44 protein-coding genes and 1 tRNA gene (2 of these 45 only partly in view) are annotated in these 57,671 nt (G+C 70.0%); 22 read left to right on the forward strand and 23 right to left on the reverse strand.

The window, feature by feature from the left end; all coding sequences use genetic code 11:
• Together QZM15_RS11705 and QZM15_RS11710 are read left to right on the forward strand one after the other, a co-directional pair.
• Positions 1 to 377, forward strand: partial view of a MacB family efflux pump subunit gene (locus QZM15_RS11705; RefSeq protein WP_302106511.1) — the 3' end only. The gene continues 1,696 nt to the left of window position 1, outside the view; the window shows 377 of its 2,073 coding nt (coding positions 1,697–2,073); its start codon lies beyond the left edge, outside the window; the stop codon is at positions 375 to 377.
• 6 nt (positions 378 to 383) lie between these two features.
• Positions 384 to 1,766, forward strand: coding sequence for an efflux transporter outer membrane subunit (locus tag QZM15_RS11710; protein ID WP_302106430.1), 1,383 nt, complete (start codon positions 384 to 386; stop codon positions 1,764 to 1,766).
• 37 nt (positions 1,767 to 1,803) lie between these two features.
• Here the strand turns inward: QZM15_RS11710 and QZM15_RS11715 are convergent, their stop codons facing one another.
• Complete coding sequence (locus tag QZM15_RS11715) at positions 1,804 to 3,342, reverse strand: MFS transporter (RefSeq protein ID WP_302106431.1); 1,539 nt, start codon at positions 3,340 to 3,342, stop codon at positions 1,804 to 1,806.
• A gap of 177 nt (positions 3,343 to 3,519) precedes the next feature.
• Between QZM15_RS11715 and QZM15_RS11720 the strand changes: the two genes are divergently transcribed.
• Positions 3,520 to 4,440: a LysR family transcriptional regulator gene (locus tag QZM15_RS11720; protein WP_099317735.1), complete on the forward strand. Its 921-nt coding sequence runs from the start codon at positions 3,520 to 3,522 to the stop codon at positions 4,438 to 4,440.
• Between the two features lie 52 nt (positions 4,441 to 4,492).
• On the opposite strand, the gene QZM15_RS11725 is transcribed toward QZM15_RS11720, so the two are convergent.
• The 6 genes from QZM15_RS11725 to QZM15_RS11750 all read right to left on the reverse strand — a co-directional run bounded on the left by QZM15_RS11725 (position 4,493) and on the right by QZM15_RS11750 (position 12,018).
• Positions 4,493 to 5,632 (reverse strand): enoyl-CoA hydratase/isomerase family protein, encoded by a 1,140-nt coding sequence (locus QZM15_RS11725; protein WP_059584527.1) that lies wholly within the window; start codon positions 5,630 to 5,632, stop codon positions 4,493 to 4,495.
• Positions 5,629 to 6,420: an enoyl-CoA hydratase gene (locus tag QZM15_RS11730; protein WP_059584526.1), complete on the reverse strand. Its 792-nt coding sequence runs from the start codon at positions 6,418 to 6,420 to the stop codon at positions 5,629 to 5,631. Before QZM15_RS11730 ends, QZM15_RS11725 begins: the two co-directional genes overlap by 4 nt.
• Positions 6,420 to 7,319 (reverse strand): 3-hydroxyisobutyrate dehydrogenase, encoded by a 900-nt coding sequence (gene mmsB, locus QZM15_RS11735; RefSeq protein ID WP_302106432.1) that lies wholly within the window; start codon positions 7,317 to 7,319, stop codon positions 6,420 to 6,422. Before mmsB ends, QZM15_RS11730 begins: the two co-directional genes overlap by 1 nt.
• An 18-nt stretch (positions 7,320 to 7,337) precedes the next feature.
• A complete protein-coding gene (locus QZM15_RS11740) occupies positions 7,338 to 8,867 on the reverse strand; it encodes a CoA-acylating methylmalonate-semialdehyde dehydrogenase (protein ID WP_059584523.1) in 1,530 nt (509 codons plus the stop codon).
• Between the two features lie 112 nt (positions 8,868 to 8,979).
• A complete protein-coding gene (locus QZM15_RS11745; RefSeq protein ID WP_059640841.1) occupies positions 8,980 to 10,686 on the reverse strand; it encodes an AMP-binding protein in 1,707 nt (568 codons plus the stop codon).
• A 198-nt stretch (positions 10,687 to 10,884) separates the two neighbouring features.
• The gene (locus QZM15_RS11750; RefSeq protein ID WP_099317937.1) at positions 10,885 to 12,018 is read right to left on the reverse strand and encodes an acyl-CoA dehydrogenase family protein; all 1,134 of its coding nucleotides are present in this window, start codon (positions 12,016 to 12,018) and stop codon (positions 10,885 to 10,887) included.
• Positions 12,019 to 12,155: 137 nt separating this feature from the next.
• On the opposite strand from QZM15_RS11750, the gene QZM15_RS11755 reads away from it, so the two are divergent.
• From QZM15_RS11755 to QZM15_RS11765, 3 genes are all read left to right on the forward strand, one after another.
• Positions 12,156 to 13,190, forward strand: a complete 1,035-nt coding sequence (locus QZM15_RS11755) for an AraC family transcriptional regulator (protein WP_059584518.1) — start codon at positions 12,156 to 12,158, stop codon at positions 13,188 to 13,190.
• 121 nt (positions 13,191 to 13,311) lie between these two features.
• Entirely contained in the window at positions 13,312 to 14,862 is a 1,551-nt protein-coding gene (locus QZM15_RS11760; protein WP_302106433.1) for a nodulation protein NfeD, read from the forward strand.
• Positions 14,859 to 15,632: a slipin family protein gene (locus tag QZM15_RS11765; RefSeq protein WP_059584516.1), complete on the forward strand. Its 774-nt coding sequence runs from the start codon at positions 14,859 to 14,861 to the stop codon at positions 15,630 to 15,632. Before QZM15_RS11760 ends, QZM15_RS11765 begins: the two co-directional genes overlap by 4 nt.
• 84 nt (positions 15,633 to 15,716) lie before the next feature.
• On the opposite strand, the gene QZM15_RS11770 is transcribed toward QZM15_RS11765, so the two are convergent.
• Entirely contained in the window at positions 15,717 to 16,994 is a 1,278-nt protein-coding gene (locus QZM15_RS11770; protein ID WP_302106434.1) for a haloacid dehalogenase-like hydrolase, read from the reverse strand.
• A gap of 494 nt (positions 16,995 to 17,488) precedes the next feature.
• Between QZM15_RS11770 and QZM15_RS11775 the strand changes: the two genes are divergently transcribed.
• From QZM15_RS11775 to QZM15_RS11795, 5 genes are all read left to right on the forward strand, one after another.
• Positions 17,489 to 18,388: a M24 family metallopeptidase gene (locus QZM15_RS11775; RefSeq protein WP_302106435.1), complete on the forward strand. Its 900-nt coding sequence runs from the start codon at positions 17,489 to 17,491 to the stop codon at positions 18,386 to 18,388.
• A 49-nt stretch (positions 18,389 to 18,437) separates the two neighbouring features.
• Positions 18,438 to 20,225: an SDR family oxidoreductase gene (locus QZM15_RS11780; RefSeq protein ID WP_302106436.1), complete on the forward strand. Its 1,788-nt coding sequence runs from the start codon at positions 18,438 to 18,440 to the stop codon at positions 20,223 to 20,225.
• Between the two features lie 29 nt (positions 20,226 to 20,254).
• Entirely contained in the window at positions 20,255 to 21,160 is a 906-nt protein-coding gene (locus QZM15_RS11785; protein ID WP_060310579.1) for a metal-dependent hydrolase, read from the forward strand.
• A 79-nt stretch (positions 21,161 to 21,239) separates the two neighbouring features.
• Entirely contained in the window at positions 21,240 to 21,527 is a 288-nt protein-coding gene (locus QZM15_RS11790) for a hypothetical protein (protein WP_059525440.1), read from the forward strand.
• Positions 21,528 to 22,208: 681 nt separating this feature from the next.
• A complete protein-coding gene (locus QZM15_RS11795; RefSeq protein WP_226232757.1) occupies positions 22,209 to 22,583 on the forward strand; it encodes a DUF2917 domain-containing protein in 375 nt (124 codons plus the stop codon).
• A 160-nt stretch (positions 22,584 to 22,743) separates the two neighbouring features.
• Here QZM15_RS11795 and QZM15_RS11800 read toward each other — a convergent pair whose 3' ends face one another.
• Positions 22,744 to 23,022 carry a hypothetical protein gene (locus tag QZM15_RS11800; RefSeq protein ID WP_006480752.1) on the reverse strand — a complete coding sequence of 93 codons (279 nt, stop codon included), beginning with the start codon at positions 23,020 to 23,022 and terminating at the stop codon, positions 22,744 to 22,746.
• Positions 23,023 to 23,845: 823 nt separating this feature from the next.
• Here QZM15_RS11800 and QZM15_RS11805 point away from each other — a divergent pair.
• Complete coding sequence (locus tag QZM15_RS11805) at positions 23,846 to 25,147, forward strand: NCS2 family permease (RefSeq protein ID WP_059584507.1); 1,302 nt, start codon at positions 23,846 to 23,848, stop codon at positions 25,145 to 25,147.
• Positions 25,148 to 25,390: 243 nt separating this feature from the next.
• Here QZM15_RS11805 and QZM15_RS11810 read toward each other — a convergent pair whose 3' ends face one another.
• Together QZM15_RS11810 and QZM15_RS11815 are read right to left on the reverse strand one after the other, a co-directional pair.
• A complete protein-coding gene (locus tag QZM15_RS11810; RefSeq protein WP_006486743.1) occupies positions 25,391 to 25,678 on the reverse strand; it encodes a DUF1488 domain-containing protein in 288 nt (95 codons plus the stop codon).
• Positions 25,679 to 25,918: 240 nt separating this feature from the next.
• Entirely contained in the window at positions 25,919 to 26,194 is a 276-nt protein-coding gene (locus QZM15_RS11815) for a DUF2964 family protein (RefSeq protein WP_226291178.1), read from the reverse strand.
• 184 nt (positions 26,195 to 26,378) lie between these two features.
• On the opposite strand from QZM15_RS11815, the gene QZM15_RS11820 reads away from it, so the two are divergent.
• The 7 genes from QZM15_RS11820 (at position 26,379) to QZM15_RS11850 (ending at position 31,088) form a co-directional block, all read left to right on the forward strand.
• On the forward strand, positions 26,379 to 28,283 hold the full coding sequence (locus QZM15_RS11820; protein WP_302106437.1) for a sigma-54-dependent Fis family transcriptional regulator: 1,905 nt from the start codon (positions 26,379 to 26,381) through the stop codon (positions 28,281 to 28,283).
• 79 nt (positions 28,284 to 28,362) lie between these two features.
• Positions 28,363 to 28,665 carry a 2Fe-2S iron-sulfur cluster-binding protein gene (locus QZM15_RS11825; RefSeq protein ID WP_059584503.1) on the forward strand — a complete coding sequence of 101 codons (303 nt, stop codon included), beginning with the start codon at positions 28,363 to 28,365 and terminating at the stop codon, positions 28,663 to 28,665.
• 58 nt (positions 28,666 to 28,723) lie between these two features.
• Entirely contained in the window at positions 28,724 to 29,218 is a 495-nt protein-coding gene (locus tag QZM15_RS11830; RefSeq protein WP_059585090.1) for an SRPBCC family protein, read from the forward strand.
• 92 nt (positions 29,219 to 29,310) lie between these two features.
• A complete protein-coding gene (locus QZM15_RS11835) occupies positions 29,311 to 29,688 on the forward strand; it encodes a DUF2946 domain-containing protein (RefSeq protein WP_302106438.1) in 378 nt (125 codons plus the stop codon).
• A gap of 293 nt (positions 29,689 to 29,981) precedes the next feature.
• On the forward strand, positions 29,982 to 30,347 hold the full coding sequence (locus QZM15_RS11840; protein WP_226221094.1) for a copper resistance protein CopC: 366 nt from the start codon (positions 29,982 to 29,984) through the stop codon (positions 30,345 to 30,347).
• 92 nt (positions 30,348 to 30,439) lie between these two features.
• The gene (locus QZM15_RS11845) at positions 30,440 to 30,883 is read left to right on the forward strand and encodes a copper chaperone PCu(A)C (protein ID WP_059584498.1); all 444 of its coding nucleotides are present in this window, start codon (positions 30,440 to 30,442) and stop codon (positions 30,881 to 30,883) included.
• 31 nt (positions 30,884 to 30,914) lie between these two features.
• Positions 30,915 to 31,088, forward strand: coding sequence for a hypothetical protein (locus QZM15_RS11850; protein WP_165948044.1), 174 nt, complete (start codon positions 30,915 to 30,917; stop codon positions 31,086 to 31,088).
• 35 nt (positions 31,089 to 31,123) lie between these two features.
• Here the strand turns inward: QZM15_RS11850 and QZM15_RS11855 are convergent, their stop codons facing one another.
• Positions 31,124 to 32,437 (reverse strand): leucine-rich repeat-containing protein kinase family protein, encoded by a 1,314-nt coding sequence (locus tag QZM15_RS11855; protein WP_302106439.1) that lies wholly within the window; start codon positions 32,435 to 32,437, stop codon positions 31,124 to 31,126.
• A gap of 142 nt (positions 32,438 to 32,579) precedes the next feature.
• On the opposite strand from QZM15_RS11855, the gene QZM15_RS11860 reads away from it, so the two are divergent.
• Positions 32,580 to 32,664 (forward strand) — tRNA-Leu (locus QZM15_RS11860).
• A 74-nt stretch (positions 32,665 to 32,738) separates the two neighbouring features.
• Here QZM15_RS11860 and QZM15_RS11865 read toward each other — a convergent pair.
• A complete protein-coding gene (locus tag QZM15_RS11865) occupies positions 32,739 to 33,611 on the reverse strand; it encodes a LysR family transcriptional regulator (RefSeq protein ID WP_302106440.1) in 873 nt (290 codons plus the stop codon).
• 139 nt (positions 33,612 to 33,750) lie between these two features.
• Between QZM15_RS11865 and QZM15_RS11870 the strand changes: the two genes are divergently transcribed.
• Positions 33,751 to 34,992 (forward strand): MFS transporter, encoded by a 1,242-nt coding sequence (locus QZM15_RS11870; RefSeq protein WP_104012577.1) that lies wholly within the window; start codon positions 33,751 to 33,753, stop codon positions 34,990 to 34,992.
• Between the two features lie 72 nt (positions 34,993 to 35,064).
• Here QZM15_RS11870 and QZM15_RS11875 read toward each other — a convergent pair whose 3' ends face one another.
• From QZM15_RS11875 to QZM15_RS11920, 10 genes are all read right to left on the reverse strand, one after another.
• Positions 35,065 to 36,312, reverse strand: coding sequence for a RhtX/FptX family siderophore transporter (locus tag QZM15_RS11875; protein WP_226221102.1), 1,248 nt, complete (start codon positions 36,310 to 36,312; stop codon positions 35,065 to 35,067).
• Between the two features lie 22 nt (positions 36,313 to 36,334).
• Entirely contained in the window at positions 36,335 to 37,846 is a 1,512-nt protein-coding gene (locus QZM15_RS11880; protein ID WP_302106441.1) for a PepSY domain-containing protein, read from the reverse strand.
• A gap of 1 nt (position 37,847) precedes the next feature.
• A complete protein-coding gene (locus QZM15_RS11885) occupies positions 37,848 to 38,111 on the reverse strand; it encodes a hypothetical protein (RefSeq protein ID WP_059584486.1) in 264 nt (87 codons plus the stop codon).
• Positions 38,111 to 40,327, reverse strand: a complete 2,217-nt coding sequence (locus QZM15_RS11890) for a TonB-dependent siderophore receptor (RefSeq protein ID WP_302106442.1) — start codon at positions 40,325 to 40,327, stop codon at positions 38,111 to 38,113. Before QZM15_RS11890 ends, QZM15_RS11885 begins: the two co-directional genes overlap by 1 nt.
• Positions 40,328 to 40,440: 113 nt before the next feature.
• Positions 40,441 to 42,204: an ABC transporter ATP-binding protein gene (locus tag QZM15_RS11895; protein ID WP_302106443.1), complete on the reverse strand. Its 1,764-nt coding sequence runs from the start codon at positions 42,202 to 42,204 to the stop codon at positions 40,441 to 40,443.
• A complete protein-coding gene (locus QZM15_RS11900) occupies positions 42,201 to 43,928 on the reverse strand; it encodes an ABC transporter ATP-binding protein (RefSeq protein WP_302106444.1) in 1,728 nt (575 codons plus the stop codon). Before QZM15_RS11900 ends, QZM15_RS11895 begins: the two co-directional genes overlap by 4 nt.
• Positions 43,925 to 44,977, reverse strand: a complete 1,053-nt coding sequence (locus QZM15_RS11905; protein ID WP_302106445.1) for a Gfo/Idh/MocA family oxidoreductase — start codon at positions 44,975 to 44,977, stop codon at positions 43,925 to 43,927. Before QZM15_RS11905 ends, QZM15_RS11900 begins: the two co-directional genes overlap by 4 nt.
• A complete protein-coding gene (locus QZM15_RS11910) occupies positions 44,974 to 50,451 on the reverse strand; it encodes a non-ribosomal peptide synthetase (protein WP_302106446.1) in 5,478 nt (1,825 codons plus the stop codon). The genes QZM15_RS11905 and QZM15_RS11910 overlap by 4 nt, the downstream gene beginning before the upstream one ends.
• Complete coding sequence (locus QZM15_RS11915) at positions 50,448 to 54,839, reverse strand: amino acid adenylation domain-containing protein (protein WP_302106447.1); 4,392 nt, start codon at positions 54,837 to 54,839, stop codon at positions 50,448 to 50,450. The genes QZM15_RS11910 and QZM15_RS11915 overlap by 4 nt, the downstream gene beginning before the upstream one ends.
• 123 nt (positions 54,840 to 54,962) lie before the next feature.
• The gene (locus QZM15_RS11920) at positions 54,963 to 55,904 is read right to left on the reverse strand and encodes a helix-turn-helix transcriptional regulator (protein WP_059584474.1); all 942 of its coding nucleotides are present in this window, start codon (positions 55,902 to 55,904) and stop codon (positions 54,963 to 54,965) included.
• Positions 55,905 to 56,118: 214 nt separating this feature from the next.
• Between QZM15_RS11920 and QZM15_RS11925 the strand changes: the two genes are divergently transcribed.
• Positions 56,119 to 57,671 carry the 5' portion of a (2,3-dihydroxybenzoyl)adenylate synthase gene (locus tag QZM15_RS11925; protein WP_302106448.1) on the forward strand. The gene runs 100 nt beyond the window's last position, so 1,553 of the gene's 1,653 nt are visible here — the first part of the coding sequence; it begins with the start codon at positions 56,119 to 56,121; the stop codon falls past the right edge of the window.

A 57,671-nucleotide genomic window follows, 5' to 3' on the forward strand; every position in this document is an offset into this window, starting at 1 on the left:
TGCTGTCGCTGATCGCGGTGATCTCGCTCGTGGTCGGCGGGATCGGCGTGATGAACATCATGCTGGTGTCGGTCACCGAGCGCACGCGCGAGATCGGCATCCGGATGGCGGTCGGCGCGCGCCAGTCGGACATCCTGCAGCAGTTCCTCGTCGAGGCCGTGCTCGTATGCCTGCTCGGCGGCACGATCGGCATCGCGCTGTCGTTCGGGCTCGGCGCGCTGTTCTCGATGTTCGTCACGCAGTGGAAGATGGTGTTCTCGGCCGGCGCGATCGTGACCGCGTTCGTGTGCTCGACGCTCACCGGTGTGATTTTCGGGTTCATGCCCGCGCGCAACGCGTCGCGGCTCGACCCGATCGATGCGCTCGCGCGCGACTGACGAAACATGGCCATCATCACGCACGCCTCCCCGCTTCACCGTCTCGGCGCATTCGCGTGCGCGGCCGCGCTGCTCGCCGGCTGCGCGGATGCGCGCCACGCACCGCCGCCGGCCGTCGCGATGCCCGCGAACTGGATCGCGCCAGTCGCGGCCGACGCGCCGGCCGCCACGCGCGACTGGTGGCGCAGCTTCGGCGATCCGCAACTCGACGCGTTGATCGACGACGCGCTGCGCGCCAACAACGACCTCGCGATCGCGGCGATCCGCGTGTATCGCGCGCAGTTGCAGGCCGGGCTCGTCGATACGAACCTGACGCCCAGCGTGACGCTCGGCGCGAACGGCGCCGTGTCGCGCACGCTCGATACGCACCGGATGAGCCGCTCGAGCGGCCTCAACGGTTCGCTCAGCTACGAAATCGACCTCTGGGGCCGGCTCGCCGCGCTGCGCGATGCCGCGCGCTGGGAAGCCGACGCGACGGCCGCCGATCTGGAAGCCGCGCGGCTGTCGCTGATCGGCACGACCGCGGCGCTGTACTGGCAGATCGGCTATCTGAACCGGCAGATCGCGCTCGGCGATGCGAACATCGCGTATGCGCAACGCACGCTCGCGCTCGTCCGGTCGCGGCACGCGGCCGGCGCCGTGTCGGGGCTCGATCTCGCGCAGGCCGAACAAAGCCTCGCCGCGCAACGCGCGGCGCAGACGCAACTGATCCAGCAGCGCACCGAGAACCGCCACGCGCTCGCGATCCTGTTCGACCGGCCGCCGCAGCAGCGCGTGGCCGAACCGTCGGCGCTGCCCGACGCGGCGCCGCCCGAGGTCGCGGCCGGCCTGCCCGCGAGCCTGCTCGGCCGGCGCCCCGACCTGCGTGCGGCGGAATTCCGGCTGCGCGAGTCGCTCGCGCAGGTCGACGCGACGCGCACGAGCTTCTACCCAACCTTCACGCTGACCGGCAGCGCCGGCACGACGAGCACGAGCCTCGAGCGCGTGCTGACGAATCCGGTCGGCACGCTCGGGCTCGGCCTCGCGCTGCCGTTCATCCAGTGGAACACGATGCAGTTGCAGATCCGGGTGTCGAAGTCGCAGTACGAGGAAGCCGTGGTCGGGTTCCGCCAGCGGCTCTACACGGCGCTCGCGGAAGTCGAGAACGCGCTGTCGGCACGCGTGCAGCTCGAACGCGAAGCCGAACAGCGCGCGCTGTCGCTGGCCCAGGCGCAGCGTGCCGAACGGCTGGCCGCCGCGCGCTTCGCGGCCGGCGCGACCGCCGTGCAGCCGTGGCTCGACCAGCAGCAGGTGCTGAGGAGTGCGCAGAGCGCCGACGAACTGACGCGCCTGAACCGGCTCAACAACCAGATGAAGCTCTACCGCGCGCTCGGCGGCGGGACCTCCTGACCGGCCGTCACCCGTCATACGCCGCGCGCCGCCCGCGTCATTCGCGCACGGCCGCCCCGCGCCGCACCGGCGCGAACGCCACCGCGCTCGCGGTCGCGAGCACGGCCACGCCCGCCGCGCCGTACAGCATCACCCAGCCGAAGCCGTGCACGAGCGCCGCATGCAGCGCCGCGCCGCTCGGATCGGCCTGCGCGAGCGCCGGCGCGATCGCCTGCAGCCCGTCGGTGCGGCCCGCTGCGATTTCCTGCGCGAGCCGGCGCAGCGCCGCGTCGCCGATCGCGCCGGCCGGCCCGCCCTGCAGGCTCGCGACGATCCCCGCCACCAGCACGAAGCCCATCGTCGCGATGTTCAGCGCGAGCGAGATCATCCGCGCGCTCATGTCGATGCCCGACGCCATGCCGGCGCGCGCACTCGGCACCGCGCCCGTCGTCGTGTTGGTGACGGGCGTGTTGGTCAGCCCGAGCCCGATGCCGGCGATCATGCAGCCCGGCAGCATCGTCAGCCAGCTTGCGTGAACGGCCGCGCTGCCGAGCCGCATCAGCACGAAACCGGCCGCGATCGTGAACAGGCCGCCCGGAATCACGACGCCGGGCCCGTACCGCAGCGCAAGCCGTTCGCCGAACGGCGGCGCGATCAGCGTCGGCAACGTGTACGCGAGCAACGCGAGGCCGGCCGTCACGCTGTCGTAGCCGAGCGCGACCTGGAACCAGATCGGCAGGTAGATCATGAACGGCCAGAAGCTGAAATTCATCCCCATCGAGCCGAAGATCGCGCCGGTGAACGCGCGGATCCGGAACACCGAGAAGTCGAACATCGGCCGCGCGCTGGCGCGCTCCGCGATGAAGAAACCGACCAGCGCGAGCACGGTCGCGCCGAGCACCCCGAGGCCGGCCGCGCTCGCGAGCCCGAGTTCGCCGCTCTGGGTGATGTAGAAGGCAAGGCCGAGCACCGCGAGCGACAGCGTGACGATGCCCGCGACGTCGAGCGTGCCCGCATGCGGATCGCGCGATTCCCGCACCGCGCCGCCGATCAGCACGAGCGCGACGGCCGCGAGCGGCGCATGAACGAGAAACACCCACGGCCAGCTCGCGAGCGCGACGATCGCGCCGCCGACGATCGGCCCGAAACCGAGCCCGATGCCGAACACGATCCCCCAGATCCCGAATGCGCGGCCGCGCTCGCGCCCTTCGCGGAACTGGTGCGACAGCACGGCGATCTGGCAGATCAGCATCGCGCCGCCGCTCGCGCCCTGCAGCAGCCGGCCCGCGACGAGCACCGGCACGTTCGGCGCGAGCCCGCACAGCAGCGACGTCGCGCCGAACAGCACGGTGCCGATCACGTACACGCGTTTGCGGCCGAACCGGTCCGCGAGCGTGCCGGCCGCCATCAGCACCGTCGTACATGCGATCGTGTACGCGTTCATGATCCACTGCATGCCGTTGAAATCGCCATGCAGCACGTGTTCGAGCGTCGGCAGGATCACCGGCACGCTCGAGATCTCGAGGCCGAACATCAGCGACGTGAGACAGACGGCCGCGAGCGCGACCGCATTCCTGCGGGAGTCGGATAGCGTCATGCGTATTTGCGCGGCGGCCCGGCGACAGGCCGCGCGCCTCCAGGTCAGTAGGATTCGCCGCGCGCGGCCGGCGACGCACGCTGGGCGGGAATCGGTACTATAGTGAGAATTTGCCTCCCCATTGACGCACGCATTTCCACGCACTGGGGAATTTACGGACCCAATCGACGCAACGCGATGACCGACAGACTCGACGGCGTAACGACCTTCGTCCAGGTGGTGGAATCAGGCAGCTTCGCGCTGGCCGCGGAGCGGCTCGACATGACGCGCTCGGCGGTCGGCAAGGCGATCGCGCGGCTCGAGAAGCGGCTCGGCGCACGGCTGCTGCAGCGCACGACGCGCAGCCAGAGCCTGACCGACGACGGCCAGGCGTACTACGACCGCTGCGTACGCGCGCTCGCGGAACTGGAAGCGGCGGAAGCCGATCTCGACTGCGGCCGCCACGAGGCGCGCGGCAAGCTGCGGCTGAGCGTGCCGCTCGCATTCGGGCACCACTGCGTGACGCCGATCGTGCTCGATCTCGCACGCAGCTATCCGCACCTGCGCATCGACGTGTCGATCACCGACCGATTCGTCGATCTCGTCGAGGAAGGGATCGACCTCGCGGTGCGGATCGGCACGCTCGCGGACAGCACGAGCCTCGCGGTACGGCGGCTCGGCACGCAGTACGGCAGCCTCGGCGCGGCGCCGTCGTATCTCGCGCGCCATGGTGTGCCGAAGACGCTCGACGATCTGAAGCACCACCGCACGATCGCGTATTCGCGTTCGGGCGTGGTGCAGCCGTGGGATTTGCGCGCGCCGGACGGCTCGACAGTGCGGGTCGACATGCCGCATCAACTGAGTTTCGACGACGTGCAGGCGATCGCCGCGGCCGGCGCGGCCGGGTTCGGGATTGCGTGGGTGCCGAGCTGGCTGCTCGATCAATACGTGAAGCGCGGGGAGATGGTGGTCGTGCTCGATCGCTGCTTCGTCTGCGAAGGCGACATTCACGCGATCTGGCCGAAGACGCGCTACCTGCCGCGCAAGACGCGCTGCGTGATCGACGCGCTCGCGCAGGCGATTCCGCCGATGATCGAGCGCGCGGAAGAACCGCGATGAGATGAATGGAAACCGACGCGCCGCACGGGCGCGCCGGACCATCACGCAAGGATCACGCCGCGCCGAGATCGGCGAGCGGATGTGCGAACAGCTTCCACGGCGACGTCAGGAAATGCCGCACGCGTTCGGCGCGCAGCTCGACGAGCGACGCGGGCGCCCAGCGCGGCTTGCGATCCTTGTCGACGAGATGCGCGCGCACGCCTTCGCAGAAATCGCCTTCCTCGATCGCACGCGCGACGATGCCGAGCTCCATCCGGAACGATTCCGCGAGCGTCATCTGCCGGCCGCGCAGCAGCGCCTCGCGCGTCACCGCGAGCATCGTCGGCGAATGGCTCGCGAGCGCGTCGAGCGTCGCCTGCAGCCATTGGCGGTGCTCGCGCGCGAGTTCGTCGCGCGCCAGATCCTGCGTGAGCGTCGCGACGATCCGCTCGACGGTAGAACGCTTGTCGAAGTGGCGGACGATCCACGGCATCTGGCTGTCGAGCGCCGCATGCGGCACGACGTTGCACGGCGGCTCGAACACCTTGCGCAGCAGCGGCAGCACATCGCCGTCCCACTTGACGCTTTCGATGCGCGTCTCGAACGTGTCGAGCCACGCGGACGGCACGCAGAGGTCCGCGAGCTTCGCGGCGAGCGCGTCGGCGCCCGACAGCATCGCGCCGGTCAGCCCCACGTACAGTTCGAGTTCGGCCGGCATGCGCGACAGGAAATGCGTCGCGCCCACGTCGGGCACGAGGCCGATGCGCGTCTCCGGCATCGCGATCTTGCTGCGCTCGGTCGCGACGCGCAGCGCCGCGCCCTGCGCGAGCCCCATGCCGCCGCCCATCGTGATGCCGTCCATCAGCGCGACGACCGGCTTCGGGAACGTGTGGATCGCGTAGTCGAGCCGGTATTCGTCGACGAAGAACGGCAGCCAGGTTTCGCGCTGCGCGACCATCTTGTACAACGCGCGCACGTCGCCGCCCGCGCAGAAGCCCTTCTCCCCCGCGCCGCGCAGCACGACCGCGACGATCCGGTCGTCGCGGCGGCAGCGCTCGAACAGCGCGGCCAGCTCGCCGATCATCGCGTACGACAGCGCGTTGAGCGCGGCCGGCCGGTTCAGCGTGATCAGCGCCACGCGGTTCACCACGCGAAACAGCACCTCGGGCGCATGCTCCGCGAATGCATCGTGATTCGTCACCGGCGTGCTCATCGTTGCGGCTCTCCATCGGTGCGCCACTGCGGCGCGCGCTTGCCCAGGAACGCCGCCACGCCTTCGCGCGGATCGGCCGTGTCGAACAGATCGACGAAGCGTTCGCGCTCGACCGCGAGCGCCGCGCCGCGCGGCACGCCGCGGCGCGCGAGGCCGATCAGTTCCTTGCTGTAGGCCACGGCATGCGGGCTTTGCCGCGCGACGTTGCGAGCCAGTACGAGTGCCGCCTCGCGCGCGGCGCCGCTTTCGACCACGTCCTCGACGAGGCCGATCCGCAGTGCGGTGGCCGCATCGACGCGCGCACCGGTCAGGATGATCTTCTTCGCCCAGCCCTCGCCGACGAGCCAGGGCAGCGTCTGCGTGCCGAGCCCGCACGGCAGCAGCCCGACCGAAGGCTCGGGCAGCGCCATCTGCGCATGCGTCTCCGCGATCCGCAGGTCGCACGCGAGTGCGCATTCGAGGCCGCCGCCCATCGCATAGCCGTTGATCGCCGCGATCGTCACGACGCGTGCGTCGTGCAGCGCCTCGAACGCCGCGCCGAAGCGCGACGCCATCGCACGCGCGACCGCGCGATCGCCGTCGGCGAACGTGTTGAGGTCGGCGCCCGCGCTGAAGAACTTCGGGCCGTCGCCGGTGATCACCAGCGCGCGCACGCGCGGGTCCGCATTCAGTTCGGCGACGGTTTGCTGCAGTTGCCGCAGCCCGTCGGCGGTAAAGGCGTTCGCGGGCGGACGCTTGAGCGTCGCGCACGCGATCGCGCCGTCGTCGACGTAGTCGAGTTCGATCATCACGCGTCCTTCTTCGTGGCCGGTTGGTACAGGCGGATCACCGCCGAGAAATCGAGCTGGCCGTCGCCGCGGCTGCTCATCGTCTGATACAGCTGCTGCGCGAGCGCGCCGAGATAGACCGGCTGGCGCGCCTGCTTCGCCGCGTCGTTCGCGAGGCCGAGATCCTTCAGCATCAGGTCGGTGCCGAAGCCGCCCGAGTAGCCGCGCGACGAAGGCGCGGTCTCGATCACGCCCGGATACGGGTTGTACGTGTCCGAGCTCCAGCAGCGGCCCGTCGACGTGTTGACGATGCCGGCCAGCACCTTCGGGTCGATGCCGAGCGCGACGCCGAGCGACATCGCCTCCGACACCGCCGCCATCGAGATGCCGAGCACGAGGTTGTTGCACACCTTCGCGACCTGCCCCATGCCCGTCGCGCCGCAGTGGACGATGTTCTTGCCCATCCCGGTGAGCACCGGTTTCACGCGCTCGAAATCCGCGTCGCTGCCGCCGACCATGAAGGTCAACGTGCCTGCCGCCGCGCCGCCGGTGCCGCCCGACACCGGCGCGTCGACGAACGCGCCGCCGTGCTCGCGCACCAGCGCGCCGAACGCCTGCGCGCTCGCCGGGTCGATCGTGCTCGAATCGATCACGGTCGCGCCGGCGCCGAGGCCGGCCAGCACGCCGTTCTCGCCGGCGAGCACCGAGCGCACGTGCGGCGCGGCCGGCAGCATCGTGATCACGAACGTCGCGCCCGACGCCGCATCGCGCGGCGACGCGGCCACCTGCGCGCCGGCGTCCTGCAGTGCGCGCAATGCGTCGGCGCTCAGGTCGAACGCGTGCACTTCGTGGCCGGCTTTCAGCAGGTTCAGCGCCATCGGCGCGCCCATGTGGCCGAGGCCGATAAATCCGATTTTCATGGTGGTGTCCTCCGCCGCTCAATGCAGCCGGATCGTCGTGTTCACCGGGCCGGCCGTCGTATCGTCGTCGAACCAGCGCGCGGTGACCGTCTTGGTCTGCGTATAGAACTGCACGACCTGCTTGCCGTACGGGCCGAGATCGCCGAGCTTCGAGCCGCGCGAACCGGTGAAGCTGAAGAACGGCACCGGTACCGGGATCGGGATGTTGATGCCGACCTGGCCGACGTCGATCTCGCTCTGGAACCGGCGCGCGGCCGCGCCGCTCTGCGTGAAGATACCCACGCCGTTGCCCATCGGGTTCGCGTTGACGAGCGCGATCGCCTCGTCGAGCGTGTCGACTTCCATCACGACCAGCACCGGCCCGAAGATTTCATGCGTGTAGATCGTCATGTCGGTCGTCACGCCGGAGAAGATCGTCGGCCCGATGAAGTTGCCTTCCTCGAAACCGGGCACCTTCACGTCGCGGCCGTCGAGCTCGAGCTTCGCGCCTTCCTTGATGCCCATGTCGATCAGCGACAGGATGCGCGCCTTCGCGCCGCGCGACACGACCGGCCCGACGTCGGTGCCCGCTTCCGAGCCCGCGTTGACCTTCAGCGTCTTCGCCTTCGCGACGATGTCCGGCAGCCATTCGCGCGCCTTGCCCACCAGCACCGCGACGGACGTCGCCATGCAGCGCTGGCCGGCCGCGCCGAAGCCCGCGCCGACGAGCGCGTTGATCGCCTGTTCGCGGTTCGCGTCGGGCAGCACGACCGCGTGGTTCTTCGCGCCCATCATCGACTGCACGCGCTTGCCCTGCGCGCTGCCGAGGTTGTACACGTGCGTGCCGACCGTGGTCGAACCGACGAACGAGATCGCCTTCACGAGTGGATGCGTGCAGATCGCGTCGACGACGTCCTTGCCGCCGTGCACGACGTTCAGCACGCCTTTCGGTATGCCGGCTTGGAGCGCGAGCTCGACGAGCTCCATCGTCGACATCGGGTCCTGCTCCGACGGCTTCAGCACGAACGTGTTGCCGCACACGATCGCCATCGGGAACATCCACAGCGGAATCATCGCGGGGAAATTGAACGGCGTGATGCCCGCGCACACGCCGAGCGGCTGGCGCAGCGTGTAGGTGTCGACGCCGCCCGCGACGTTCTCGGCGAATTCGCCGAGCTGCAGCGTGCCGATCGAGCACGCGTGCTCGACCACTTCGAGGCCGCGGAAGATGTCGCCTTCGGCGTCGGGAATCGTCTTGCCCTGCTCGGCCGTCAGCGTCCTGGCGATGCGCTGCTGGTTCGCGCGCACCAGATCCTGGAACTTCAGCATGATGCGCATGCGCGCGGAAATCGGCGTGCTCTTCCACGTCGCAAACGCGGCGTGCGCGGACTGCACGGCCGCATCGACTTCCGCGACGGTCGCGAACGGCACGCGCGCGAGCACCTGTTGCGTCGCCGGGTTGACGATGTCGCGCCACTCGCTCGTGGCGGACTCGACGAAGGCGCCGTCGATCAGCAGCTTGACCGTCGGCACGTCTTGCCCCGTACGGGGCGTCGGATTCGCGTTCATCAGTGCAATCTCCTTGCAGTGGGCCGCGACGTAACGGCATGCCGCCGCGCGACCGTTTCAATTCGGCTGCGGGCGGCCGCCGCGGCATGCGGCGCGCACGGCCCGCGGCCGGTCATTTCAGTTCGGCGGCGAAATCTTCTTCCCAGTACTCGCCGGGCATGCGCGCGCTCGCGTCGTCGCCGCGTTCGATTTCGCGGCGGCGCAGCTCGACGCGGCGGATCTTCCCCGAGATCGTCTTCGGCAGCTCCGCGAACTGCAGGCGGCGAATGCGCTTGTACGGCGCGAGCTTCTCGCGCGAGAAGCGAAAGATCTCCAGCGCGAGCGCGGGGCTTTCTTCATAGCCCTCGCGCAGCGTGACGAACGTCTTCGGCACCGACAGCCGCACCGGGTCCGGGCTCGGCACGACGGCCGCTTCCGCGATCGCCGGGTGCTCGATCAGCACGCTCTCCAGCTCGAACGGGCTCAGCCGGTAGTCGGACGACTTGAACACGTCGTCCGCGCGGCCGATGTACACGTAGTAGCCGTCGTCGCGACGCATCGCGATGTCCGACGTGCGGTAGTGGCCGTCGCGCATCGCATGGGCCGTCGCGTCGGGATTGTTCGCGTAGCCCTTCATCAGCCCGACCGGGCGCGCGACGCCATCGCCGATCGGCAGCGCGACCTCGCCTTCGGTCACCGGCGCGCCGTCCGGGTCGAGCAACGCGATCCGGTAGCCGGGCAGCGGCCGGCCCATCGAGCCCGCGACGACCGGCTGGCCCGGCGAATTGCCGATCAGGCAGGTCGTCTCGGTCTGGCCGTAGCCGTCGCGAATCGTGATGCCCCACGCGTTCTTCACGCGCTCGATGATCTCGGGATTCAGCGGCTCGCCCGCGCCGACGATCTCGCGCAGCTTCACGTCGAACGACGCGAGCGGCTGCTGCACGAGCATGCGCCACACGGTCGGCGGCGCACACAGCGTGGTCACGCGGTATTTGACGAGCGCATCGAGCACGGCCTTCGGCTCGAAGCGCGCGTAGTTGAATACGAACACGCACGCCTGCGCATTCCACGGCGCGAAAAAGCAGCTCCACGCGTGCTTCGCCCAGCCCGGCGAGCTGATGTTCCAGTGGATGTCGCCGGGCTGCAGGCCGACCCAGTACATCGTCGACAGGTGCCCGACCGGATAGGTGCGGTGCGTATGCTCGACGAGCTTCGGCTTCGACGTCGTACCCGACGTGAAGTACAGCAGCATCGGATCGTTCGCGTGCGTGACGGCGTCCGGCTCGAACGCGGCGCTCGCCGCATAGCCGTCGTTCATCGCGAGCCAGCCTTCGCGCGGCGCGCCGGCGACGATCTTCTGCTCGAGGCCGAGGCCGGCCTGTTCGAACTTCGCGGTTTCGTTCTCGTCGACGATCGCGTAGGTCGCGCCGCCGATCTGCACGCGGTCGCGCACGTCGTCGGGCGACAGTTGCGTGGTGGCGGGCAGCACGATCGCGCCGAGCTTCATCGCCGCGAGCATCGCGTCCCACAGCTCGACACGGTTCGGCAGCATCAGCAGAATGCGGTCGCCGCGCGCGACGCCGATCGAGCGCAGCCAGTTCGCGATCCGCGACGAGCGCTCGGACATCTGCGCGAACGAATACGGATCGCCCGTGCCGGTCGCCGCATCGACGATCCACAGCGCGGGCTGGTCGTTGCCGCGCGCCATCGGATCGAAATAGTCGAGCGCCCAGTTGAACGCGTCGAGCACCGGCCATGCGAAATCGCGATACGCGGTGTCGTAGTCGGTGCGATGGCGCAGCAGAAAGTCGCGTGCGTCGAGGAATGCCTGTACCGTCATGTGTCGTCTCCGTCCAGTCTCCATGCCCAGCGGTCAACCGGCGCAGGTGCTCCAGCACCTGCCCGGTTCCGTGTCGCCCGGCGCACGGTCACGTCGCTGCGTGCCGCGTTTGCCGCGCTGCCCTCGTGCCTGCGTTGTATGCCTGCTCGTTCGACCGTTTGTTCGACTGCGTGATGCCGGATGGGCGCGCGCCGCGACTCACAGCTGCCGCGCGATCACCATCCGCTGCACTTCGCTGGTGCCTTCGTAAATCTGCGTGATGCGCGCGTCGCGATAGTGGCGCTCGACTTCGTAATCGGCGAGATAACCGTAGCCGCCGTGGATCTGGATCGCATCCGAGCACACGCGCTCGGCCATCTCGGACGCGAACAGCTTCGCCTGCGACGCTTCGGACAGGCACGGCAGCCCGGCCGTGCGCAGCTTCGCCGCGTGATGCACGAGCAGGCGCGCGGCGTTGATCTGCACGGCCATGTCGGCGAGCTTCTGCTGGATCGCCTGGTGCTCGGCGATCGGCTTGCCGAACTGCACGCGCTCGCCCGCATAGCGGCGCGCCTTGTCGAACGCGGCGCGCGCGATGCCGAGCGCCTGCGCGGCGATGCCGATCCGGCCGCCTTCGAGGTTCGACAACGCGATCTTCAGCCCTTCGCCGCGATGGCCGAGCAGGTTTTCTTCGGGAATCGCGCAGTTCTCGAACGTGATCGGGCACGTATCCGACGCGCGGATGCCCATCTTCTTCTCGGGCTTGCCGACGATGAAGCCCGGTGTGTCGGTCGGCACCAGGAACGCGGAAATGCCGCGCTTGCCCGCTTCCGGATCGGTCATGGCAAAAACGATCGCCACGCCCGCGCGCTGGCCGTTGGTCACGAACTGCTTCGCGCCGTTCAGCACCCATTTGCCGTCGCGCAATTCGGCCCGCGTGCGCAGGTTGTTCGCCTCGGAACCGGCCTGCGGCTCGGTCAGGCAGAATGCGCCGATCACGCGGCCGGCCGCCATGTCGGCCAGCCAGCGATCCTTCTGCGCGGGCGTGCCGAAGCCGAGGATCGGCCCGCAGCCGACCGAGTTGTGCACGCTCATCATCGTCGCGCACGCGGCGTCGCCGGCCGCGACTTCCTCCATCGCCAGCGCATAGGCGACGTAATCCGTATACGAGCCGCCCAGTTCCTGCGGCACGATCATCCCGAGCAGCCCGAGCTCGCCGAGCTGCGCGACGATCGCGTCGGGCAGGTGCGCGTCGTGGTCCCACTGCGCCGCGTTCGGCGCCAGCATCTCGGTGGCGAACGCGCGCGCGGCGTCGCGGATCATCCGCTGGTCTTCGGTGTAAAGCTCGTCCATGGTGCTGCTGTCTCCCGCGGCCGCCGGGCGCGACCGTCCTTGCGTTTCGATGCAACAAGTGTAGGCAAGCACGCGCGACTGTTCGATGCTCGCGCCGCTCATTTACACTGAGCGTTTTTGCCATACCGGCGACACCGATGAAGCAGGAAGACAAGGGAACCGTCGCGATCAGCCTCGTCGCGTACAGCGTCGCGCTGGCCACGCGGCGCGGCGTGGCGGCCGAGCCGCTGCTCGCGCAAGCGGGCATCGCCCCGGCGCTGCTCGGTCAGCCGCGCGCACGCGTGTCCGCGCAGCAATACGGCGCGCTGTGGAACGCGATCGCCCGCACGCTCGACGACGAGTTCTTCGGGCAGGACAGCCACCCGATGCGCAGCGGCAGCTTCATCGCGATGAGCCAGGCGGCGCTATCCGCGCGCGACGGGCTGCACGCGATGGCGCGCGCGGTGAACTTCATGCACTGCGTGCTCGACGACCTGCACGCGGAGCTCGACGCGAACCCGCAGCGCGTGCGGCTGCGCTTCGTGCACCGCAACAACGGCGCGACACCCGCGATGTTCACGTACGCGACCTATTTCATCATCGTGTACGGGCTCACCTGCTGGCTGATCGGGCGGCGCATCCCGCTGCTGCATGCGAGCTTCCGCTGCGACACGCCGCCCGCCGACCACGAATACCCGTCGATGTTCTGCGACGACATGCGCTTCAACGAGCCCGATTCGTATGTCGATTTCGATCCCGAATTCGCGACGCTGCCGGTCGTGCAGAACGCGAAGACACTGAAAACGTTTCTGCGCAACGCGCCGGCCAGCTTCATCGTCAAGTACCGCAACCCGAACGCGCTCGCGCAGCGCGTGCGCGCGGTGCTGCGCGGAATGCCGCCCGCCGCGTGGCCGGGCGCGGGCGGGATGGCCGCGCGGCTGCACGTGGCCGAGGCCACGCTGCGCCGCAAACTGCACCAGGAAGGCCACGCGTACCAGTCGATCAAGGACACGCTGCGGCGCGATCTCGCGTTCGAGGCGCTGGCCGACCCCGCCCGCACGATCGCGGACGTCGCGGCCGCGACCGGGTTCGCGGAGCCGAGCGCGTTCTACCGCGCGTTCCGCAAATGGAGCGGGCGCAGCCCGGCCGACTATCGCGACGAAGTGCTCGCGCGCGGCGGCGGCGCAAGCTGACGCCGGCCGGTGCGGCCGCAACTTCGCGCTTTCGGCCGAAACCGCCTAATCTTCAAGCATCGGGCCCACGCCCTTTTCGCGAGCCGGACGGCACGCGGCCGTGCGCCGCCCGGACGTCCCGATGCGCTTTCACCGTCATGGGCCGCCGCCGGCGCCTGCCGCGCCCGACGGCCGCCCCCGTCACCCGCTGTCCGCGCGGGTCGCGCGCGCCGCGCTGTTCGCGGCGCTGCTCGTCGTGTGCGCCGCGGTCGCCGCGCCGCCATCGGCCGACGCGCCCGCCGCGCATCCGGTCGTCGTGATTCCCGTCAACGGCGCGATCGGCCCCGCCAGCGCCGATTTCATCGTCCGTTCGCTCGCGCGCGCCGCCCGCGAGCACGCGCCGCTCGCGATCCTCCAGCTCGACACGCCCGGCGGCCTCGATACGTCGATGCGGCAGATCATCAAGGCCATCCTCGGCTCGCCGGTGCCGGTCGCCGCGTTCGTCGCGCCGGGCGGCGCGCGGGCGGCGAGCGCGGGCACCTACATCGTCTATGCGAGCCACTTCGCGGCGATGGCGCCCGGCACCAATCTCGGCGCGGCGTCGCCCGTGCAGTTGGGCATCGGCGGCGCCGCGCCGCCGGGCGCGAACCCCGCCGCGCCCCATCCCGCCGGTGCGTCAGGTGCATCGGGTGCGTCCGCCACGCCGGCCGCGCTGCCGACCGATACGCAATCGACCGAGATCCGCAAGGCGATGCAGGACGCTTCCGCGTACATCCGCGGCCTCGCGCAGTTGCGCGGACGCAATGCCGAATGGGCCGAGCGCGCGGTGCGCGAGGCCGTGAGCCTGTCGGCGAACGAGGCGCGCGCGCAGCACGTCGTCGACCTGATCGCGCAGGACGCGGCCGATCTCGCGCGGCAGCTCGACGGCCGCGCGGTGACGACCACCGCCGGCACGCTGCGTCTGGCGACCGCGCACGCGCCGCTCGTCGCGCTCGCGCCCGACTGGCGCAGCCGCTTCCTCGCGATCATCGCCGATCCGAACGTCGCGCTGATCCTGCTGACGATCGGCATCTACGGCCTCTTCTTCGAATTCGCGAACCCCGGTTTCGTGCTGCCGGGCGTGGCCGGCACGATCTGCCTGCTGGTCGGGCTGTTCGCGATGCAGTTGCTGCCGGTCAGCTATGCGGGCCTCGGCCTCGTGCTGCTCGGGCTCGGCTGCCTCGTCGCGGAGGCGTTCCTGCCGACCTTCGGCGTGCTCGGGTTCGGCGGAATCGTCGCGTTCACGATCGGCGCGCTGATGCTGATCGACACCGACGTGCCCGGCTACGGGATTCCATGGCCCGTGATCGCGAGCCTCGCGCTCGGCGGCGGGCTGCTCGTCGCGGGCGTGTCGGGCGTCGCGCTGCGCGCGCGGCGCCGCCCGGTCGTGACGGGTGCCGAGGCGCTGCTCGGCAGCATCGGCGAAGTGCTCGACGACGGCCTGCAGCCGGACCAGCCGCCGGGCGCGGCCGGCGCCGCGCCGTCGGCCGCCGGCTGGGCGCGCGTGCATGGCGAGCGCTGGCGCGTGGCGAGCAGCATGCCGCTGGCCGCCGGCTGCCGCGTGCGCGTGACCGGCCGCCACGGGCTGACGCTGACGGTCGCGCCGCTCTACGACGTGCCCGCGCCGGTCCATCCCCAGGGAGAACCTTCATGATCGGTTACACGTTCGGCTTCAGCAGCGTCCTCATCGTCTTCGTCGTGGTGCTCGTCGCATCGTCGATCCGCATCTTTCGCGAGTACGAACGCGGGGTCGTGTTCATGCTCGGCCGGTTCTGGAAAGTGAAAGGGCCGGGGCTCGTGCTGATCATCCCGATCGTCCAGCAGGTCGTGCGGATCGACCTGCGCACCGTCGTGTTCGACGTGCCCGCGCAGGACGTGATCACGCGCGACAACGTGTCGGTGAAGGTCAATGCGGTCGTGTATTTCCGCGTCGTCGATCCTGAGAAGGCCGTGATCCAGGTCGCGCGCTTCTTCGAGGCGACGAGCCAGCTCGCGCAGACGACGCTGCGCGCGGTGCTCGGCAAGCACGAACTCGACGCGCTGCTCGCCGAGCGCGAGCAACTGAACGCGGACATCCAGAAGACGCTCGATGCGCAGACGGATGCGTGGGGGATCAAGGTGTCGACGGTCGAGATCAAGCACGTCGACCTGAACGAGACGATGATCCGCGCGATCGCGCGGCAGGCCGAAGCCGAGCGCGAGCGGCGCGCGAAGGTGATTCACGCGGAAGGCGAATTGCAGGCGTCGGAAAAGCTGCTGCAGGCCGCGCAGCGGCTTGCGCTGCAGCCGCAGGCGATGCAGTTGCGCTACCTGCAGACGCTGACGACGATCGCGGCGGACAAGAACTCCACGATCGTGTTTCCGTTGCCGGTCGATCTGCTGGGGGCGTTGCTGGATCGGTTGGGCCCCGCGCGCGAGCGTTGAGACGCGCGCGTGCCGGGCCACATGACGCCGCGGCCGCCGATGGGCGCGGGGGCCGACGCCCCGCCGCCCGGCGCCCCGCCCGCGTCAGGCCAGCAGCTTGCGCTCGGCCTTGCCGTACTTGATCGACTTCTCGTCCGGGATCATCAGGCCCGTGTGCTCGTCGCGGCCCTGCAGCAGGAAGCGTGCGTCCGGGTTGCCGATCTGTTCGGCCGCGAGCTTGCTGTCCGCGCCGATCTCGCCCTTCTTCATCCGGTTGACGATCACGCCGGCCGCGGTGTCCTTGAAATCGCGCAGCATCCACGCGTCGCCGTCGCTGTCGCCGAACACCAGCAGCGGGCCGTAGCCCTTCTTCGACGCGAGGACGTTGCGAATGCCCACCGTCTTGCCGGGCCCCCAGTTGAAATGCCAGCCGGCCGGATAGGTGCTCGTGTACTTGCCGTCCTGCATGTCGAGACGCAGGCCGATCACGTTCTCGGGCGGCACGCCGTAGCCGTAGTTCGGATTGCCGGCAAATACGCGCACGACGTCGTCGAGCGACGCGGTGCTCACGTACACGTCGATGCCGTTCGCGCGCAGCGTATGCATCACCGCGCGGATTTCCTCGTGAATGCGGATGCCGTGGAAATGCGTGTCCGCGACCACGCCGGCCTTGCCCGGCAGCGTCTTCGGGCTTTCGTAGCGGACCTTGCGCAGCGCGTCGCCGATACCGTAGTTGTTCGACGCTTCCGCCATCGCCTGCAGCTCGGCGGTCGTCATGTACTTGTAGAAGTAGATGATCCACTTGTAGCCGACTTCGAGCGGATGCGTGTCGCAGATCGCGTCGTACATGAAGTACAGCTTCGCGCGAAAATCCTTGAACTGGTCGGTCTCGCGGATCTCGTCGAGGCTCTTGTCGCCGCCGAGGCCCTTGTAGTTCGCATGGAGCCAGCGGTAATCGGACTCGACGTCGGCGGCGAGGTCCTCCATCGTCACCGGCTTGCCGTCGAGGGTCGTGTAGTCCTTCATGAACGCGCCCTTCGGCACGTCCTTCCACATCACGCCGACGAATTCATCCGGCGTCAGCTTGTACTGCAGATGGTTGATCTGGTACATCAGCAACGCCTCTTCACAGTCGTTCATGATGCACGTGTTGTCCCAGTCGAACACCGCATACGGGCGGCGCTTTCCGTCGTAGTGCGCGCTCGCGACACCATGCCGGTCGAGCACCGCCTGCAGGCGCGCGGCGTTGAACGGCGACCAGCGGCCCGGGTCCAGCGCGTCCGGCGCGGCTACGCTCTTCGCGCCGGACGTGCCGGCCTTGAGCATCAGCGGCGTCGCGGCGGTCGCCGCGGCAAGGGTGTTCATGAACCGGCGGCGCTGCATGGTCTCTCTCCGTGGAAATGTCGAATCGGCTTCGGTCGCCCCGCGCGACGCGCGACACACCGGCCCCGCGAAGCCGCAAAGGCTTCGAATCGGGGCGGATGATGTGACGAAATTATTTCGGCAATTTGACAGCGTCGCGCCGCGACACGACGGAGAGTTGATCCGGCGCGACATCCCGGGCCCGTGCGGCGCTCCCCGGCCGGCCCCCGCCGCTCGAGACGCGTGCGCAGCGATGGACATCCGGCCCCCACCGCCGGAAACCTAGAGCAACCCCTCCATTTCGACCCTTCATTAGGAGAAGCCCTCATCTCCGGGCGCTGGCGCGCGACGTCGAATCGGCTATTATCGTTACATCACACAATGGCACATTAAATGCTGACTGAATAATCCGCCTCCGAATCACCGGCGGAAGCGATCCGGATCAGCGCCCAGCCTTGCACAAGGACCCGCATCGCGCCGACACGCAAACGCGGGCCGACACATGGAGACGCATCATGACCGCCCACCACCCGCTGCCGGAAGTCCACCTCGACGAGCTGCCGCAATTCCGCGCGGTCCAGCAACTGGCCTACCGCTGCGTCGAGACCGTCGGCGCGATGCTCTACCCCGGCATCACCGAGAAGGAAGCCGCGCGCCTGCTGACCGAATGGCTGCAGGATCACGGCGTGCACGACTGGCTGCACAAGCCGTTCGCGTGGTTCGGCGAGCGCACCGCGTTCGACGGCTTCTCGGGCCTCAAGCACATGGGCGGCTTCAATCTCGCGTTCTTCCCGAGCAACCGTCAGCTCGAAACCGACATGCCGGTGATCCTCGACGTCGCGCCCGTGCTCGACGGCATCGTCGCCGATGTCGGCTATGCGCACTGCGTCGGCCGCAACCCGATCCTCGAGCAGTTGCAGGACGACCTGATGGACCATCGCGACATGATCGTGCGGCTCGTGAAGGCGCGCCGGTCGATGGCGGAGGTCGCGCAGGAAGTCGACGCGCTGTGCCGCCGCCAGGGCGTCGACCCGCGCCACAAGGCCTATCCGTTCAAGGTGCTCGCGCATCGTGTCGCGAAGATCCACAAGCTGTCGAAGCCGCGCTTCGTCGCGCGCTTCGGGCTGAACGCGACGCGCAACCTGCTGCTCGACCAGGGCCGCGCGGCGAAGCAGCAGGGCTGGTCGCCGCTGTGGTCGATCGACCGCCGCTCCGAGCATGCGCCGGTGCCGGGCCTGTGGGCCGTCGAGCCGCATCTCGGCTTCGCGGGCGTCGGCGCGAAATTCGAGGAACTACTCGTGATCACCGACGACGACGCGTACTGGCTCGACGACGACCTGCCGCACGTGCGCCGCTGGCAGCGCCGCCAGGCCGAGCGCGCGCAGGCGGCGGCGAACGTGCCGGCCGCCGCTTGACACGCACGTCACGCGCCCTCCTCCCGACTCCCTGAACGACGGACTCACGATGCAGCCTCTTTCCGACGAAGCGCCGCTGGCCCTGTTCGAATCGGTTCACAGCGAAACGGCGGTCGCCTCCGGCGACCTGACGCTCGCGGTGCGCACCTGGGGCGACCCGGCCCGCTCGCCGGTCGTGCTGGTGCACGGCTATCCCGACGACAGCAGCGTCTGGCGGCACGTCGCGCCGCTGCTTGCGCGCAAACACTACGTGATCGCGTACGACGTGCGCGGCGCGGGCCTGTCCGGCGTGCCGACGCGCACGGCCGACTACCATCTCGCGAAGCTGACCGACGATTTCGTCGCGGTGATCGACGCGCTCTGCCCCGGCCGCGCGGTGCACCTGATCGCGCACGACTGGGGGGCGATCCAGGGCTGGGAATTCGTCACCGATCCGCGCCTGGCCGGCCGCATCGCGTCATATACGTCGTGCTCGGGCCCGTGCCTCGACCACGTCGGCTTCTGGCTGCGCGAACGCGTGCTGCACCCGACGCCCGCGTCGCTGGCCAGGCTCGGCGGCCAGCTCGTGCGCTCGTGGTACGTCTACCTGTTCCACCTGCCGCTCCTCCCCGAACTCGGCTGGCGGCTGTGGCTCGGCCGCGCGTGGCCGGGCCTGCTGCGCCGGATCGAGAAAACGCCCGCCACGCCGCGCCCGACGCAGGCCGACGACGGCGCGCGCGGCGTGCGCCTCTACCGTGCGAACTTCATCCGCTGCCTGTTCGCGCCGCGCGAACGCTATGCGCATGCGCCGGTGCAGACGATCGTGCCGCTCGGCGACAAGTACGTGAGCCCCGCGCTGTCCGAGAACCTGTCGCGCTGGGTGCCGCGGTACTACCGCCGCGAAGTCGCGGCCGGCCACTGGCTGCCGCTCGCCGATCCCGCGCGCTTCGCGGATCTCGCCGGTCAATTGATCGATTCGGTCGAATCCGGCGACGAACCGCCCGCGCTCGCGAACGCGCGCCGCCGCGCGACCAGCGGGCGCTTCAGCGGCAAGGTCGCGGTCGTCACCGGCGCGGGCAGCGGCATCGGCCGCTGCGCGGCGCTGGCCTTCGCACGCGAAGGCGCGACGGTCGTCGCATGCGACATCGATCTCGCGAGCGCCGAGCGCACCGCGCTGCTCGTCGGGCTGACCGGCGCGCACGCGCATGCGAAACGCGTCGACGTCGGCTCCGCCGACGAAATGGAAGCGCTCGCGACCTGGGTCGGCAGCGAACTCGGCGGCGCGGACGTCGTGATCAACAACGCGGGCATCGGGATGGCCGGCGGCATCCTCGACACGAGCACGCGGCACTGGGAGCGCGTCCTGCACGTGAACCTGTGGGGCGTGATCCACGGCTCGCGGCTGTTCGCGCAGCAGATGGCCGCGCGCGGCGCCGGCGGGCACATCGTCAACACCGCGTCGGCCGCCGCGTTCGGGCCGTCGCGCGACCTGCCCGCGTATGCGACGACGAAGGCCGCGGTGCTGATGCTCAGCGAATGCATGCGCGCGGAACTCGCCGGGAAAGGCATCGGCGTGACGGCCGTGTGCCCCGGGTTCGCGGAAACGGGAATCATGGCGTCGACGCACTACGCGGGTGCGAGCGCCCAGGACGAAGCGCGGCTGCGCAAGCGCGCGACCAGGCTATACCAGATGCGCGGCCTGAAACCCGAAACCGTCGCGCAGGCGATGATCGACGGCGTGCTGCGCAACCGCCCCGTCGTCGCGGTCGGCGGCGAAGCGCACGCGATGCGCTTCGTCGGCCGCTTCATGCCGTGGCTGGGCCGGATGATCGCCCGCGTCAGCATGGCATCGCATTGACGGCGCACGACGCCGCACAGGGAGACGACATGAACGATACCGCCGACTACCACAAGATCAGGGCCCGACACGTGAAGTTCGACTTCAGCGACACGCCGGTCACCTGGGTGCCGAACGATCCGGGCAGCACGCACATCATCAACACGCTGAACCTGCTGTTCCCGGAGGGCGAGCTGTGGTTCTGTCGCGTCTACAACAAGGCGCTGCCGTTGATCGCCGATGCGCGACTGCGCGACGAAGCCGAAGGCTTCCTGCGCCAGGAAGCCGTGCACTCGCGCTCGCACGGCGGCGTGCTGAAGCACTACTACGACCGTCACGGCATCGACACGAAGCCGTTCACGCAAAAGCTCAACCGGTTGTTCACACGCGTGCTCGGCGAACGGCCGCTCGGGCTGAAGATCGGCCATACGCGCTTCTGGCTGCGGCAGCAACTGGCCGTGATCGCGTCGCTCGAGCATTTCTTCGGCTATCTCGGCAACTGGGTGCTCAACGCGCACGGCCTCGACGAAGGCCGTGCGGACCCGACGATGGTCGACCTGCTGCGCTGGCATGGCGCCGAGGAAGTCGAGCACCGCACCGTCGCGTTCGACATCTACCGGCACCTGGGCGGCACCTATCCGGAGCGCTGCGTGCACATGGCGTTGGTGATCCTGCTGCTGCTCCACTACATCACGACCGGCGCGAAGTTCATGTACCGGCGCGATCCGGACGCCGGCCGCTACCCGGGCTTCGTGCTCGCGTGGTGGCGGGGTTCGCGGCGCGGGCACCTGCCGTCGTTCTGGAAGGTGATCGGCGCGGCGCTGCGCTATTTCAAGCCCGGCTATACGCCGCACCACGAAGGCTCGACCGAGCAGGCGCTCGCCTACCTCGCCCGCTCGCCGGCCGCGCAGGCGGCCGCGCACGGCGGCAACTGGGGCACGACGAAAGGCGCGTGACCGGGTTGACGGCCGGTTCGGCGGGCGGCGCCCGCCGAAATGCGTACAATCGCGGCTTCAATTTCCCGGAGGTGCCGCGATGGCCATGAAGAAAACCGATCTCGAAAAGAACAAGGCGCTCAAGCTGACGCACGCGATGAAACAGTCGAGCTCCGCGCGTTTCGGCAAGGGCGCCGAAGAAGCGGCCAAGCTGGACCGCCGCGCGCAGCGCAAGCTCGACCAGGAACAGGGCCTCGTGCCGTTCGCGTGCAAGCTCAACGCGGAGCTGGTCGAACAACTGAAGGCACGCGCGGCCACGCACCCGGAAGGGATGACGGGCCTGCTGTCCGAGCTGCTCGTGAACGGTCTCGCGCAACGCGACGCGTAATTGCGACGTATCTCGAAATTTCCGTTGACAGGGCTGCGCGGCCACGACACACTCGTTCGCATGCCTATGCTCAAGCCCATCGCCATCGCGCATCAAAAACGAGTGAACGCCCATACGTGGCGATCGCCGGGGGCGCTTGTGCATTAGCATCGAGATGCAGTCATGCATGTCACGAGGCCTCGCCGGAACCGGATGAGGCCTTTTTGTTTTGTTGCGCGTCATCCCGCCCGGCTCAACGATGGAGATGACGATGGACCAAGCAAGCCGGCTGGTTGTTTGCCCCGATCGGTGCCGCACCGATACGATCTCGTTGCCGAGAGTCGAGTTGCATTTCACGGTCGCGCCGCGCAAGACGCATGCATCGTTGCCCGCGCAACCGCGGTGCGCGACGGCATCGTGAAACGCCGGCCGCACGGCAACGCACCGCGCCCTTGCGCATATCCCGAAAATAGTCGTTGACAACGCCACACGCCGACAACAAAATCGTTCGCATGCCTACGTTCAAGCTCATCGCCATCGCGATTCATTGCCCGGTGAACATTCGAAAGAATGGATCACGGGAGGCGCTTGTGCGTTAGCAATCGAGCAGTACCGCATGTCACACGAGGCCTCGCCGGAAACGGATGAGGCCTTTTTGTTCTGGTGCACGTCATCCGTCCGGCTCACTGAATGGAGAAGACGATGGACCAGGCAAGCCCGCTGTTCGACCGCCGCGACCGGCGCCCCGCCGGCACGATCGCGTTACCGACCGTCGTGATCCGTTTCGCGATCGCACCACGCACGACGATGACGTGGCGCGCGCCGCGGGATGCGGAGATCCGTGCACACGACGCGGCGCTGTGGATCACGCGCCCGCCGAGCGTCGACGATTACTGGGTGCGGCCCGGCGACGTGCTGCGCATCGCGCGCGGTGAGCGCATCTGGCTCGGCGCCGACGGCGACCGGTCGGCGCAGGCGTCGATCACGACCGCGTACGTGCGGCGCGGCGAACGCGTCAGGCGCGCGCTCGCGCAAGTGCAACGTTTGCTCGTGAAGGTGTGGAGAAGGAGCGGATGAGCGGCGCGCCGTTACACGCGCGATACGCGGAACGGCCGCGACCGGAAACGGGCGCACCCGCGGCGCAAAGCGCCGCGGGTGCGCATCGAAGAACGCGGCACGCCGATGCGTGCCGCGAGCGATCGCGCGCCATGCGCAACGAGAGGATGCTGCAGGTGCATCAGGTGCTGGCGGCGAGACGCGGGCCCGTGCTTCGTGGAGTGGAATCGAGGTCGGGGCGTTGCGCAGCCTGAGAGGTCACCCACGGATCGATGCCCTGCTTCTGCACCTCTTCGAGGAATGACACACGTGTGCGCCAGTAATCCGCCTGTAATTTCGCATCGATGACGCGCTGTTCGGCTGCGAACAGTTCCATGCGCGCCGTCACGAGCATCGACGCGGCGGTTTTTTCCGGCGTGGGGGCGTGTCGCATCGCCCAACGGCTGATCCAGTTCAACATGCTGACCTCCGTGATTACGGACGAACCCGCATCGGGCAATCGCAATCGGCCGTGCCTGACCGGCCGTGCCTAACCGGCCATGGCTGCCCGAACGCGCAACGGCCTTGACCGCCATTCACCGCCTGGCCTGCACGGACTGCGACTCCCCCGCGTCGGCAATGATCGGCCGGCGTGTGTATGAGCGGTGTATCTATCCTAGAAAGACTTGCCGGTTTACGCGATGGGGTCTTGCATTCTTTTACACAGAAACCACAGTCGCCCCCGCATCGCGAAATGACAGTTGCGGACGGGACGGCTTCGGCGCACGATAACCCGATCCCTGCCGCCGCCTGGACAGACGAATGGCCGCCGCACGCGGTTGCCGGGTCGTCTGTCCGCACCGGCGGCACACGTGCGTTCGCACGAACGCGCCGCCTGCACCGCATTCGTGCAGCATGCGGGCGCTGCGTTTCAGTCGCATGTCGTCGTGTACCGGCCGCGCGCGACGCCGCCGGCATGCCGTTGCGCACGCATCGGCCGGTTTCGCCCGCCTGCGGGGCGCCCCTTCCGTTCGTTTCCTCCGTTCCCGCCGTTTCGGCCATTTCCGCCGGCCGGTGCCGCACGAACCGGTAAAATGCGCGCCTTCGTCGCGCGGGCGGGCTGCCGGACCGTTTGCGCGCAGGCAACCGATCGTGCCCTCCAACTATATCGTCCGAGCTATCCACGCTATTACAATCCGCCGATAGCCGGACAATAGTGGCTGGTTACAGTTAGCCGGCCGCGCTGCCTGTACAACAATTCGGCACAACAATCAACACGACAACCCGACCGGAGAAACGCCTTCATGGAATCCATCAAGCGGTATTTCGGCTTCGCTGAAGCCGGCACCGATTTCCGCACCGAAATACTCGCGGGCGTCACCACGTTCCTGACGATGGCCTACATCATCTTCGTCAACCCCGCGATCCTCGGCGACGCCGGCATGCCGAAGGAATCCGTGTTCGTCGCGACCTGCCTCGTCGCGGCGCTGGCGTCGATCATCATGGGGCTGTACGCGAACTACCCGATCGCCTGCGCGCCCGGCATGGGCCTGAACGCATATTTCGCGTACACGGTCGTCAAGGGAATGGGCTTCACGTGGCAGGCCGCGCTCGGCGCGGTGTTCATCTCCGGCTGCCTGTTCCTGCTCGTCACGCTGTTCCGCGTGCGCGAGGCGATCGTCAACGGCATTCCGAAATCGCTGCGGATTTCCATTACCGCCGGCATCGGCCTGTTCCTCGGCATCATCTCGCTGAAGACGTCGGGCGTGATCGTCGGCAACCCGGCCACGCTCGTCACGCTCGGCGATCTGCACAAGCACGAGACGATCCTCGCGATCGTCGGCTTCTTCGCGATCGTCACGCTCGACCACCTGCGCGTGCGCGGCGCGATCCTGATCGGCATCATCGGCGTGACGATCCTGTCGTTCTTCTTCGCCGGCAACCAGTTCCACGGCGTGTTCTCGGCGCCGCCGTCGATCGACGCGACGCTGTTCAAGCTCGACATCGGCGCCGCGCTGTCGACCGGCATCATCAACGTGATCCTCGTGTTCTTCCTCGTCGAGCTGTTCGACGCGACGGGCACGCTGATGGGCGTCGCGAATCGCGCGGGCCTGCTCGTCGAAGGCAAGATGAACCGCCTGAACAAGGCTCTGCTCGCCGACAGCACGGCGATCGTCGCGGGCTCGGTGCTCGGCACGTCGTCGACCACCGCGTACATCGAAAGCGCATCGGGCGTGCAGGCCGGCGGCCGCACCGGCGTGACGGCCATCACCGTCGCGGTGCTGTTCCTCGCGTGCCTGTTCATCGCGCCGCTCGCCGGCGTCGTGCCGGGCTACGCAACCGCACCGGCACTGCTCTACGTGTCGTGCCTGATGCTGCGCGAGATGGTCGAGGTGCCGTGGGACGATGCGACGGAAGCCGTGCCGGCCGCGCTGACCGCGCTGCTGATGCCGTTCACGTACTCGATCGCGAACGGCGTCGCGTTCGGCTTCATCGCGTACGGCGGCCTCAAGCTGCTGACGGGCCAGGCGCGCACGGTCAAGCCGATCGTGTGGATCATCGCGGCCGTGTTCCTGTTCCGCTTCTTCTATCTCGGCAGCGAGTAAGCGCGGAACGCGCATCGGCACAATGCACGATGAAAACGCCACCTTCGGGTGGCGTTTTCGTTTTCGCACGATTGCTCTGCAATCCTCATGAATCGACGTGCACGAGCGCGCCGACGCTCGGGCGATCCCGCACGGCCCGCATACGAAAATGCCGCGCGGCCCCGCCGAACGGCATTGCGTGAAGGCAATGTCCTCGCGTGCGCCGCGCTCGAGCGCATGCGCCGCCGGACGGGCGTCGTGTCGTCAGCGCCAGTTGGCCTCGTAGAAGCGCACGTAGCCGCTGCGCAGCGTCACGCATTGCGCACGTGTTTCCGACAGCAGGCGCCGTGCGGCCGCCTCGATGCGCTCGCGGTGCTGATCGAATGCGCCGACCATGTCCTCGAAGCGCGGCGATGCGGCGCCGAAGTGGTCTTCCAGCGCCTCGGCGGTGATCTGGCACTGGACGCGCTCGCCATTGACCAGTGCCGTGAACCCCAGCATCAGGTCACGCCCCGAATACTCGGGCTTCTCGTTCGTGAAATGGATCTGCATGGGCGCTGCCTCGACCGGTAGAAAACGAATGACCGCGTCCGTCGTCCGCTACCGGCCGGACGAAATGCACGCGGGCTCGCCGGCGGAGGCCCCGGCCGCGGAGTGTGGCGCGGTCGATGCATGCCGGTTGAATTCCACTTTAGACGGTTTCGCGCGGGAGACAAAAATTTCGGTGTGCGTCGTTCCGACGCGCATTTCGTCTGATCTGCGCGGCATCCGGCACTGTTTCGCCAACGGACGTCAGTGCGGATCGGTCGGCCAGACGTTGAGCGCGATCGCGGCGGTCGTGACGCCCACCGCAATCGCGGCCGCCCCGTATCTCACCGCATCGGTCAGATCGAACAGCAACCCGTGGATCGCCACGGCAATGCCGCCCAGCATGATGAAAGTGGCGATGGCCGCCAGCACGACTCTCAGTTCCGCCCGAACCATGATGCGTCTCCCGAACGGATGCATGTCGCGTCGCATGCATGTTGCACCGCGGAACACGGCGCGCGCGTGCTCCATTTCCATCATTGCAGGCGGGCGCTTAAAAGCAAGGGGATTTTGTTGGCAGTCGCGCATCGCACGTGGCGCTTGTATGATGATGCGTACCCGGACGGACGGCTGGCGCGCCGAATGGTGCGCCGCGAGCGGAGCCGCACTGCGCCGCCGATGCCGATCCGGTGGCCCCGGCGGCCCCGGGAACAGGAGACAAACCATGCCGCAACCCTTCGTGCTGCCCGCCACCGCCGGGCGTACCGACCTGCTCGCGCAGGCGCATGCGCGTTCGACCGCGGTCGGCCTGCGCGCGCACGAACGCCCCGATTTCTCGCCGCTGTCGCGCGTCGCGCTACGCGAACTGCTCGACACGAATCACACGCTGTTCTCGCACGCGCGACCGGTGATGGAGAACCTCCACGCGCAGATCGCCGATACGCAAAGCCTCGTGCTGCTGACCGACGCCGACGGCGTGATCCTGCACAGCATCGGCGATGCGGACTTCATCGAGAAGGCAAACCGCGTCGCGCTGTGCAATGGCGTGTCGTGGGCCGAAGGCGCGCGCGGCACGAACGCGATCGGCACCGCGCTCGCGTCCGGCCAGGCCGTCGTCGTGCACGGTTCCGAACATTTCCTGCGCGCGAACCATATCCTCACCTGCGCCTGTGCGCCGATCGTCGATCCGTTCGGCCGCACGCTCGGCACGCTCGACGTGAGCGGCGACCCGCGCGGCTCCAGCCCGCATACGCTCGCGCTCGTGCGGATGTCGGCGCAACTGATCGAGAACCACCTGTTCGCGAACCAGTGCGGCGAAGCGCTGCGGCTGCGCTTTCACGCACACGAGGATTGCGTCGATTCGCTGTTCGCCGGGCTCGTCGCATTCGGCGCCGACGGCAGGCTGATCGCCGCGAACCGCAGCGCCCAGTTTCAGCTCGGCGCATCGTTCGACACCCTGCAGCACCAGGCGAGCGACGCACTGTTCAGCATGCGCTTCGGCGAGCTCGCGCGGCAGGCCGCCCGCGCGCCGGGCGCCACGTTCCGCCTCACGCTGTCGACCGGCGTGCGCGTGCTCGCACGCTGCGAATTCCCGGAAGCGCAGAAAACGACCGTCGCCGTCACGCCGCCCGCGCCGGCCGCACGCATGCGCGCACCGGACCCCGATGCGATCACGTTCGCGACGCTCGACACCGGCGACGCGCGCATGGCCGCCGTGCTCGAACGTGTCGCGAAGATCCGCGGGCGCGACCTGCCGCTGCTGATCCTCGGCCAGACCGGCACCGGCAAGGAATGGCTCGCCCGCGCGCTGCATCAGGCGTCGCCGCGCGCGGACGGCCCCTTCGTCGCGGTCAACTGCGCGGCGCTGCCCGATTCGCTGATCGAGGCCGAGCTGTTCGGCTATGAAGACGGCGCGTTCACCGGCGCGCGCAAGCGCGGCAGCCCCGGCAAGATCGCGCAGGCCGACGGCGGCACGCTGTTTCTCGACGAGATCGGCGACATGCCGCTCGCGCAGCAGGTGCGGCTGATGCGCGTGCTGCAGGAGCGCGCGGTGATGCCGCTCGGCGGCGCACGCGCGGTGCCGGTCGACGTGCGCGTGGTGTGCGCGACCCATCGCGACCTGCGCGCGATGATCGCGGAGGGCACGTTCCGCGAGGATCTGTTCTACCGGATCAACGGGCTCGCGGTCACGCTGCCGGCGCTCGCGACGCGCACCGACCTGCCCGCGCTCGTCGAACGGATCCTCGCGCGGCTCGCGCGCAGCGAGCCGATGCCGCGCCGCCTCGCGGCCGACGTGCTCGACGCGTTCGCGCGCCACCGCTGGCCCGGCAACCTGCGGCAGATGACCAACGTGCTGCGCACGGCCGGCATGCTCGCCGAAGACGAAGCGGAAATCACGCTCGCGCATTTGCCCGACGATTTCTGGCTCGACTGCGACGATGCGCCGGCTGCGCCGGCGGCAGCCGCATCGGTCCCGTCGGCGGGCAGGCGCGAAGGCACGACGCTGCAGAGCCATCAGGCCGCGATGATCGATGCGGTGCTCGCACGCCATGGCGGCAACGTATCGGCGGCCGCGCGCGAGCTCGGCCTCGCGCGCAATACCGTGTACCGGTATCTGCGGCGGCACTGACACTCGCGGCGGGCGGCCCTCGGCCGCCGGCGGGTTCGGGTATGCTTGGCGCGATGCCGCCGAACCGCCCGCTTCATTCATGACCGATCCAGATCACCCGCCCCTCGTGCGCGTCGACCCGCTCGGCGCAACCTTCGACGCGCCCGATTCGCTGACCGTGCTCGAAGCCGCCGCGTTCGCGCGCGTGTCGCTGCCGCGCTCGTGCCGCAACGGCACGTGCCGAAGCTGCCTTTGCCGGATCGTCAGCGGCAGCGTACGCTATACGATCGAATGGCCGGGGCTCTCCCGCGAGGAAAAGGCCGACGGCTATACGCTGCCGTGCGTGGCCGTCGCGACGTCGGATCTCGTGCTCGACGTGCCCGACGCGGTCATGCTCGACTAGACGCGGCGTGCGCCCGCGCACGTCGTCCTGCAACGCTCGATCCTGCATGGAGAACGTGATGGCCCAGCCAACCGATCGCATCGAAAAACAGACGCTGCTCGCCGCACCGCCCGACCGCGTCTGGGCGGCCGTCAGCGATTCCGACGAATTCGGCCAGTGGTTCGGTGTCGCGTTCGACGGCCCGTTCGAGGCCGGCCAGCCGCTGTTCGGCCGCATCACGCCGACCCGCGTCGACGACGACGTCGCCAAGGCGCAGGAGCCCTACGCTGGCACCGTGTTCGAAATCGTCGTCGATCGTATCGAGCCAAAACGACTGTTCTCGTTTCGCTGGCATCCGTTCGCGATCGATCCGAATGTCGATTACGCGTCCGAGCCGATGACGCTCGTCACGTTCACGCTCGCGGCGCAAGCCGGCGGTACGCTGCTCACGGTCACCGAAACAGGCTTCGACCAGTTGATCGAAGCGCGTCGCGCGACGGCGCGCGACATGAACGACCAGGGCTGGGCCGCGCAGATGACGCTGATCGCGAAGTATCTGGCGAAGCACGCGTAGCGCGCCGCGATGCCGCACGCGCCGACCGACTCGCGAATCGACGTGCGTGGCATAATCCGCTCCATCGTCGTCCACCCGCCGCCGCGCATCGCATGCTGAGTCGTCGTCTCCGGAAGATCGGCAGTCTGATCGGGATGCTCGCCATCCTGATGACGGCGCTCGCGCCGACGATCTCGCAGGCGCTGACCACGCAAGGGCGCGTCGACGCACTGCTGGCCGGCTACTGTTCGGCCGCGCCGGCCGCTGGTGACCGCTCCGCCGACGCGTCGACGAAAAACCTGCAGGCCCATCTCCAGGCATGCGGCTACTGCAGCCTGCTTGCCCATACGCCCGCGCTGCCCGCGCCCGAGTTGACGTTCGCGGCCCACGTGCACGCGATCGAGTATCGCGCGGCGACCCGCTTCGAAAGCCTGCGCCGCGCGCTGCCGCTCACGGCCGCGCAACCGCGCGCTCCGCCGTTCACGTCCTGATCCGTCGTCATTGCGCGTGATGCCGCAGCGCATCGCGCAGCCTGCGCACGCCGCCCGCGTGCGCGACATGTCACGTTTCGAAGGACGATCATCATGTCTCACCCTGCTGCGCGCGGCGTCGTGCCGGGCGCGTGGTTGGCCGTCTGTGGCCCGGCTGGCCGCGCCTGCATTCGCCCGCATGCGAATGTCCGGCCGCGCACGTCCGTACCGACCGCCACCGGCCGCGATGCCGCGCGCGCAGCCGTCCGTCGAATCCGTCTGTTCCATCCGATTCGTCACTCGCTCATCCACCCATGAAAACCGCCACTTTCGCTCGCGGCGCACTCGCCGCGCTCGGCTTCGTCATCATCCACGCCGCCCATGCGCATGCGCTCCCGAAAACGCAGGACCCGGCCCCCGACGCCACGCTGTCGAGCGCGCCGCACGCGGTCACGATCGATTTCGGCGAGGCGCTCGAGCCGGCGTTCAGCTCGATTGCCGTGACCGACAGCCACGGGCAATCGGTCGTCGACGGGAAGTCGGCCGTCGATGCCGGCAACCGGAAGCGGATGCGCGTCGCGCTGACGAGCCTGAAGCCCGGCACCTACACCGTCGCGTGGATCGCGGTGGCCAGCGACGGCCATCGCACGCACGGCCGCTACGCATTCACGCTGAAGTAACGCATGTCACCCACGCGATGCGCGTCGGCGCTCGATGCCGGGCGCATTCGCATCGATGCCCTCCGCATCGCACCCGACAAGGAGAACCCACGATGAAACACTCGATTCCGACCGGCCTGCTCGCGGCGCTGGCGCTGCACGCGTCCGCCACGTTCGCCGCGCCGGCCATCCAGGCCGACGCTTGCTGGATCCGCACGATGCCGGCGACGGTGCCGTCCTCCGGCTACTTCACGCTGAAGAACGACGGCGACGCGCCCGCGACGCTGACCGGTATCGACACGCCCGCATACGGGATGGCGATGGTGCATGAAACGCGGACGAGCGGCAGCACCGCGAAGATGGTTCACGTCGACTCGGTGGTCGTACCCGCGCACGGCACGCTGACGTTCAAGCCGAAGAGCTATCACGTGATGCTGGAGGAGCCGCGCCAGGCCGTCGCGCCTGGCGCGAAGGTGCCGGTCCGGCTGCATTTCGCGGACGGCTCGACCGTGTCCGTGACCTGCGACGCGAAGGCGCCGACCTACGCCGGCCAGTAACGCCGCCGGCTCACGACAGAAGGAGATGCTGATGAAAAACCGCTTGCCGCTGGCCGACCTGATCGTCCGCTACCGGACGCCGCTGAATGTCGCGGTACTGATCGCCTGTGGGTTATGGGCCGCGTGGATCGCGTGGATGACGCGGCCGGCCGCGATCGACACGCCGCCGTCGATTCCCGCGTACTGCATGCGCGACGCGCGCTGACGCGCGGCGCGGCAGGCGTAAGCCGGCGCCACCCGTCAGCGCATCCGAGCGGCCAGCGCGGCCGTGATCTCGTCGAACAACGGCCGCGCATCGACGTCCTCGTTCACGCACGCCGCCGCCAGCGCGTCGAGCGCGCCGGTGCGCGATTCGCAGCGTTCGAGCAATTCGCCGAGCAGATAGCCGAACGCGCGCACTTCGAGCCGCTCGAACCTTGCGCCGCGCGTGCGCTCGTTCACGTCGTACAGCGAAGCCGCCCCGAAATCCCCGAGCAGCGCGCCGCCCGAGCCGTCGTGCAGGATATTGTGCGCATACAAGTCGCCATGCATGATGCCGCGCGCGTGCAGATGGCCGGCCGCCGACGCGATGCCGTGCGCGATCCGCAACGCTTGCGCCGGATCGAATGTCGCATCGGCGGCATAGACGTCGCGCGTGCACGACGCGAAGCTCGGCGGCCCGGCGAGGTTCGTCAGCGCAGGATCGACCCGCTCCATCACGAGGCCGTGCGTGCCGTCCGGATGCCCGCGCACCTTGCCGATCACCGGGATCAGGCTCGGGTGGCGGCCGGCATGCAGGCACGCGGCCATTTCGCAATCGGGCAGGCCGTCGCTCGTCACCGCACCCTTGAACAGCTTCACCGCGACCGTCCGTGGCGGATGGCCGTCCGCACGCCATTGCGCGCGATAAATGACACCCGACGCGCCCTCGCCCAGTTTCTGTTCGCACGACAGCGCGGCCCAGTCGATCTCCGCGACGTCCGGCCCGGCGGACGCCGCGGCCTCCGGCGCCGCGCCGAACGGATTGCCGGCCACCGCAAGCCATGCGAGACGCGGCAGGCGCGGCAGCCAGTCGGGCAACGCATCGAGCCGGTTCGCCGACAGGCGCACCAGTTCCAGCGCGCGGCAGGCGGCCATTTCCACGGGTAGCGCACGCAACTGGTTGCCGGCCAGCATGAGCTTCTGCAAGCGCGCACAGTCGCCGATATCGGCCGGCAGTTCGTCGATCGCGTTGTCGGTCAGGATCAGCCAGCGCAGCGCACGCGGCAGCGCGCCGCGCGGCACGGTGCGGATCCGGTTCGCCTTGAAGCCGATCATGTCGAGCCGATCGCACGCGCCGAGCACGTCGGGGAACGCGGTAAAGCGGTTGCCCGACGCGAACAGGATGCGCAGCCGATGCAGCCGCGGCAGGTCGTCCGGCAGCGCGGACAGCGCATTGCCGGTCAGGTCGAGCACTTCGAGCGTATCGGCCAGATCGAAGATCTCGCGCGGAAATTCGGTCAGTCCGCACGCGAGCTTCAGTTGCCGCGCGCCCGACAGTTGTCCGGCCTGCAGTTGTTCGAGGGTGTGGGTCACGGGGAGAAAACGGGTGGCGGTTGCGACGATCGTCGGGTCGATCGGACGAATTCTACCGGGATCGATCGGGCGCCCGTACACGACCTTGTCATACCCCCTTCACAAACGCGCGATGTGACGTTAGAATTGCGCCCCTTGCAGTGCCGACGTGGTGAAATTGGTAGACACGCTATCTTGAGGGGGTAGTGGCGAAAGCTGTGCGAGTTCGAGTCTCGCCGTCGGCACCAGATGCGTTTTCCTCGCATTCCCGCATTTCCGAAACCCGCGACAGCACACGGCTTCGCGGGTTTTTTGTTGCCCGCTACGCGAGCAGCAGAAAATTCCGCACCACCGCGGAGGGCTCGTCGCAGCGCGACGCAATGGCGAGCCGCGCGCGAAACCGGTTGCCCGCGAACGGCCGGTATACGACCCCGGGCACCTGCACCTGCGTAATCGCCTTCGGCACGACCGACACGCCGAGGCCAGCCGCCACCAGCGTCACCGCGGACGCGATCTGCGGCGCCGGTTGCCCCATGCGCGGCTCGAAGCCGGCCGCCTTGCACGCGGCGACGATGTCGTCGAACAGCGCGGCGCCGGCCGCGCGCGGCACCTGCACGAACGACTCGTCGGCGAGTTCCGCCAGTTCGATGCGCCGGCGCTGCGCCAGCCGGTGCGCGACGGGCAGCGCGACGAACATCGGCTCCTCGTCCCAATCGGATACCCGCAGCGTCGCGGCGACGCGGCGCTCCGGCCGCACGATCGCGACGTCGAGGCGCCCGGCCTCCAGCGCCTCCAGCAGCACACCGGACGTCGCTTCCTGCAACGTCAGCTCCGCATCCGGAAACGCCTCGCGAAAGCGGCGAAGCAGATCCGACACTTTCGGATTGAACGCGGCCGTCCCGGTGAAGCCGACGCGCAGATGGCCGGTTTCCCCACGCGCGGCGCGCCGGGCCGCCCGTGCCGCGCGCTCGGCATCGTCGAGCACGCGCCGCGCCTCTTCCGCGAAAACTTCGCCCGCCAGCGTCAGCTCGGCGCCGCGCGCGGTGCGTTTGAACAGTTCCACGCCGAGCTCGTTCTCGAGCGCCTTGATCTGCTGGCTCAACGGCGGCTGGCCGATGCCGAGCGCTTCGGCGGCCTTCGTGAAATTCGACGCGGCCGCGACGGCCAGAAAGTAGCGCAGATGCCGGAGTTCCATGCGTGACGTGACCTCGCGATGAGTCGGGCTGGCCGGTCAGCCAGTGTTAAAACATATTGCTGCGGTTCATTTCATATATTGGACATATACATGACCGTGCGCAAGAATTCGTGTATTCCGTCGCACATCGAGTGCCCTCATGTCCTCCGCTTCGATTTCCCGCTCCATGCCCGGCACGCAGAACACCACGCCCGATGCGCTGCCGGCCGGCGTGTCCCCGCGCTCGGCCGCGTACAAGCGCATCGCGTTCGCGCTGTTCCTCGCCGGCTTTGCCACCTTCTCGCTGCTGTACTGCGTGCAGCCGCTGCTTCCCGCCTTTGCACGCGAGTTCAACGTCGGCGCGGCGTCGAGTTCGCTGTCGCTATCGCTGTCGACCGGAATGCTCGCGGTGTCGATCCTGTGCGCGGGCGCGCTGTCCGAACGGGTCGGGCGGCGCGGGCTGATGTTCGCGTCGATGACGCTGGCCGCGCTGTTCAACCTGCTCGCCGCGTGGTCGCCGAGCTGGCACCTGCTGCTGCTCTGTCGTGCGCTCGAAGGCTTCGCGCTCGGCGGCGTGCCGGCGGTGGCGATGGCCTATCTCGCGGAAGAAATCGCCGCCGACGGGCTCGGCCTGTCGATGGGGCTCTATGTCGGCGGCACCGCGTTCGGCGGCATGATCGGACGGATCGGGATGAGCGCGCTCGAGGAGCACTTCTCGTGGCGCACGGCGATGCTGTCGATCGGCGTCGTCGATCTGCTCGCGGCGCTCGCATTCGTGATGCTGCTGCCGGCGTCGCGACGCTTCGTGAAGCGCACCGACCTGACGCTGCGTCACCACCTGCGGCTGTGGCACGCGCAATTACGCCACGCACGCCTGCCGTTCGTGTTCTCGATCGGCTTCCTCGTGATGGGCGCGTTCGTGACGATCTACAACTACGCCGGATTCCGGCTCATGGCCGCGCCGTTCAACCTGAGCCCGACCGCGTGCGGGCTGATCTTCGGCGCGTACCTGTTCGGCATGGTGTCGTCATCGAGCGCCGGCGCGCTCGCCGATCGCCTCGGGCGCGCGCCGGTGCTGGCGAGCGGCATCGTCGTGTTCGCGGCGGGCCTCGCGCTGACGCTGTCGCATTCGCTCGTCGCGATCGTCGTCGGCATCGTGCTCGTGACGATCGGCTTCTTCGTCGCCCATTCGGTGGCGAGCGGCTGGGTCGGCGCGCTCGCGGGCGCCGCGAAGGGGCATGCGGCTTCGCTGTATCTGCTCGCCTACTATGTCGGGTCGAGCGTGCTCGGCTCGGTCGGCGGCGCGTTCTGGCAACACGGCGCGTGGGCGGGTGTCGCCGCGTATGTCGCGGTGCTGCTCGTCATCGCATTGCTGGCGGCGCGGCGCTTGAGCCGCGCTTGAGCCACACGCGATGTGGCGCGCTACGGCACGGTGCGCCCCCGCACCGTGCACCGTGCACCGGCCGCGCAGCCGTCACGACACCAGCGCATCGTCCCCCTTCATCGCATACGCGGCCTCGCGCCGCCGCAGCTTCATCGCGATCAGCGCCGCCAGCACCGCCAGCGCGACGCCGGTGAGAAACCCGCCCGTATAACCGACCTTCGCGGTCAGCGACAGGATCGTCGACGACGCGATCAGCTCGCCGAGATCGCGCGTGCTCTGCACGGCCGTCACGTCGGTGCCTGCCTGATCGCTGCCGCCCGCGAAGCGCATGCCGGCCGTCATGATCGACACGGACGTGATGCCCGTCGCCAGCGAGCCGAGCACCGTGCAGAGCCATGCCCACGATGGCGACACCGGCAGCCACCCGCTCGCCTGCGCGAACCACAGCAGCGCCGCCGCGCCCGCGCAGCTCACGCCGACCGTAAACGCGCGCCACAGGCCGAGCGCCCTGACGAGCCACGCGCCGCCGCCGCACCCGAGCACGACCGTCACGACACCGCCGGCCATCCCGAGTTTGCCGATCGCGTCGAGCGACCAGCCCGCGTCGTTGAGGAACAGCTTCGACAGGCCGAAGCCCGATACGGCCGTCATCGCCGACAGCAGCGCGAGCGACAGCAGCGACCACGAGCGCGGCCGCTTCGCGAAGCGCACGAGGCTCGCCGCGCGTTCGGACCGGGCGCGGGCACGATCCGCGTCGCGCGGCAAGAGCCACAGCACGCAGACGAGGCTCGCGAGCGGGACGGCCGCCAGCGCGAGAAACGCGGTTGACTGGCCGAACAGGCCGATCAGCGTCAACGTGCCCGCGCCGCCGCCGAAGAAGCCGATCATCACGCCCGCGATCTGGATCGCGTTGATCCTCGCGAGCGCGTCGCCGCTGAAATGCTCGGCGGCCATGCCGTCGTTCGCGATGTCCTGCGTCGCGCTCGCGAGCGACGCGACGGCCAGCAGCCCGACCGCCCAGCCCGCCGTCGCGACCGTCATCCCGATCTGCGCGAGGCTGACGAGACACAGCACGACGATCGTCTGCATCGGCAGCATCCAGCTGCGCCGGCGGCCGATGCGGGGCGACCAGCGGTTGTCGACGACCGGCGCCCACAGGAATTTCACGACCCACGGCAGGCCGACGAGCGGCAGAAACGCGAGTGCGTGAAGCGGCGCGCCGTCGTGGCGCAGCAGCGTCGGCATCGCGTCCATCGCGATGCCGATCGGGATGCCCTGTGACAGGTACAGCAGCGTGATCGTGATGACCAGGCGGCGATGTTCGAGCAGATCGCGCATCGGAGTCTCCAGTTGCATGAGGTTAAAAAGGTTCGGCGCCGGCCGGCATGCGCGCCGGCTGCATCGCGTCGCGCCGCGGACGGCGCGCCGCCCGCAGCAGCAACGCGCCGAATGCGACGAGCGCCAGGTCGATCGGCCAGTACACGGGTTGGCCCGCGCCCAGCAGCGCGAGCGCGCAATGGGTCGCGCCGGCGAGCGCGTAGGCGGCGCCGGCCGCACGCATCAGCACACGCAGCCATGCCGCGCGATCGGCGACACACGCGGCGAGCGCAATCGCGCCGCCCCACACGGCCCAGAACAGCAGCGCGAGCGCATGATCGACGTGCACGCCGTCGGGCAACGCACGGCCAGCGAACAGCAGCGCGCCGCCCGCGAGCACGAGCCCGCCGCACACACCGACCGCGGCGGCAGCCAGCACGTGCGCCGAGCGATCGCGCTGCGCGCGCCGCCGCTCGATCCACAGATGCAGCCCCGTCGCGCACAGCGCACACGCGGCGAGCCCCATCAGGAAATGCAGCACGCGCAGCACTCCACCGGCCGCACCGACCCAGCCGTATTGCGCGAAATGCAGCGGCTGCACCGCGATGAACGCGCGCAGCCAGAAGCCGCGGCCGCGCGACGTCGCATCGGCGAGCCATTGCCCGTCCGTCGCGCGGTACAGGTGGCGCTCGAACACGGCCGTGCTCGGCAGGCCCGCGCGCGTGCCGGCGATCTCGACGCGCGCATTCACATCGCCCCAGCGATGCAACGCAACGGCTTCGGGCCGGAAATCCGGCCGGCGCGCCGCGTCGCGCCGCAACAGCGCATCGAGATCGGGCGCATGCCGCCACGGGCCGCCGGCCTCGACGGGCGGCGGGCCGCCGAGCAGTTCCGCGAACGCACGCTGCGGCTGCCCCGGATACGCGATGCCCGCGAGCGACACCGTGCCGAGCGCGCCGAGCCCCGACAACGCGCCGGTGAACGCGAACAGCACGAGCCACGGCATTCCCCACAGGCCGATCCACGCGTGCAGGTCGAACAGCGCGACGCGCAAGCCGTTGCCGCGCCGGATGCGCGCCGCGTCGGGCCAGCGCTTGCGATGCACGACGACGCCCGCGACGATGAGCACGAGCAGCACGATGCCCCACAGGCTGACGAAGATGCGCCCGGGGAAACCGGCGAACAACGTCTTGTGCAGCGTGACGATCACGGTCGCCCGCCCCGTATCGGGCAGCGGCGCGCCGGTCGCCGGATCGAGCGCGAGCGTGCATGTCTGGCGCGCGTCGCAGAAACGGATGGCCGGATCATCCGGCCGCGGCAGCACGATGCGCGCGTCGCGCAACGCCACGCCGAGCGCCGCCGCGCGCGCGACGAGCGCATCGAGCGGCAGCGTCGGCCGTGCGACGGCGACCGATGGCGGCCGCCACCAGCCCTGCATCGAATCGAACGCGAGACTCCAGGTGCCGCTGAACAGCACGACGAACAGCACCACGCCGAACAGCGCGCCGGCGCCGCGATGCAGCGCGCGCCAGCGCGAACGCGACGACGCGTCCATGTCAGCGCCCTCCCCAGATCACCGCGCACGGCACGAGCACCGCGAGCCACGCACCCGCACGCCACGCGGCCTGCCGCCAGCCGGGAGCGACGAGCACCCACAGCAGCGCGGCGACGCTCGCCACGAACGTCATCAACACGGCCGCATAGAGCCGGTTCAGGCCGTCGCCGGGGTAATGACGGGCCAGCGTCACCGCGAGCGCGGCCGCACCCGGCAGCACGCCGCCGATCGCGATCGCCGCCCGCGCGCCCCAGCCGGACGCCATCAGAATTGGCCGCGCACGGTCAGCATCACGTTGCGCGGCTCCCCGTAACGGTTGTTCCAGCCCGGCTGGCTCAGGCTCAGGTAGTAGTTCCGGTCGAACAGGTTGTTGACGTTGAGCGCGGCGCTCCAGTGCTTGTCGTAGCGGTAGCCGAGCCGCACGCTCGCGAGCGCGTAGCCGCCCTGGCGCATCGTGACGCCGTTCGCCTGCGCCGAATAACTGCTCTGCACCTGCACGCCGCCGCCGATGCTCCAGCGCCGCTCCTGCCAAGGCAGGTCGTAGTTGGTCCACAGCCGGAACAGGTGGCGCGGGTTCAGCAGCGGCGCGAACGTGCCCGCGTTCGCGAAGTTGTCCGCATAGCGCATCGTGTCGTACGTGTAGCTCGCCCATACGCTCCACCACGGCGTGATGCGGCCGTTCGCCTCGAATTCGAAGCCCTGGCTGCGCACGCTGCCGCCGTTCACGTAATAGCAGCTCGGCCCCGCGCACGGATGCGCGAGATCGACCTGCGGGTTGTTGTCCAGATCGATGCGGAACGCCGCGAGCGACACGTCGAGCTTGCCGCCCGCCAGTTCGCCCTTCACGCCGGTTTCATAGGTGCGCCCCTTCACCGGCGTCAGGATGCCGCCGCCCCACATCGACTTGGTCTGCGGCTGAAACACCTCCGCATAGCTCGCGTACCACGACCAGTCGCGCGCGAAATCCCAGATCAGCCCGCCGTACGGCGTGAACTGGTGGCCGGTGTTGTAGTGCGCGCCGAGACTGTCCTGGTTCCACCAGCTCATCCGGCCGCCGAGCACGAGCGTCACCGGTTCCGCGAGCTTGATGCGGCCGAGCCCGTAGACGCCCTTCTGCGAAATGTCGTTCTGCTGCGACTGCTGGTACGGCCCGATGCCGGGCTCGGGCACGCTGCTCGGGTTCCAGCGGTACACGTTCACCGGCGTGCCGGCCACGTTGCCGAGCAGCGGCGCCGTCATCTGCCCGCTGCTGCTGTTCGCATACGTGATGCCGAACAGCAGGTCGTGCGTGAGCCCGAACGCATGCACGGGGCCCTGCACGTTCGCATCGACGCTGCGGCTGTAGCTGCTGAACTGGTACGCGCTGCCCGTCAGCCGGCCGCCGGCGCCCGTCGCCGGATCGATCGCGCCGAACGAACCCGCGTACTTCAGGTCGGAGCGCACGCTCTGGTATTCGCCGCTGACCTTCGCCTTCCAGCCGGCGCCGAGCTTCTGTTCGACCGACGCGAACGCGCGCGTCGTGTCCCAGTTGAAGCGGCCCCACGCGGTGTCGAGGAACGTCGAGCGCGACAGGCCGAGGCTCGACCCGTCGCGCGCCATCGGCACGCCGGACATGTCGGGCACCGACGACGTCGTCTGGTACTGCGCGCCGAACGTGAGCAGCGTGTCGCGCGTCACGTCGACTTCGGTGACGCCGTAGATCGAACGCGTGTCCTGCTTCGCATGGTCGTAGAAGAAGTGGCGATCCTCGTACGCGGCGACGAGCCGGCTGCGCACGGTGCCGGCCGCATTGAGCGGGCCGCCGATGTCCGCTTCCGCGCGATAGCGGTCCCAACTGCCGACGCTCGCGGTCGCATGCGCGGAGAACTGGTATTGCGGACGCTTGCGCACGAGGTTGACGGTCGCGGCCGGATTGCCCGAGCCGTGCAGCAGCCCGTTCGCGCCGCGCAGGATTTCCACGCGCTCGTACACCGAGATGTCCTGCGGCGCGCTCGCCATGTCGCCGATCACGACCGGCACGCCGTCGAATTCGAACGAATCGACCTTGAAGCCGCGCACGAAGTATGCAGTGGTGAGCAGCACGTAAGGCTGAACGGTCACGCCGGCCGACTGCTGCATCACCTCGTCGAGCGAGAACAGGTTCTGCTGGTCGATCCGCTCGCGCGTCGTCACGCTGACCGACTGCGGAATCTCGCGCAGCGCAAGCGGCATCTTGCCGACCGTCGCCACCGACGGATCGTCGGCCACGCCCCGCGATGCGTTTACCGCAATCGCCTTCAGCTCGCCTGCGGCAGGCTGCGCGGCGCCCGCCTCTTCCTTGCGGACTTCCGCGCCGCCCGCCGGCGCCGCATCGGCGAACGCGGCCGCCGGGTGCGCGGCGATCAGCAGGCCGAGATACAGCGACGGGCGCCAGCGCCCGAAACGGGCGACGCGCGCGCCCTTCATCATCGATCTCCCAGGTTCCCGTACCTCGTACCGCATTCACGCCCCCGTATTTGATAATCATTCTCATTATCAAATAGAACCGGCAGGCGATTTTTCGATCGAGGGGCTTTTCCTATCGATTCCGGGCACGGCGGCCCGCATTGTTCACGTCACTGTTCGGATTCGGCCGGACGGGTTTCCTCGCCCCGGCCGGCGGGCGGCGCCCCGTCGGGCGGCTGGCCAGCGCGGGCGAACGACGCGTACCACGCATCGGTCTCGATCAGTTGCGCATGCGTGCCGGTCGCCCGGATGCGGCCCGCGTCGAGCACGACGATCGTGTCGGCGGCCGCCGCGAGCGCCGGCTGGTGCGTGACGACGATGCGCGTGCGCTGCCCGCGCAGCGCGACGAGACTGTCGCGCACGCGCCGCGCGCTCAGTTCGTCGAGGCTCGCGGTCGGCTCGTCGAACATCAGCACCGGCGCCCGCGCGAGCAGCGCCCGCGCGAGGCACGCCCGCTGGCGCTGCCCGCCCGACAGCAACTGGCCGCCCGGCCCCACGTCGGTGTCGAGGCCGTCCGGCAGGCGCTCGGCGTCGCGCAGCAGGCCGACCGCGTCCAGCGCGGCGCGCAGCTGCGCATCGGTCGCGTCCGGCCGCCCCATCCGCACGTTCCATGCGAGGCTGCCGCGAAACAGCCCGTTGTCCTGGAACACGAGGTTGCGCGTCGCGGCGAGCGTCGCCTCGCTCAGGTGCCGCACGTCCGAACGGCCGAGCAGCACGCGCCCGGCGCACGGATCGTCGAGCCGCGCGAGCAGGCCGAGCAGCGTGCTCTTGCCCGCGCCCGTGGGGCCGACGATCGCGACGAAGCCGCCCGCCGGACAATGCAGGTCGATCCCGTCGAGCAGCGTCGCGCCGCCGGCCGACCGATAGCCGACACGCACCGCATCGACGCTCGCATCGTGTACCGGCGTGCCGCGCTCAGGGCTGTCGAAACGCGGTGCATGCAGCACCGCGAGCACGGTGTCGAGCGCGCGCCAGCCGCCGCGCAATGCCTGGTCGAGCTGCGTGAGCTGCGCGAGCGGCTCGATGAAGCGCACGAGCAGCACGAGCACCGCCACGGCCGTCGCCGCGTCGAGCCGGCCGGCCGCGACGGCCCACGCGCCGCCGATCAGCATCGCGACGAATACGCCCTGCACCGCGCCCGCGAAGCCGAGTTCGATCGGCAGCGAGCGCCGCATCAGCGCGCGCGTGCGGCGATGCCGTTCGTCGAACGCGCGCTGCAGCGCCGCGCGCGCGTCGCCGTCCCGGCCCGCGAAGCGCAGCAATCCCTGATGCGCGGCGAAGGTCTGAAGCTGCACGGCCATGTCGCGATCGCCGGCGGCGCGCGCTTGTTCGAACGCGAGCGTGCGGGCGCCGCCACGCTCCAGCAGCGCGAACAGCAGCCCGGCCGCCGCCCCGAGGCACAACGCGATGCGCCAGTCGATCCACGCGAGCCCCGCGACCACCGCAAGCGGCGTGACGACCGCGCCGATCAACGGCCCGAGCAGATGCGCGGGAATCCCCATCGCCTGCATCACCGGCCCGCGCAACAACCCGGCCGGATGACTGTGGCGCACGGTCTGCCACGACGCGACGCGCGGCAGGTGCCGCACGAGGCGTTCGACGAGGCCGACGGCCAGCGCGCCGCCCGCGCGATAGCCGCGAAGCTGCGCGACGTACAGCACGAGCGCATGGCACAGCGTCAGCGCGCCGAGCACGGCCGTCCAGTGCAGCGCGGCCGCCTGCGCGCCGGCAAACCACGCGCGGATCAGCGGCACGAGCAGCAGCCCGCACGCGCCGTCGAGCAACGCGGCGGCCAGCGCCCAGGCCACGCCGCGCCACAGCGCGCGGCGCGTGTCGCGCGGCAGGCATTGCAAACGTTCGAGCGACTGCATCATCGTGCGGCCTCCCCGCCTGCGGCGCCGCGTTCGCGCCAGAGCCGCGCATACAGCCCGTGCGCGGCGAGCAGCGCCGCATGCGTACCGCGTTCGACGATGCGGCCGCGTTCCATCACGAGAATCTGGTCCGCGTGCCGGATCGCATCGAGATCGTGGCTGACGATCACGCGCGTGCGCGTGTCGGCGCGCAGCGCGTTGCGCAACGCGCGCCCGGTTTGCGGATCGAGCGCCGACGCCGGTTCGTCGAGCAGCAGCAACGGCGCGCGCGACAGCAGCGCACGCGCGATCGACAGCCGCTGCAGTTCGCCGCCGGACAGGCGCACGTCGCGCCCGCACACGCAGTCGTAGCCGCCCGGCAATGCGTCGATGCGCGCGTCGAGACAGGCCGCGCGCGCGGCGGCGCGAATCGCGTCGCGATCGGCATCGGGCCGGTACAGCGCGATGTTCGCGGCAATCGACACATCGTCGAGCGCCGTCGCTTGCTGGAACACCATCGCAACCTGTTCGCGGCGCGTCTGCGATGTGAGCCGCCGCAGATCGGCGCCGCCGAGCCGCACCGTGCCGCGATCCGGATCCATGAAGCGCGCGAGCAGCATCAGCAGCGTGCTCTTGCCCGCGCCCGACGGCCCGACGATCGCCGTGGTCGTGCCGGCCGCGATCGTCGCATCGATGTCGTGCAGGATCGGCTCGCCGTCGATGTCGACCTGCACGCCGCGCAGTTCGATCGACGCATCGCGCGGCACCTGCGCCGCGCTGTCGGCGGGTTCCTGCAGGCCCGGCTGCGCGAGCAACGCGTCGAGCCGCGCGGCGGCCGCGCGCGCCTCGCGCAACGCATCGGCGCCATGACCGAGCGCGCGCACCGGCGCCGCGATGGCCCAGACCAGCAGCGCGAACGCGCACAGCGTGCCGACCGGCAACTGCCCGGCCGTCAGCCACGTCGCGCCGAACACGACCCACGCAAGCAGGAACGGCGTGCCGAGCAGCACCTGCGTGCAGGCGCCGAGCCCGCCGATGCGGCCGACCCACGCCGAGAACGCGTGCGAGAAATGCCCGGCCGACGCCAGCGCGGCCGCCTCGATGCCGGTGCCCGGATACTGCCGCACGAGCGCCGGATTCTGCGCGAGCTGCGCGTAGTCGCCCATCAATCGTTCGAGCGCCGCGTTGCGCGCCGCGAAGGCCGGCGCGAATCGCGCCGAACGCATCCAGCGGAACAGCGCCGCACCGGCGGCGAGCGGCGCGAGCGCGAACGCGAGCAGCACGGGATTCAGGTAAAGCAGGCACGCGAACGCCGCGCACGGCACGACGACGAGCTGCGTGAGATCGGCCGGCGCATGCGCGACGAGCTGATGCAGCGCGCGCACGTCCTGATCGACGTGGCGCGCGACGCGGTCGCTGCCCGCGCGCGCGAACCAGCCCAGCGGCAAACGTTGCAGATGATCGGCGAGGCGCTTGCGCAGACGGTCGCCGAGATCGGCGTCGACGCGGTGCGTCAGGTGCAGCGCGACCGTCTGGCCGCCCAGCCAGCACGCGCCGGCCGCCACGGCGGCGACGAGCCACACGCGCCCGGCCGCGTCGAGCCGTGTCGCGACGCGCCATGCGTCGGCGAGCTGCGCGAGCGCGAGCCACGGCACCAGCGACGCGATGCCGGCCAGCGCCTGCAACGCCACCGCGGCGACGAGCGGCGCCGCGAACGGCCGCAACATCGAAAGCAGCGGCCCGTTCATGCGGCACGCTCCAGCAGCATGCCGAGCGTCGCGGCGCGCGCATCGCCCGGCGGCTGCTCCGGAAAACCGAGTTGCGCGGTCAACTGCTGCCAGACGCGCGCCACGTCGATGCCGCGCTGGTTGCACGCATCCAGCCCTTCGCCGGACACGAGCCGGTCGACCGCACGCACGGCGGCCTGCGGCCAGCTTCGCGCGTGAATCTCGCCCCACGTGTCCCGCGCGTCGTCGCAGATGTGGATGCTGGGCATGGTGTCGCCGGCCGGCTCGCCGAAGATCGGAAAGAGGCCGTCCTCGTCGGTCGCCGGCTCGCGCAGCGCGGGCGCCCACCACAGCGGGCCGTGCGGCGACGCGAGCGTCCAGGTGCCGGCGTCGGTCGTCAGCGTGATGCTGAACAACAGGCTCATCCGGCCGTCGTCGGCCGCCGCCATTTCGTTGTGCACGCGCAGCGACACCGGCGTTTCGGCGAGCACCATCGCGCATTCGCGCATCGACGACAGCGCCGGCCCGATCGGTTCGACCGACCACGGCCCGACACCCTGCAACGCGGCCGCGAGCACGTCGAGCGCCGCGTAGCTCGCCTGCACCGAGCACGCCACATCCGCATGCACGGGCGCGCTCGTCTCGCGCAGCCGTCGCGCGACCGCGATGAAGCGCGCGACGGCCGGCAGGTTCGGATAGAAGCTGTTGAGCAGGCAGCGGCGGCCCAGGCGCGACGCGGTGCGCAGCACGCCGTCCCATTCGTCGGGCAGCAGCGGATGCTCGATCACGACGTCGATCCCGCGTTCGAGCAGCCGGCACGCGAGCGCGGCGCCTTGCTCGCCACGCGCCGCGCCGCCGACGGCGACGCAGGCGACGCGCACGTCGTCGGGCAGCGCTTCGACGCGGTCGAACACCGGCGCGCCGACGCGCGCGGCCAACGCCGCGGTGCGCGCGCTGCCCCGCCCGAGAATGCCGGCGACGCGATACGAACCGGACGCCGCGAGGCCCGCCGCATAGAACTGGCCGAAACGGGAGCCGGCCACGACGACCGGCAGCGGATGGACCTTCATCGTGCCTCCTTCAGGTGCGTGTCGACGAACGCGGCGTTCAGGCAGTCGAAATGACCGCCGGGAATATCGACGGCGGTGATGCCGCCGAGCGCCTGCGCCGTCCAGTAATCGGTGAGCGCCGCGCGCTGCTGCGGAATCAGCGGATTGCAGCGCTCCGGCACGAACAGCCGCAGCGCGCCCGCATACGGCGCATCGCCGGCCCAGTGGCACGCCTGCACCGAATGCATGAAGAGCCGGTAAAGCCGTTCGCGCTCGTCGAGCAGCGGATGCGCGAGTTCGTCCTGCATCGACAGGCCGGCCGCCCCGCGCAGCACGCGGCGACGCAGCGCATCGACCGGCTCGCAGCAATCGCCGAAGATCTCGAGCTGCGCCTGCAGGCTGCCGGGCGCGAGCCGCGCGGGGTCGGCCTTCAACGCGTCGGCGAGCGCGTCGGCCAGCACGTACGTTTCCGGGAAGCCGAGCGCATCGAGCGGCAGCCCGAGCGTCGCCGCGAAGTTGAACAGCACGAGCCGTTCGTCCTCGACCAGATACGGAATCCGGTAGCTCGACACGATGTCGAGCGTGCGCACCGCGACGCCGAGCTGCACCAGCGACTTCGCCATTTCGAGCGCGACCAGCCCGCCCGAGCAATAGCCGAGCACGTCGACCTCGCGCACGCCGCTGCGCCACAGCGCCTCCGCGTAGCGCCGGCCCAGCGTCGCGTTCAGGTGGCGCACCGGCAGGTCGAGGTAGTCCTGCGCGTCGCGCACCGCGAAGCCGAGCACCGGGCCGAGCCGCGCGAGCGCGGGAAGCACCGGACGATACGCATGCACGGTGCCGAGCCCTTCGTGCACGATCACGCGCGACACGCCGTCGCCCGGCGCGAGCGGAATCGGGCGCACCGCCGCGCGCACGCGCGGCGCCGGCGCATGGACGACCACCGATGCAGGCGGCGTGCGCGAGGCGGCGCGCGCGGCCGTCGGCATCGCGCCCGCCGGCTGCGCGCTCGCGTCGCGCAGGCATTGCGCGAACGCGGCAGGCGTCGGCTGCGCGAGCACCCAGCGCAGCAGCCGGTCGAACGGATGCGCATGCGCGAGCGGTTCCTCGCCGCGCAGCCGCGACACGAGCTGCGCGATCAGCAGCGAATCGCCGCCCGCGGCGAAGAAGTCCTGATCCGGCGAGACGTTGCACGTATCGAGCACGGTTTCCCACAGGCCGATCAGCCGCGCCAACAGCGGATCGGCCGCCGGTGTGGGCGCCGGTCCGGCCACGGCCGGCGCCGGTTCGCGGATGTCGGCGATGCCGGCCAGCGTGCGGCGGTCGATCTTGCCGTTCGCGGTCACCGGCAAACGTTCGAGCACGCGCAGTTGCGACGGCACCATGTAGCCCGGCACGCGCTCGGCCACGAACGCCAGCAGCGCATCCGGCGCGAGGCGCGCCGCGCCGCGCTTCACATGCGCCAGCAGGATGTCGTAGCCGAGCGCGGCGAGCGGCGTGCCGGGCGCGACGCAACCGAGCGCGCGATCGCCCGTTTCGGCCTGCAGCCATTCGAGCCACTGCGCGTGCGGCACGAACAACCGCGCGGATGCGGCCCGCGCGTCGTCCGGCGTCTCCATCATCAGCGCCTGGCTGATGCTGATTTCCGGATGCTCGGCCGTCAGCTCCTGGATCACCCACCACGCGTCAGGCGCCGACAGCGCGCGCAAGCCGGCGATCAGCGCGACCGTGTCGCGCGCATTGTTCAGCGCGCCGGAGCTGATCGTCAGGTCGACCGAATGCGGCGCGATGCCCTGCGCATCGCATCGCGCGTTCATGTCGAAGCGCACGAAGCGCATCCACGGATACGCGGCGAAACGCTCGCGCGCGGCCGCGAGGAAGTAGCTCGACACGTCGCTGAACAAGTAATCGATGCGCGTGCCGGCTTCGACGAGCGGCGCGAGCGCATCGACGACCGCCCGCGTCGCGGCGGCCGTGCCCGCGCCGATTTCGAGGATGCGCCACGCGCGCCGAGGCTCGCGCGCGACGACCGCCCGCACGGCCTGCGCCATCCCGCGATGCAGCGCGCGGGCGTGCTCGCCGTCGCTGTACATCGCTTCGGCGATATGCGCGGTGCCTTCCGGGAACATCAGGCCGGCCGGCGATACGCTGCCGTCGATCTGCGCATCGAGGCATCCCGCGCTGGTGCGGAAATAATCGACGAGGACGGCCGGCCACAGATCGGGCGATGCGTGCTGCGCGAATGCATCCCAGCATGCGAGCGCGTCGACGACGCCGGCATCGGGCCGCATGCGCCAGCCGTCTTCGCCGTCCGCATCCAGCACGCCGTGCGCGACCAGCATCGCGAGCCAGTGCCGCAGCAGATGCCGTCGTGCCGCCGGCACACGCAGCCGCTCGCACAGCGTCGCGAAGCCGGTCGAGCCGTCGGCCGTCAGGCCGCCGGCCGGCACGATCCACGCGGCGAGCGACGCCACGCACGCCGTTTCGAGTTGCCCGACCGAACGCGACACGTCCGCCTGCGCGGGCCAGCGTGCCGTGTCGAATGCCGCACGCGCATGCGTCGCGATCTCGTGCAGCGCATCGTCCTGCGCCGACGGAGGCGCGTCCGCGCCGTGCAGCGACACGAAGCTCGCGAGCCGGCGCTCCGCGCCGTCGCCGAGCACGATCGTCGCGGCCGCGCCGACGAGCGGATGCGCGGTCAGCGCCGCGTCGATCTCGGCCAGCTCGATCCGGTAGCCCCGGATCTTCACCTGATCGTCCTGCCGGCCGAGGAATTCGAGCGCGCCGTCGGCCCGCACGCGCCCGAGGTCGCCGGTGCGGTAAAGCCGGCGCCCGTCCGGATGACGGATGAACCGTTCGGCCGTGCGCACGGGATCGTTCGCATAGCCCGTCGCGAGCCCGACGCCGCCAATGTGGATCTCCCCGCGCACACCGGGCGGACACGGCCGGCCAAGTGCGTCGAGCACTTCCATCGTCTGCCCGGTCAGCGCGCGGCCGTACGGAATGCTCGCGAGCCGTGTGTCGTCCGGACGGATCGGATGCTCGATCGACCAGATCGACGCCTCGGTCGCGCCGCCGAGGCTGAACAGCGCGCTGTCGGGCCAGCGGCGCCACCAGCGGGCCGGCAGCGTCACCGGAATCCAGTCGCCCGACCACAGCACGCGGCGCGGGCCCGGCACGTCGAGCGCCGGCTCGCCTTCGAGGTAGTCGATCAGCATCTGCCCTTGCGCGGGCACCGAGTTCCACAGCGTCACGCGGTGGCGCGCCATCAACTCGGCCCAGTGCGACGGATCGTTGCCGCGCGCCGGGTCGGGCAGCACGACGCACGCCCCGCGCGCGGTCGCGCCGAAAAAGTCGTACACGGACAAGTCGAAGCTCAGTTCGGCCAGGCCCAGCACCACGTCGCCCACGCCGACCGCATGCCGCGCGTTGATGTCGGCGAGCGTGTTGCACACCGCCGCGTGGCTCAGCATCACGCCCTTCGGCTCGCCGGTGGAGCCCGACGTGTAGATCACGTAGGCCAAGGCATCGGGGGCGACGTCGCGTGCGGCGCGCGGCGGCCATTGCGGATCGATCGGCAATGCATCGATATCGATGCGCACGCAACCATCGTGTTCGAACGCGAGTGCCTGCACGCTGACGACCGCGCGCACCCGCGCATTGCGCAGGATCGCCTGCTGCCGCAGCGCCGGCTGGCGGCTGTCGACCGGCACGTACGCGGCGCCCGCCTGGACGATCGCGAGCACGGCCGCGAGCTGGTGCGCGCACTTCGGCATCAGCACCGCGACGGTATCGCCCACGCCGACGCCGGCCCGTTCGAGCGCGCCGCGCAGCGCCGCCGCATGTTGCGCGACCTCGCGGTACGTGCGTGCGCCCCGCGCATCGATCACGACCGGCGCATCCGGCGTGCGCAGCGCCTGCGCGGCGAACCCGGCCGCGAGATGCGTATCGGCGTCCGGATGCACGTCGGCGACGGGCGCGGCGGACAGCAATACGATGTCGCCCGCGCGCGACCACCATTCGGCATCGTCGGCCAGCCGGCCCAACAGCGCGACATACGCATCGAACATCGCGGACGGCATGCCGTGCGGAAACAGGTCGTCGCGTACGTCCCAGCCGATTTCCAGCCCGCCGAACTGGTCGGTCACCTGGCAGTCGAGCCACACCTGCGGCGTCTGGCTGATCATGTAGCGCGGCGGTTCGGCGCGCGCCGCGTGCTCGCCGAGCAGGCGCCCGACGCTGCCGATCCCGCTCGTGAACACCACCGGCATCAGCGCCGCATCCTTGCCGCGCCGCCGCGCGAGTTCGCGCATCACGTCGACGCCGGTGAACGCGCGATGGTCGAGATCGTCGAACATCCGCGCGCCGATCGCCCGGGCACGCTCGACGAAATCGCGCCCGTGCGTCGCGTCGACGGCGAGCAGGCTCAATGCGGTGAAATCGCCGAGCACCCCATCGATGCGCGGATGCACGGGCGGACGGTTCAGCACCGTCAGGTTCAGGCAGAACGCCGGCGCCTGGCTCCAGCGGCCGACGACGTCGGCGAACGCGGCCAGCGCGACGCTCGCCGCGCTCAGCCCGAAACGGCTCGCATGGCTGCTCAGCGCGGCCCATTGCGCGCGATCGAGCCGCGCATGCCGATGCGTGAAGCGCGGCCGCCCGTCGGCGCGCAGCGCGGGCACGATCGGCAGATCGGGACGTGCGGGCAGATCGTCGAGCCGGGCAAGCCACCACGCCTTGTCGCGTGCATGGTCGGCACGCGTCGCGGCCTGCACTTCATGCATCACATAGTCGCGGAACGTCGCGTCGAGCGGCGCCGGTTGCCATTGCGGATCGTCGTAACGACGCCGCCATTCGGCGAGCAGCAACTGCAGGCTCGCGTAGTCGATCAGCGTGAAATCCACGGACAGGTGCAGCACCGCGCCGTCCGGCCCGACGCTCACTTCCGGCTGCAGCACCGGCCAGCGGTCGAGCGCGTGCACCGCATGGTCGAGGCGCTCGCGCACGCGGTTCAGGTGGGCGTCGAATGCGTTCGCGTCGGCGTCGCGCAGGTCGTGCACGGTGAGTGGCTGCCACGGCACGTCGGGCAGCACGCGCTGCCATGCGTTGTCCTCGACGATCGCGCGCAGCATCGGATGGCGGGCGACGCACGCATTCCACGCGGCTTCGAAACGCACGCAGTCGAGATCCTTCGGTTCGTCGTATTCGACGTACAGATGGCAGGCGCTGCCGCCGAAGTCGAACGATTCGTGCCGGCCGAGCACGTACGCGGCCTGTACCGGCGTCAGCGCGAACCGTTCGTACTGGCGCGCCGGATCGCTGCGCCACGCGCCGCCCTGAAGGAAACGGACGAACGCATCGCGTTCGGCCTTGATGCGCGCGGCGAGATCCGCGTCGAGCGCGCCGGCCGGCGCGCGATAGCGCAACTGGCCGCCGTCGTCGCACCACAGTTCGATCTGCCGTTCGCGGCAGAGATCGAGCACGTCGTCGAAGCTCACAGCACGCCCTCCTCGATCGTCGCGAACGATGCGTCGCCATCGGCAGGCGCCGCAGGCGTCAGTGCGTCGAGCTGCGCCGCGAGACCGGCGAGCGTCGGCTGCCGGTAGAACGCGGCCATCCCGATCCGCACGCCGAGCCGCTCGCGCAGTTGCGCGAGCAGCCGTGTCGCGAGCAGGCTGTCGCCGCCGAGCGAGAAGAACGTCGCGTCACGCGCGTTCGCCGCGCGGCCGAGCGCCTGCTCCCAGCAGGCGAGCAATGTCGCGTGCCGATCGTCGGCCGGCACGAACGCGTCGTGCGCGGCCGGTGCGTCGCCGAGCGCGCGCGCGAGCGCGTCCCCCACCGCCCGGCGATCGATCTTGCCGTTCGCGTTCAGCGGCCAGCGCGGCGCCCACCACAGCGCATCGGGGCGCATCGCGTCGGGCAACCGGTCGCGCAGCCAGTCGGCCAGCGCCGCCTGCGCGATCGGCTCGCCGGTCCGGCGCGCATCGATGCACGCGAACGCCGCCGAGCGCCAGCTCCGCGCATCGACCGCAAAGCCGCATGCGTGCGCGGCCGCCGCGAGCGCGTCGTGGGCGAACGGCCGCGGCGGCGACGCATCGCCCACGACGCCCGCGACGAGTTCGCGCAGCGGCGAATCGCGCAGCACGTCGGCGAGCAGCAGGCGGCCGTCCCGCGCGAGCAGCGCGGCCGCGATCCGGAACGTGTCGCGCGGATCGTCGCGCAGGTGCGCCGCCGCGAAACTGATCACGCAATCGAATGCGCCGAGATGACGGGCGGGCAGCAAGCCGTCCTGCATCGTCTGCAACGCGGGCAGCGTTCGCGTGAAGCGCGCCCGGGCGTCGTGCAGCAGGCCGGGCGACACGTCGAACAGCGTCACGTCGAAACGCGGATCGTCGAGCACGCCGAGCCCCGCATCGAGCGCCTGGCCCGCGCGCGCATCGAGCACCGCGACGCGCAATGCCCCTGCGTGTGCCGCGGCCTGCGCGTCCAGCGCGGCGGCGAACGCGCGCAACGCGCGGGCGCCGTCCGGCAAACGCGTCGCGAACGCGAGCGGCGCCACGCACGGGTCCAGCGGCACGCGCTGCGCGGCGGTATCCGGCTCGGCGGCGAGCGCGCGCAGCGCGGCCGTCAGCTCGTCGAGATCGGTTGCCTGCCAGTCGAGCCGATCGAGCGCCGCGTCGATGGCCATCGATGCGTCGCCGTTTGCGTGCCAGTGCGCACGCAGCGACGGCGGCAGGCCCGCGCCCTCATCGAGCAGCCGGCCGGCGACGGCACGCGCGACGGCCGCTTCCGCCGGCATCGTATCGGCCATGCCGGCCTCGACGAGCGATGACGGCGCCGTGTCCGCTGCCGCGCGATCGGCGGGCACGAACGCCGCGACGATGCGCGCGGCCTCGCCGTGGACGACGCTCGCGCACGCGCCGTCGATCAGCGGATGCACGGCCAACGCCGCCTCGATCTCGCCGAGTTCGATCCGGTGCCCGCGCACCTTCACCTGCCGATCCTCGCGCCCGAGAAATTCGAGCGTCCCGTCCGGCCAGTAGCGGCCGCGATCGCCGGTGCGATACCAGCGCCCCGACGCGTGTTGCACGAAGCGCTGCGCGGTCAGCTCGGGATCGTTCCGGTAGCCGCGCGCGAGACTGTCGCCGCCGATCAGCAATTCGCCCGGCACGTAATCGGGCGCATCGCGCCCGTCGGCATCCACGACGCGATACGCCTGCCCCGGCAATGGCCGGCCGTACGGAATCGAACGCCAGTGCGGCGGCACGTCGTGCACCGTCTGCACGTTGGACCAGATGCCGGCCTCGGTCGCGCCGCCGAGCGCGTGGAACGCACAGGCATCGCCGCAGCGCTCGCGCAGCCGCGCCGGCAGGTCGAGCGCGATCCAGTCGCCGGACAGCAGCGCCGCGCGCACGCTCCGGCACGCGTCGCTCGCCGCCGGCACGGCCAGCGCCATTTCCAGCAGCGCGGGCGCCGAGTTCCACAGCGTCACGCGGTGCTGCGCGATCAGCTCGATCCAGCGCGCCGCATCGCGCGCTTCGTCCTGCGTCGGCAGCACGAGTTCGGCGCCCACCCCGAGCGCGCCGAACAGGTCGTACACCGACAGATCGAAATCGAGCGCCGACACCGCGAGCAGCCGGTCGTCCGCGCTCACGCCGAGCAGCGCGTCGATCGCATCGATCGTGTTGATCGCCGCCGCGTGCGTCATCTCGACGCCCTTCGGCACGCCGGTCGAACCGGACGTGTAGATCACGTAGGCCGTCGCCTGCGGCGCGACCGCGAGCGGCGCGGCCAGCGGCGCATGCCGCAGCAACGCGGCGATGCCGACATGCGGCAGCGGCCCGTCCGCGCATGCGATGTCGCCGATCGCCGCTTTCACGCCTGCCGCGCGCTCGATCAGCGCCTTGCGCGCGACCGGCTGCGCGACGTCGAGCGGCACGTAGCACGCGCCGGCCGCCAGCACGCCGAACACGGCCGCGACCTGCGCGGGACCGCGCGGCAGGCTGATCTCGACGGCATCTCCGTGCCCGATTCCGGCCGCCCGCAACCCGCCCGCGACCGCGAGCGCCTGCGCGGCCAGTTCGCCGCGCGTCACCGCGCGGTCGCCGCATCGCAGGGCCACGGCGGCCGGCTCGCGCGCGGCCAGCGCGAAGAAATCGTGATGCAGCGTGCGCGCGCGGCCGCAGGCCGGCAACGCGTTGAGCGTATCGCGCACGCGCCGCTGCGCGGACGGCAGCTCGACCGCGATCGGCCACCGCCAGTCGCGATCGCACAGCGCCTGCACGAACGCGACATACGCGCCGAACATCGCGTCGATCATCCCGTCCGGGAACAGGCCGTCGACGCTGTCCCACGCGAGCAGCGCGCCGCCCGGCACGCGATAGAGCTGATGGTCGAGCCATACCTGCGGCGTCTGCGAAATCATGTCGTGCAGATCGCCGAATACCTGCGCGAACGCGTCGGGCACGAACGATTCGTCGCCGAGGTTGCACGAGAACACGACGGGCGCCCCGCGCGGCATGCCCTGCCGACGCGCATCGCGCAGCACGTCGAGCGCCGGATACGCGGCGTGCGCGATCGCACCGTGCAGCCGCTGCTGAAACGCACGCACCGTATCGGCCGCGCTCGCATCGGCGCGCACGTCGCATTCGACGAGCAACAGCGTCGTGAAATCGGCGATCACGCGGCCCAGGTCGGGCGCATCGCCGTGCCGGTCGAACAGCGGCACGTTCAGCAGGAATGCCTGCCGGCCGCTCCAGCGCGCGAGCACGGCCGCGAACGCCGCGCCGAACACCGACGACAGCGTGACGCCGTGCTGCGCGGCGCGCGCCTGCAGGCGCGCGAGCTCGTCCGTGCTCAGCGTATGCGCGACGCGGCTGAAACGCGGCGCGCGGATTGTTTCCGGCGCACGGGCGAGCGGCAGCGCGGGCCCTTCCGGCAACGTCGCGAGCCGCGCCTGCCACGCGTCGCGCGCCGCGGCGCGTGCATCGCGCGTTTCGGCCGCGCGACGCGCGAGCCAGGCCGGGAACCACGTCGACGGCGCGGCGGGCAGCGCCGACGGCTCGGCATACGCGACGCCGATCTCCTGCATCAGCAACCGCACGCTGTCGACGTCGGCCGCGAGCAGATCGACACTGAGCCACACGCGATCCTCGCCGCCGGGCATCTGCACGAGTCCCATCATGAACACTTGCGCGTGCTCGACGTCGAGGCATTCGTGCGACCGGAACGCACGCAGCGACACCCATTCGGCCTGCGCATCGGCCGCCGTCCGGTCGCGCCAGTCCGCATGCGCGAACACCGGCGCATTCGACTCGGCGAGGATCTGCTGGCGGCCGCCGTCGAAACGCGCGCGCAGCATCGGATGACGCTCGCGCACGCGCCGGCATGCGATGTCGAGACGAACGGGATCGATCGCGCGGCTGCGGAATTCGAGAAACGCGTGACAGCTCACGTTGCCGAGCACTTCGCCGTCGCCGCGGCCGAGCCAGTACGCCTGCTGCACCGCGGACAACTCGAACGGCGCGTGCACGTCGACCGCTTCGGCAGCGACGACGGCCTCCGCCCGAGCGGCGCGAGCGGCCCGAGCGACAGGCGGCGCATTCGCGAACAACGCGGCCCACGCGCCGAGCGTCGGCGTGCGCGCGAGCGCATCGAACGTCAGCGCATGGCCGAGCCGGTTCAAGCGCGTCTGCAGATACATCAGCCGGATCGAATCGAGGCCGCAGCTCAGCAGGTCCTCGTCGTCGTCAAGCGACGCGATTTCATCGACGGATTCGTCGAGCAGCTCGGCGATCAGCTCGACGAGCCGCGCGCGAAAATCAGTAGGAGAACAACAGGAAGGATCGGAATGGTCGGTCGTGGAATCGACAACGGTCTGGCTCATGGGCACGCCTTGTATGGGTCGTTCGGCGGCGGCTCCGCGCGGCGGCGGCCACCTGTGAATGAGAATCTATCTCATTAACACCCATGCGCCCGGTCGATTCCTTTAGGCTGCCGGTCAGTTGTTTTAGATCGCCGCGCCCGCCAGTTCCTCGTGGTCGATCGCGTTCGACGACACGCGAATATCGCTCGGCGAAATGCCGTAGCGCTTGCGGAACGCGATCGAGAAATGCGCGGGGCTGTAGCCGACGCGGTACGCGACGGTCGATACGTTCGCATCCTCCGCGCACAGCATCGCGTGCGCGGTCCGCAGCCGGTATTCCTGCAGATACGCGTACACGCTCGTGCCGAACACCTTGCGGAAACCGGCCGTCAGCTTGCGCGAATTCATCCCGACGCGCGCCGCGAGCGCGTCGAGCGTCGGCGGATGCTGGAGCTCGCGCGTCAGGATGTCGCTCGCCGCGTACACGCGCTCGACATCCGACGACGTGACGCGCACGTCGGCCGGCGCGGACTGCCGCTGCGTGGCCAGCAACTGCGCGCTCAGCGCGGTCAGCTCGAACGCCTTCGCCTTCAGGTAGTACTCGCGCACGGCCCCCTCGAACGGACAGGTGGCGATCTGCACGGCAAGCGCCTGCAGCGCCTTCGACGCCGGGCAACTGACGATGCGCGGATCGCCGCCCGTCGGCGCGAGCAGCTTCTCCGGCAGCAGGCTCAGGTTGCGGTCGAGCGCATCGAGGCCGAGCTGCACGATCGTGTAGCGCAGCGGCACGTCGCGGTCGTAGATCTGGTGCGTCGTGAATTCGCCGTCGTTGGCGATCACGCACAGGCCCGGCCCCTTGATGCATTGCTCGGGCTGGCCCGGCACGCGGCAGCGCAACTGCCCGCTCTGCACGAGGACGAGCTTCAGCCCTTTTTCGAGCGGCTCCTCGTACCAGTCGCGGCTATCCGAGCACAGCGTGCCGCTCATGAGTTTCATGCCCGCGTCGATGTGCACCACGCCCGGGTGATTGCCGGGCACGAGCACCGGCGGGTGACGTCGTGACGAAGCGAAGGAGGTCGATCTCATCGGAGGTCCGTTGGTTAGGCGGCACGCGCGGACCGGCACGCACCGGCAGCCGGCCGATTGTCCGGCCGGATTGGCCGGGCGCCGCGCGACCGGCGCCTGATCGAACGAAATTGCCGCGATATCGAAAGAAACGGCGCTATCGCAGCACCCGTTCCAAATGATAATACCTCTCATTTACATTTTCTGACAACTTGCCGGAACCCAAGGTCAGCGCATGCAACCCTCCCCTTCCTCCCTGGCGGCGGCCGTGCCGGCCGACGCGCCCGACTGGCCCGACGACTTCGCGCGCCGCTATCGCGACGCCGGCTACTGGCAGGACACGACGTTCTTCGACGCGCTCGACGCGTGCGCGCGGCGCCATCCCGACGCGCTCGCCATCGTCGACGGCGCGCGCCGCCTGCGCTATCGCGATCTGCTGGCGCGCATCCGCCGCCTCGCGGGCGGCCTCGCACGGCTCGGCCTCACGCGCGGCGACGCGGTCGTCGTCCAGTTGCCGAACGGCGCGCGCTTCATCGAGACCTGCTTCGCGCTGTTCCAGCTCGGCGTGCGGCCGGTGCTCGCGCTGCCGGCCCACCGTCACTACGAGATCGGCGCGTTCTGCCGCTTCGCCAGTGCGCGTGCTTACCTCGGCGCGTCGCGACTCGGCGATTTCGACTGCCAGCCGCTGGCGGCCGCCTTGCAGGCCGACTGCCCGACGCTCGAGCACGTCGTGATGGCCGGCGACGATCACGCATTCACGTCGTTCGACGCGCTGTACGACGCGCCACCCGTGCACGCCTGCGCGGCGCGCGCCGACGACATCGCGTGCTTCCAGTTGTCGGGCGGCACGACCGGCACGCCGAAGCTGATTCCGCGCCGCCATCGCGAGTACCTGTACAACGTGCGCGCGTGCAGCGCCGCGAGCGGTGTCGATGCCGACACCGTCTACCTCGCCGCGCTGCCGATGGCGCACAACTTCACGCTGTGCTGCCCCGGCACGATCGGCGCGCTGCTCGCGGGCGGCCGGGTCGTGACGACCTCCCGGCCCGAGCCCGACCAGAGCTTCGCGCTGATCGCGCAGGAACGCGTCACGCATACCGCGCTCGTGCCGCCGCTCGCGCTGCTGTGGCTCGACGAGCAGCCGCAACGGCAGGCCGACCTGTCGAGCCTGCGCGTGCTGCAGGTCGGCGGCGCCCGGCTGATGGACCACGCGGCCGCACGCGTGACGCCCGTGCTCGGCTGTCGATTGCAGCAGGTGTTCGGCATGGCCGAAGGGCTCATCTGCTGCACGCGGCTCGACGATACGCCCGAGCGCATCGCGCGCACGCAGGGCCGCCCCGTCTCCGAAGGCGACGAAGTGCGCATCGTCGACGAAGCCGGCGCACCGGTCGCGCCCGGCGAAATCGGCGAACTGCAGGTACGCGGCCCGTACACGATCCGCGGCTACTATCGGCTCGCGGAGCACGACGCGACGGCGTTCACGGCCGACGGCTTCTACCGCAGCGGCGACCGCGTGCGGCGCACCGCGGACGGCGACCTCGTCGTCGAAGGCCGCGACAAGGATCAGATCAACCGCGGCGGCGAGAAGGTCTCGGCCGAGGAAGTGGAGAACCTGCTGCTCGCGCATCCGCAGGTGCACGACGCGGCGGTCGTCGCGATGCCCGACCCGATGCTCGGCGAGCGGACCTGCGCGTTCGTCGTCGCACGCGCGCCTGCTCCGTCCAGACTGATGCTGAAACGCTACCTGCGCGACTGTGGGCTCGCGGCCTTCAAGATCCCCGATCGCAT

The organism is Burkholderia sp. AU44665, from assembly GCF_030504405.1.
GTDB lineage: Bacteria > Pseudomonadota > Gammaproteobacteria > Burkholderiales > Burkholderiaceae > Burkholderia > Burkholderia semiarida.

Excerpts from the sequence above, each read along its gene's own strand:
- QZM15_RS11740 (WP_059584523.1), bottom strand. The coding sequence starts at position 8,867 with ATGAACGCGAATCCGACGCCCCGTACGGGGCAAGACGTGCCGACGGTC.
- QZM15_RS11915 (WP_302106447.1), bottom strand. The coding sequence starts at position 54,839 with ATGAGCCAGACCGTTGTCGATTCCACGACCGACCATTCCGATCCTTCC.
- QZM15_RS11720 (WP_099317735.1), top strand. The coding sequence starts at position 3,520 with ATGACCGACAGACTCGACGGCGTAACGACCTTCGTCCAGGTGGTGGAA.
- QZM15_RS11765 (WP_059584516.1), top strand. The coding sequence starts at position 14,859 with ATGATCGGTTACACGTTCGGCTTCAGCAGCGTCCTCATCGTCTTCGTC.
- QZM15_RS11850 (WP_165948044.1), top strand. The coding sequence starts at position 30,915 with ATGAAAAACCGCTTGCCGCTGGCCGACCTGATCGTCCGCTACCGGACG.
- QZM15_RS11880 (WP_302106441.1), bottom strand. The coding sequence starts at position 37,846 with ATGGACGCGTCGTCGCGTTCGCGCTGGCGCGCGCTGCATCGCGGCGCC.
- QZM15_RS11905 (WP_302106445.1), bottom strand. The coding sequence starts at position 44,977 with ATGAAGGTCCATCCGCTGCCGGTCGTCGTGGCCGGCTCCCGTTTCGGC.
- QZM15_RS11750 (WP_099317937.1), bottom strand. The coding sequence starts at position 12,018 with ATGGACGAGCTTTACACCGAAGACCAGCGGATGATCCGCGACGCCGCG.
- QZM15_RS11885 (WP_059584486.1), bottom strand. The coding sequence starts at position 38,111 with ATGGCGTCCGGCTGGGGCGCGCGGGCGGCGATCGCGATCGGCGGCGTG.
- QZM15_RS11800 (WP_006480752.1), bottom strand. The coding sequence starts at position 23,022 with ATGTTGAACTGGATCAGCCGTTGGGCGATGCGACACGCCCCCACGCCG.
- mmsB (WP_302106432.1), bottom strand. The coding sequence starts at position 7,319 with ATGAAAATCGGATTTATCGGCCTCGGCCACATGGGCGCGCCGATGGCG.
- QZM15_RS11895 (WP_302106443.1), bottom strand. The coding sequence starts at position 42,204 with ATGATGCAGTCGCTCGAACGTTTGCAATGCCTGCCGCGCGACACGCGC.
- QZM15_RS11805 (WP_059584507.1), top strand. The coding sequence starts at position 23,846 with ATGGAATCCATCAAGCGGTATTTCGGCTTCGCTGAAGCCGGCACCGAT.
- QZM15_RS11710 (WP_302106430.1), top strand. The coding sequence starts at position 384 with ATGGCCATCATCACGCACGCCTCCCCGCTTCACCGTCTCGGCGCATTC.
- QZM15_RS11870 (WP_104012577.1), top strand. The coding sequence starts at position 33,751 with ATGTCCTCCGCTTCGATTTCCCGCTCCATGCCCGGCACGCAGAACACC.
- QZM15_RS11875 (WP_226221102.1), bottom strand. The coding sequence starts at position 36,312 with ATGCGCGATCTGCTCGAACATCGCCGCCTGGTCATCACGATCACGCTG.
- QZM15_RS11745 (WP_059640841.1), bottom strand. The coding sequence starts at position 10,686 with ATGACGGTACAGGCATTCCTCGACGCACGCGACTTTCTGCTGCGCCAT.
- QZM15_RS11770 (WP_302106434.1), bottom strand. The coding sequence starts at position 16,994 with ATGCAGCGCCGCCGGTTCATGAACACCCTTGCCGCGGCGACCGCCGCG.
- QZM15_RS11865 (WP_302106440.1), bottom strand. The coding sequence starts at position 33,611 with ATGGAACTCCGGCATCTGCGCTACTTTCTGGCCGTCGCGGCCGCGTCG.
- QZM15_RS11780 (WP_302106436.1), top strand. The coding sequence starts at position 18,438 with ATGCAGCCTCTTTCCGACGAAGCGCCGCTGGCCCTGTTCGAATCGGTT.
- QZM15_RS11820 (WP_302106437.1), top strand. The coding sequence starts at position 26,379 with ATGCCGCAACCCTTCGTGCTGCCCGCCACCGCCGGGCGTACCGACCTG.
- QZM15_RS11760 (WP_302106433.1), top strand. The coding sequence starts at position 13,312 with ATGCGCTTTCACCGTCATGGGCCGCCGCCGGCGCCTGCCGCGCCCGAC.
- QZM15_RS11920 (WP_059584474.1), bottom strand. The coding sequence starts at position 55,904 with ATGAGATCGACCTCCTTCGCTTCGTCACGACGTCACCCGCCGGTGCTC.
- QZM15_RS11830 (WP_059585090.1), top strand. The coding sequence starts at position 28,724 with ATGGCCCAGCCAACCGATCGCATCGAAAAACAGACGCTGCTCGCCGCA.
- QZM15_RS11730 (WP_059584526.1), bottom strand. The coding sequence starts at position 6,420 with ATGATCGAACTCGACTACGTCGACGACGGCGCGATCGCGTGCGCGACG.
- QZM15_RS11790 (WP_059525440.1), top strand. The coding sequence starts at position 21,240 with ATGGCCATGAAGAAAACCGATCTCGAAAAGAACAAGGCGCTCAAGCTG.
- QZM15_RS11795 (WP_226232757.1), top strand. The coding sequence starts at position 22,209 with ATGGACCAGGCAAGCCCGCTGTTCGACCGCCGCGACCGGCGCCCCGCC.
- QZM15_RS11825 (WP_059584503.1), top strand. The coding sequence starts at position 28,363 with ATGACCGATCCAGATCACCCGCCCCTCGTGCGCGTCGACCCGCTCGGC.
- QZM15_RS11775 (WP_302106435.1), top strand. The coding sequence starts at position 17,489 with ATGACCGCCCACCACCCGCTGCCGGAAGTCCACCTCGACGAGCTGCCG.
- QZM15_RS11725 (WP_059584527.1), bottom strand. The coding sequence starts at position 5,632 with ATGAGCACGCCGGTGACGAATCACGATGCATTCGCGGAGCATGCGCCC.
- QZM15_RS11835 (WP_302106438.1), top strand. The coding sequence starts at position 29,311 with ATGCTGAGTCGTCGTCTCCGGAAGATCGGCAGTCTGATCGGGATGCTC.
- QZM15_RS11785 (WP_060310579.1), top strand. The coding sequence starts at position 20,255 with ATGAACGATACCGCCGACTACCACAAGATCAGGGCCCGACACGTGAAG.
- QZM15_RS11715 (WP_302106431.1), bottom strand. The coding sequence starts at position 3,342 with ATGACGCTATCCGACTCCCGCAGGAATGCGGTCGCGCTCGCGGCCGTC.
- QZM15_RS11815 (WP_226291178.1), bottom strand. The coding sequence starts at position 26,194 with ATGATGGAAATGGAGCACGCGCGCGCCGTGTTCCGCGGTGCAACATGC.
- QZM15_RS11810 (WP_006486743.1), bottom strand. The coding sequence starts at position 25,678 with ATGCAGATCCATTTCACGAACGAGAAGCCCGAGTATTCGGGGCGTGAC.
- QZM15_RS11755 (WP_059584518.1), top strand. The coding sequence starts at position 12,156 with ATGAAGCAGGAAGACAAGGGAACCGTCGCGATCAGCCTCGTCGCGTAC.
- QZM15_RS11845 (WP_059584498.1), top strand. The coding sequence starts at position 30,440 with ATGAAACACTCGATTCCGACCGGCCTGCTCGCGGCGCTGGCGCTGCAC.
- QZM15_RS11840 (WP_226221094.1), top strand. The coding sequence starts at position 29,982 with ATGAAAACCGCCACTTTCGCTCGCGGCGCACTCGCCGCGCTCGGCTTC.
- QZM15_RS11890 (WP_302106442.1), bottom strand. The coding sequence starts at position 40,327 with ATGCGGTACGAGGTACGGGAACCTGGGAGATCGATGATGAAGGGCGCG.
- QZM15_RS11900 (WP_302106444.1), bottom strand. The coding sequence starts at position 43,928 with ATGAACGGGCCGCTGCTTTCGATGTTGCGGCCGTTCGCGGCGCCGCTC.